The sequence below is a fragment of the Streptacidiphilus rugosus AM-16 genome (assembly GCF_000744655.1).
In the GTDB taxonomy this organism is placed as follows: Bacteria; Actinomycetota; Actinomycetes; order Streptomycetales; family Streptomycetaceae; genus Streptacidiphilus; species Streptacidiphilus rugosus.
The window spans coordinates 1,077,729-1,132,333 of record NZ_JQMJ01000003.1; the positions used below are offsets into that span (position 1 = coordinate 1,077,729).

General features: G+C 71.2%; 61 protein-coding genes and 2 pseudogenes (2 of these 63 cut by a window edge). 36 read left to right on the top strand and 27 right to left on the bottom strand.

Going from position 1 to position 54,605, the window contains the following annotated elements; translation table 11 throughout:
- A protein-coding gene (locus BS83_RS08340; RefSeq protein ID WP_063774119.1) for a polysaccharide deacetylase family protein crosses the window boundary here: on the top strand, positions 1–172 show its final stretch. It extends 1,007 nt beyond the left edge of the window; only the last 172 of its 1,179 coding nucleotides appear in the window; the start codon falls outside the window, past its left edge; the stop codon is at positions 170–172.
- On the opposite strand, the gene BS83_RS08345 is transcribed toward BS83_RS08340, so the two are convergent.
- Entirely contained in the window at positions 132–1,163 is a 1,032-nt protein-coding gene (locus BS83_RS08345; protein WP_332262315.1) for a helix-turn-helix transcriptional regulator, read from the bottom strand. The two genes, BS83_RS08340 and BS83_RS08345, sit on opposite strands and share 41 nt — an antisense overlap.
- 125 nt (positions 1,164–1,288) lie before the next feature.
- Here BS83_RS08345 and BS83_RS41545 point away from each other — a divergent pair, with 125 nt between their 5' ends.
- Positions 1,289–1,846: a GNAT family N-acetyltransferase gene (locus BS83_RS41545; RefSeq protein ID WP_084713210.1), complete on the top strand. Its 558-nt coding sequence runs from the start codon at positions 1,289–1,291 to the stop codon at positions 1,844–1,846.
- Positions 1,847–1,921: 75 nt separating this feature from the next.
- Here the strand turns inward: BS83_RS41545 and BS83_RS08355 are convergent, their stop codons facing one another.
- The 4 genes from BS83_RS08355 to BS83_RS08370 form a co-directional block, all read right to left on the bottom strand.
- Positions 1,922–2,545 (bottom strand): hypothetical protein, encoded by a 624-nt coding sequence (locus BS83_RS08355; protein ID WP_157597027.1) that lies wholly within the window; start codon positions 2,543–2,545, stop codon positions 1,922–1,924.
- Between the two features lie 84 nt (positions 2,546–2,629).
- Positions 2,630–2,968, bottom strand: coding sequence for a hypothetical protein (locus BS83_RS08360; protein WP_037602314.1), 339 nt, complete (start codon positions 2,966–2,968; stop codon positions 2,630–2,632).
- A 123-nt stretch (positions 2,969–3,091) separates the two neighbouring features.
- Positions 3,092–3,436: an ArsR/SmtB family transcription factor gene (locus tag BS83_RS08365; RefSeq protein WP_037602316.1), complete on the bottom strand. Its 345-nt coding sequence runs from the start codon at positions 3,434–3,436 to the stop codon at positions 3,092–3,094.
- Positions 3,433–3,891, bottom strand: coding sequence for an SRPBCC domain-containing protein (locus BS83_RS08370; protein ID WP_037602318.1), 459 nt, complete (start codon positions 3,889–3,891; stop codon positions 3,433–3,435). The genes BS83_RS08365 and BS83_RS08370 overlap by 4 nt, the downstream gene beginning before the upstream one ends.
- 207 nt (positions 3,892–4,098) lie before the next feature.
- Between BS83_RS08370 and BS83_RS08375 the strand changes: the two genes are divergently transcribed.
- A complete protein-coding gene (locus tag BS83_RS08375; protein WP_037602320.1) occupies positions 4,099–5,022 on the top strand; it encodes a DUF6891 domain-containing protein in 924 nt (307 codons plus the stop codon).
- A 28-nt stretch (positions 5,023–5,050) separates the two neighbouring features.
- Here BS83_RS08375 and BS83_RS08380 read toward each other — a convergent pair whose 3' ends face one another.
- Positions 5,051–5,959: an alpha/beta hydrolase gene (locus BS83_RS08380; protein WP_037602322.1), complete on the bottom strand. Its 909-nt coding sequence runs from the start codon at positions 5,957–5,959 to the stop codon at positions 5,051–5,053.
- 113 nt (positions 5,960–6,072) lie between these two features.
- Between BS83_RS08380 and BS83_RS08385 the strand changes: the two genes are divergently transcribed.
- Entirely contained in the window at positions 6,073–6,525 is a 453-nt protein-coding gene (locus BS83_RS08385) for a MarR family winged helix-turn-helix transcriptional regulator (protein WP_037602324.1), read from the top strand.
- 32 nt (positions 6,526–6,557) lie between these two features.
- On the opposite strand, the gene BS83_RS08390 is transcribed toward BS83_RS08385, so the two are convergent.
- A complete protein-coding gene (locus tag BS83_RS08390; protein WP_232248127.1) occupies positions 6,558–7,250 on the bottom strand; it encodes a class I SAM-dependent methyltransferase in 693 nt (230 codons plus the stop codon).
- A gap of 138 nt (positions 7,251–7,388) precedes the next feature.
- On the opposite strand from BS83_RS08390, the gene BS83_RS08395 reads away from it, so the two are divergent.
- The 5 genes from BS83_RS08395 (at position 7,389) to BS83_RS08415 (ending at position 10,148) form a co-directional block, all read left to right on the top strand.
- Positions 7,389–7,580, top strand: coding sequence for a hypothetical protein (locus BS83_RS08395; protein WP_037602326.1), 192 nt, complete (start codon positions 7,389–7,391; stop codon positions 7,578–7,580).
- A gap of 49 nt (positions 7,581–7,629) precedes the next feature.
- Positions 7,630–8,064, top strand: coding sequence for a hypothetical protein (locus tag BS83_RS08400; RefSeq protein ID WP_037602328.1), 435 nt, complete (start codon positions 7,630–7,632; stop codon positions 8,062–8,064).
- Positions 8,065–8,147: 83 nt separating this feature from the next.
- Positions 8,148–8,894 (top strand): hypothetical protein, encoded by a 747-nt coding sequence (locus BS83_RS41550; protein ID WP_051942787.1) that lies wholly within the window; start codon positions 8,148–8,150, stop codon positions 8,892–8,894.
- Between the two features lie 123 nt (positions 8,895–9,017).
- The gene (locus tag BS83_RS08410; protein ID WP_051942788.1) at positions 9,018–9,812 is read left to right on the top strand and encodes a DUF6928 family protein; all 795 of its coding nucleotides are present in this window, start codon (positions 9,018–9,020) and stop codon (positions 9,810–9,812) included.
- A 9-nt stretch (positions 9,813–9,821) separates the two neighbouring features.
- Entirely contained in the window at positions 9,822–10,148 is a 327-nt protein-coding gene (locus BS83_RS08415; RefSeq protein WP_037602330.1) for a hypothetical protein, read from the top strand.
- 382 nt (positions 10,149–10,530) lie between these two features.
- Here the strand turns inward: BS83_RS08415 and BS83_RS08420 are convergent, their stop codons facing one another.
- Complete coding sequence (locus tag BS83_RS08420) at positions 10,531–11,028, bottom strand: DUF5994 family protein (RefSeq protein WP_037602332.1); 498 nt, start codon at positions 11,026–11,028, stop codon at positions 10,531–10,533.
- 166 nt (positions 11,029–11,194) lie between these two features.
- Here BS83_RS08420 and BS83_RS08425 point away from each other — a divergent pair, with 166 nt between their 5' ends.
- Positions 11,195–12,409 (top strand): PP2C family protein-serine/threonine phosphatase, encoded by a 1,215-nt coding sequence (locus tag BS83_RS08425; protein WP_037602334.1) that lies wholly within the window; start codon positions 11,195–11,197, stop codon positions 12,407–12,409.
- 171 nt (positions 12,410–12,580) lie between these two features.
- On the top strand, positions 12,581–13,345 hold the full coding sequence (locus tag BS83_RS45230) for a DUF5994 family protein (RefSeq protein WP_232248129.1): 765 nt from the start codon (positions 12,581–12,583) through the stop codon (positions 13,343–13,345).
- A 39-nt stretch (positions 13,346–13,384) separates the two neighbouring features.
- Here BS83_RS45230 and BS83_RS08435 read toward each other — a convergent pair whose 3' ends face one another.
- The 3 genes from BS83_RS08435 to BS83_RS47280 form a co-directional block, all read right to left on the bottom strand.
- Entirely contained in the window at positions 13,385–13,930 is a 546-nt protein-coding gene (locus BS83_RS08435; RefSeq protein ID WP_084713211.1) for an inorganic diphosphatase, read from the bottom strand.
- A 162-nt stretch (positions 13,931–14,092) separates the two neighbouring features.
- Entirely contained in the window at positions 14,093–15,232 is a 1,140-nt protein-coding gene (locus BS83_RS08440; protein WP_051942841.1) for an SPFH domain-containing protein, read from the bottom strand.
- A gap of 57 nt (positions 15,233–15,289) precedes the next feature.
- On the bottom strand, positions 15,290–15,448 hold the full coding sequence (locus tag BS83_RS47280; RefSeq protein ID WP_232248131.1) for a hypothetical protein: 159 nt from the start codon (positions 15,446–15,448) through the stop codon (positions 15,290–15,292).
- Positions 15,449–15,904: 456 nt separating this feature from the next.
- On the opposite strand from BS83_RS47280, the gene BS83_RS08450 reads away from it, so the two are divergent.
- The 5 genes from BS83_RS08450 (at position 15,905) to BS83_RS08470 (ending at position 17,900) form a co-directional block, all read left to right on the top strand.
- Positions 15,905–16,495 (top strand): DUF5994 family protein, encoded by a 591-nt coding sequence (locus tag BS83_RS08450; protein ID WP_232248133.1) that lies wholly within the window; start codon positions 15,905–15,907, stop codon positions 16,493–16,495.
- Complete coding sequence (locus tag BS83_RS08455) at positions 16,492–16,671, top strand: hypothetical protein (RefSeq protein ID WP_037602338.1); 180 nt, start codon at positions 16,492–16,494, stop codon at positions 16,669–16,671. The genes BS83_RS08450 and BS83_RS08455 overlap by 4 nt, the downstream gene beginning before the upstream one ends.
- Before the next feature lie 130 nt (positions 16,672–16,801).
- Positions 16,802–17,329: a DUF5994 family protein gene (locus BS83_RS08460; RefSeq protein WP_051942789.1), complete on the top strand. Its 528-nt coding sequence runs from the start codon at positions 16,802–16,804 to the stop codon at positions 17,327–17,329.
- Between the two features lie 33 nt (positions 17,330–17,362).
- Entirely contained in the window at positions 17,363–17,554 is a 192-nt protein-coding gene (locus tag BS83_RS08465; RefSeq protein WP_037603243.1) for a YegP family protein, read from the top strand.
- A 94-nt stretch (positions 17,555–17,648) separates the two neighbouring features.
- On the top strand, positions 17,649–17,900 hold the full coding sequence (locus tag BS83_RS08470; protein ID WP_037602340.1) for a hypothetical protein: 252 nt from the start codon (positions 17,649–17,651) through the stop codon (positions 17,898–17,900).
- Positions 17,901–17,978: 78 nt separating this feature from the next.
- On the opposite strand, the gene BS83_RS08475 is transcribed toward BS83_RS08470, so the two are convergent.
- From BS83_RS08475 to BS83_RS08490, 4 genes are read right to left on the bottom strand one after another with little or no spacing between them, the layout of a single operon-like run.
- Positions 17,979–18,671: a DUF6308 family protein gene (locus tag BS83_RS08475; protein ID WP_051942791.1), complete on the bottom strand. Its 693-nt coding sequence runs from the start codon at positions 18,669–18,671 to the stop codon at positions 17,979–17,981.
- Complete coding sequence (locus BS83_RS08480) at positions 18,668–19,237, bottom strand: N-acetyltransferase (protein ID WP_037603247.1); 570 nt, start codon at positions 19,235–19,237, stop codon at positions 18,668–18,670. Before BS83_RS08480 ends, BS83_RS08475 begins: the two co-directional genes overlap by 4 nt.
- A gap of 16 nt (positions 19,238–19,253) precedes the next feature.
- Positions 19,254–20,072, bottom strand: coding sequence for a class I SAM-dependent methyltransferase (locus BS83_RS08485; RefSeq protein ID WP_037602348.1), 819 nt, complete (start codon positions 20,070–20,072; stop codon positions 19,254–19,256).
- A complete protein-coding gene (locus BS83_RS08490) occupies positions 20,069–21,367 on the bottom strand; it encodes a helix-turn-helix domain-containing protein (RefSeq protein WP_051942792.1) in 1,299 nt (432 codons plus the stop codon). Before BS83_RS08490 ends, BS83_RS08485 begins: the two co-directional genes overlap by 4 nt.
- A gap of 209 nt (positions 21,368–21,576) precedes the next feature.
- On the opposite strand from BS83_RS08490, the gene BS83_RS41555 reads away from it, so the two are divergent.
- From BS83_RS41555 to BS83_RS08515, 6 genes are all read left to right on the top strand, one after another.
- A complete protein-coding gene (locus tag BS83_RS41555; protein ID WP_084713212.1) occupies positions 21,577–22,071 on the top strand; it encodes an ATP-binding protein in 495 nt (164 codons plus the stop codon).
- Between the two features lie 176 nt (positions 22,072–22,247).
- Positions 22,248–22,391 carry a hypothetical protein gene (locus tag BS83_RS46340; RefSeq protein WP_198035167.1) on the top strand — a complete coding sequence of 48 codons (144 nt, stop codon included), beginning with the start codon at positions 22,248–22,250 and terminating at the stop codon, positions 22,389–22,391.
- A gap of 11 nt (positions 22,392–22,402) precedes the next feature.
- Positions 22,403–23,590, top strand: coding sequence for a cupin domain-containing protein (locus BS83_RS08500; RefSeq protein ID WP_037602350.1), 1,188 nt, complete (start codon positions 22,403–22,405; stop codon positions 23,588–23,590).
- A gap of 55 nt (positions 23,591–23,645) precedes the next feature.
- Positions 23,646–24,482 carry an aldo/keto reductase gene (locus tag BS83_RS08505; RefSeq protein WP_063774121.1) on the top strand — a complete coding sequence of 279 codons (837 nt, stop codon included), beginning with the start codon at positions 23,646–23,648 and terminating at the stop codon, positions 24,480–24,482.
- Positions 24,466–25,320 carry a hypothetical protein gene (locus BS83_RS08510; RefSeq protein WP_037602352.1) on the top strand — a complete coding sequence of 285 codons (855 nt, stop codon included), beginning with the start codon at positions 24,466–24,468 and terminating at the stop codon, positions 25,318–25,320. Before BS83_RS08505 ends, BS83_RS08510 begins: the two co-directional genes overlap by 17 nt.
- Before the next feature lie 2 nt (positions 25,321–25,322).
- The gene (locus BS83_RS08515; RefSeq protein ID WP_037602353.1) at positions 25,323–26,075 is read left to right on the top strand and encodes a hypothetical protein; all 753 of its coding nucleotides are present in this window, start codon (positions 25,323–25,325) and stop codon (positions 26,073–26,075) included.
- Positions 26,076–26,347: 272 nt separating this feature from the next.
- Here the strand turns inward: BS83_RS08515 and BS83_RS08520 are convergent, their stop codons facing one another.
- From BS83_RS08520 to BS83_RS48545, 7 genes are all read right to left on the bottom strand, one after another.
- The gene (locus BS83_RS08520; protein ID WP_037602354.1) at positions 26,348–26,992 is read right to left on the bottom strand and encodes a hypothetical protein; all 645 of its coding nucleotides are present in this window, start codon (positions 26,990–26,992) and stop codon (positions 26,348–26,350) included.
- Positions 26,993–27,093: 101 nt separating this feature from the next.
- Complete coding sequence (locus tag BS83_RS08525) at positions 27,094–28,758, bottom strand: hypothetical protein (protein ID WP_051942794.1); 1,665 nt, start codon at positions 28,756–28,758, stop codon at positions 27,094–27,096.
- A gap of 12 nt (positions 28,759–28,770) precedes the next feature.
- A complete protein-coding gene (locus tag BS83_RS45235; RefSeq protein WP_157597031.1) occupies positions 28,771–29,421 on the bottom strand; it encodes a hypothetical protein in 651 nt (216 codons plus the stop codon).
- Between the two features lie 300 nt (positions 29,422–29,721).
- The gene (locus BS83_RS08535) at positions 29,722–31,260 is read right to left on the bottom strand and encodes a DUF3631 domain-containing protein (protein ID WP_063774122.1); all 1,539 of its coding nucleotides are present in this window, start codon (positions 31,258–31,260) and stop codon (positions 29,722–29,724) included.
- Between the two features lie 190 nt (positions 31,261–31,450).
- Complete coding sequence (locus BS83_RS08540) at positions 31,451–31,942, bottom strand: DnaB-like helicase N-terminal domain-containing protein (RefSeq protein ID WP_198035168.1); 492 nt, start codon at positions 31,940–31,942, stop codon at positions 31,451–31,453.
- Between the two features lie 213 nt (positions 31,943–32,155).
- A complete protein-coding gene (locus BS83_RS47285) occupies positions 32,156–32,386 on the bottom strand; it encodes a helix-turn-helix transcriptional regulator (protein ID WP_037602358.1) in 231 nt (76 codons plus the stop codon).
- 459 nt (positions 32,387–32,845) lie between these two features.
- The gene (locus BS83_RS48545; protein ID WP_332262317.1) at positions 32,846–33,262 is read right to left on the bottom strand and encodes a helix-turn-helix transcriptional regulator; all 417 of its coding nucleotides are present in this window, start codon (positions 33,260–33,262) and stop codon (positions 32,846–32,848) included.
- A gap of 398 nt (positions 33,263–33,660) precedes the next feature.
- Here BS83_RS48545 and BS83_RS08550 point away from each other — a divergent pair, with 398 nt between their 5' ends.
- A complete protein-coding gene (locus BS83_RS08550) occupies positions 33,661–34,986 on the top strand; it encodes a tyrosine-type recombinase/integrase (RefSeq protein ID WP_037602359.1) in 1,326 nt (441 codons plus the stop codon).
- Between the two features lie 66 nt (positions 34,987–35,052).
- Here the strand turns inward: BS83_RS08550 and BS83_RS08555 are convergent, their stop codons facing one another.
- The gene (locus BS83_RS08555) at positions 35,053–35,550 is read right to left on the bottom strand and encodes a hypothetical protein (protein WP_037602360.1); all 498 of its coding nucleotides are present in this window, start codon (positions 35,548–35,550) and stop codon (positions 35,053–35,055) included.
- Positions 35,551–35,923: 373 nt separating this feature from the next.
- Here BS83_RS08555 and hemL point away from each other — a divergent pair, with 373 nt between their 5' ends.
- The 7 genes from hemL (at position 35,924) to BS83_RS08590 (ending at position 46,129) form a co-directional block, all read left to right on the top strand.
- The gene (hemL, locus tag BS83_RS08560) at positions 35,924–37,273 is read left to right on the top strand and encodes a glutamate-1-semialdehyde 2,1-aminomutase (protein ID WP_037603257.1); all 1,350 of its coding nucleotides are present in this window, start codon (positions 35,924–35,926) and stop codon (positions 37,271–37,273) included.
- 154 nt (positions 37,274–37,427) lie between these two features.
- Positions 37,428–38,069 (top strand): histidine phosphatase family protein, encoded by a 642-nt coding sequence (locus tag BS83_RS08565; protein ID WP_051942843.1) that lies wholly within the window; start codon positions 37,428–37,430, stop codon positions 38,067–38,069.
- Between the two features lie 141 nt (positions 38,070–38,210).
- Entirely contained in the window at positions 38,211–38,804 is a 594-nt protein-coding gene (locus BS83_RS08570) for a TlpA family protein disulfide reductase (RefSeq protein ID WP_037602362.1), read from the top strand.
- Entirely contained in the window at positions 38,801–39,547 is a 747-nt protein-coding gene (locus tag BS83_RS08575) for a cytochrome c biogenesis CcdA family protein (protein WP_037602364.1), read from the top strand. The genes BS83_RS08570 and BS83_RS08575 overlap by 4 nt, the downstream gene beginning before the upstream one ends.
- Positions 39,547–41,367: a cytochrome c biogenesis protein ResB gene (resB, locus tag BS83_RS08580; protein ID WP_051942795.1), complete on the top strand. Its 1,821-nt coding sequence runs from the start codon at positions 39,547–39,549 to the stop codon at positions 41,365–41,367. Before BS83_RS08575 ends, resB begins: the two co-directional genes overlap by 1 nt.
- 8 nt (positions 41,368–41,375) lie before the next feature.
- Positions 41,376–42,524 carry a c-type cytochrome biogenesis protein CcsB gene (ccsB, locus tag BS83_RS08585; RefSeq protein ID WP_037603261.1) on the top strand — a complete coding sequence of 383 codons (1,149 nt, stop codon included), beginning with the start codon at positions 41,376–41,378 and terminating at the stop codon, positions 42,522–42,524.
- 164 nt (positions 42,525–42,688) lie between these two features.
- Positions 42,689–46,129, top strand: coding sequence for a sacsin N-terminal ATP-binding-like domain-containing protein (locus BS83_RS08590; protein ID WP_051942796.1), 3,441 nt, complete (start codon positions 42,689–42,691; stop codon positions 46,127–46,129).
- A 42-nt stretch (positions 46,130–46,171) separates the two neighbouring features.
- Here BS83_RS08590 and BS83_RS47295 read toward each other — a convergent pair whose 3' ends face one another.
- Positions 46,172–48,721 (bottom strand): HAD-IC family P-type ATPase, encoded by a 2,550-nt coding sequence (locus tag BS83_RS47295; protein ID WP_051942797.1) that lies wholly within the window; start codon positions 48,719–48,721, stop codon positions 46,172–46,174.
- Positions 48,722–48,731: 10 nt separating this feature from the next.
- Complete coding sequence (locus tag BS83_RS08600; protein WP_269664837.1) at positions 48,732–49,025, bottom strand: DUF2530 domain-containing protein; 294 nt, start codon at positions 49,023–49,025, stop codon at positions 48,732–48,734.
- A gap of 232 nt (positions 49,026–49,257) precedes the next feature.
- Between BS83_RS08600 and BS83_RS08605 the strand changes: the two genes are divergently transcribed.
- The 3 genes and pseudogenes from BS83_RS08605 to BS83_RS47300 form a co-directional block, all read left to right on the top strand.
- Positions 49,258–50,712 (top strand): NCS2 family permease, encoded by a 1,455-nt coding sequence (locus BS83_RS08605; protein ID WP_037602366.1) that lies wholly within the window; start codon positions 49,258–49,260, stop codon positions 50,710–50,712.
- 223 nt (positions 50,713–50,935) lie between these two features.
- Positions 50,936–51,226 carry a DUF4190 domain-containing protein gene (locus BS83_RS08610; protein ID WP_084713215.1) on the top strand — a complete coding sequence of 97 codons (291 nt, stop codon included), beginning with the start codon at positions 50,936–50,938 and terminating at the stop codon, positions 51,224–51,226.
- Between the two features lie 12 nt (positions 51,227–51,238).
- Positions 51,239–51,391, top strand: a pseudogene (locus BS83_RS47300) (NCS2 family permease); the annotation flags it as partial.
- A gap of 148 nt (positions 51,392–51,539) precedes the next feature.
- On the opposite strand, the pseudogene BS83_RS48245 reads toward BS83_RS47300, so the two are convergent.
- Positions 51,540–51,704, bottom strand: a pseudogene (locus BS83_RS48245) (pentapeptide repeat-containing protein); the annotation flags it as partial.
- Between the two features lie 174 nt (positions 51,705–51,878).
- Between BS83_RS48245 and BS83_RS48250 the strand changes: the two are divergent.
- The 3 genes from BS83_RS48250 (at position 51,879) to BS83_RS08620 (ending at position 53,263) form a co-directional block, all read left to right on the top strand.
- Positions 51,879–52,235 carry an alpha/beta fold hydrolase gene (locus tag BS83_RS48250; RefSeq protein ID WP_269664838.1) on the top strand — a complete coding sequence of 119 codons (357 nt, stop codon included), beginning with the start codon at positions 51,879–51,881 and terminating at the stop codon, positions 52,233–52,235.
- A gap of 10 nt (positions 52,236–52,245) precedes the next feature.
- A complete protein-coding gene (locus BS83_RS48255) occupies positions 52,246–52,614 on the top strand; it encodes an alpha/beta fold hydrolase (RefSeq protein WP_269664839.1) in 369 nt (122 codons plus the stop codon).
- 85 nt (positions 52,615–52,699) lie between these two features.
- Positions 52,700–53,263: an isochorismatase family protein gene (locus BS83_RS08620; protein WP_037602371.1), complete on the top strand. Its 564-nt coding sequence runs from the start codon at positions 52,700–52,702 to the stop codon at positions 53,261–53,263.
- Positions 53,264–53,378: 115 nt separating this feature from the next.
- Here the strand turns inward: BS83_RS08620 and BS83_RS08625 are convergent, their stop codons facing one another.
- Positions 53,379–54,605, bottom strand: partial view of an efflux RND transporter periplasmic adaptor subunit gene (locus tag BS83_RS08625; RefSeq protein ID WP_157597033.1) — the 3' portion only. The gene runs 75 nt beyond the window's last position; 1,227 of the gene's 1,302 nt are visible here — the last part of the coding sequence; the start codon falls outside the window, past its right edge; the stop codon is at positions 53,379–53,381.

Here is a 54,605-nt window from a genome sequence, read left to right on the forward strand (position 1 = left end):
CGCGGTGATCGAGGGACTGCTGGCCCGCGGACTGGAACCCGTCACCCTGGAGGAACTCCTCCGCCCGGCGGCCCCGCCCGCGGCTGTGCCTCCGCATGCCGCTGTGCCGCCGCCCACTGCTCCGGTGGCGCTCAGCCGTCGACCGGCAGCCAGCCCCGCTGGACCGCTTTGACCCCCGCCTCGAACCGGCTTCCGGCGTCCAGCCGTTCGAGCAGTGCCGCGGTGATCCGCCGAGCGGTTCGGGGCGAGACCCCGAGCCGCTTCGCGATGCCGCCCAGGGTCAGCCCGGTGGCCATCAGCCGCAGCGTGGCGATCTCCTGCGTCGACAGCTCGCGCTGCCTGGCGGCCGTCCTTTCCTCCGCCGTCGGCGCGTCCAGTGCCTGTCCCTCGGCCCAGACGGACTCGAACAGCGCGCGCAGCGCCACGACGATGCCCGCATCGGCGCCGGCTCCGGTGACGACCAGCGCTCCGCGCCGGCTGTCCTGGATGTCCATGGGGAGGAAGGCGATCCGGCGGTCGACGATCAGCATCCGCGTCGGCAACGTCGCCACCGTCCTGACCTGTGCGCCCTGTTCCACCAGCCGACGGGCGTGGGCGAGCGTGGGCTGATGGCTCCGGATGCTGGTGAGGTACACCGTGCGCAGCCGCACGCCCCGCGCCAGCAGCGCCGCGTTGAGCGGGCCGGAGGCCTGCATGTTCTCGTTCGTCTGGGCGCCGTCGGGAGCGAAGGCCAGCAGCTCCTCCTCGACGTCCCGGCTCAGCGCCGCCAGCCGGTCCCTGATCCGGTCGATCCCGACCAGCACCTCGACGCCCACGTCCGTATCGGGCGACTCCAGCCCACCGGCCTCCGCGACGAGCTGCGCCGCGGCGGCCCGTGACACCGCCAGCCGGTGCAGTCGCCCCTGCAGCGCGGCCTCCTGCCGTGCCAGCAGCAGCTCCATTCCCGCCTCGGCCCGCACGGGCAGCCGTCCGCCCGCCGCTTCGTAGGAGGGCCGCACCAGCGCAAGCCGGTTCAGCCGTCCCAGCGCGTAGGCGATCTGGCCCTCCGTCATCGATAAGCGGACGGCCAGCTCGGCGGTCCCCTCCTCGGGCTGGGCCAGCATCGCGCGATAGACCGCCTCGGTCAGCGCGTCGAGGCCCAGCGGTTCCAGCAGGTTCGCCACTCCGCCGATTCTGCCACCGAGGGTTCAAGAAGGTCTAGACCAACCCTCCCGAGCGGTCCGCCGCGCCGGAGCGGTGGGCCGTAAATCGGCGGCGGCGTGCCTCTCGGCGCTGGTAGAACGTCCGGGTGGATCACCTGACCTGGGCAGTGAGCTGGGAGAACGACCTCCCGCCCGAAGGGCACGACGCACTCGCCGGCCTCCTCGCGCGCGCCTACCCGCGGCACGTCGAGCTGTTCCGCGACGGGTGCACCTGGTCGGGGGCCCGCCCCGAACTGCGCGTCGTCGGCAGCGCGGGGGACCGACCGGTCGCCCACCTCGGCCTGGTGCGCCGCTTCCTGCGGGTGCAGCAGACCGGTGCGAGCCTGCTGGTCGGCGACGTCGGCCTGGTCGCCGTCGACCCGGACCTTCAGGGCCGGGGCGTCGGCCGCGCCCTCCTCGACCACACGCTGCGCACCATGACCGAACTGGCGCTCCCCTTCGGCTTCCTGACCTGTCGCCCCGAGGTCGTGCCGTTCTACCGCAGCGGCGGCTGGCAGCGCCTCGACGGCCAGATCACCCGCATGATCGACAACGACCACCGCCCCGAGGTCTACGACGGCCCGGCGATGGCCCTGCCGGTCCGCGCCCCGATGACCGACTGGCCCCACGGCCTCACCGTCGACCGCAACGGCCTCGAAGTCTGAGTCCGCGTGGCCCCTTCCCCAGGGGCGTCGTCGCATCGCCGCGCACGTACGCGATCCCGTTCCCGTACGTGGCCGTCATCGGACCGTTCCCTCCTCCCGCGCCACCTGCTTGAGCCGGCTCCGGCGACTGAGCACCACCAGCAGCTCGAACAGCAGGACCGCGCCGGCGAGCACGCCGATCCCGACGTTCATCCCGCCGAAGTCCGTGTCGGCCGGCATCGGCGCGAACCAGCCGCCGGGGTCGACGAGCAGGTTCTCGGTCGCCCCGACCTCGGGGGAGTCCCAGCAGTCCGCGTTGTTCAGGTGGGCGTGCGGCAACGGCACCCCGTCCACCGGCTGGGCGTCGCAGGTGTAGGTCGGGCCGTGCTTGCCCTGGAACGTGTGCACCGCGGTGATCCGGACCTCCGCGCGCACCCCCTTGTGCGCCAGCCACTCCGACGGGAGCAGCACCACCGGCAGCACCAGCAGGACCAGTCCGAGGATCACCCCCGCCGTGAGCGGCCAGCCACCGGGCCGCACTGAGAGGATCAGGGTCACCGCGCCGATCAACGCCAGCGTCCCGAGGACGATCCCCAGCGCCTCGTAGTCCGGATTGCTCGCCAGCAGCGACATCGCGACGATCAGGAGTGGCGACAGCGCGGCGAGCAGGGAGATCCGCGGCACCAAGTGGGGCGGGGCGATCCATATTCGTCGGGGCACCGCGACAGTGTGACGGTTCTTCGTGCACTGCGGTAACCCCCGACCAGCCGTGATCGAGGGCCCCCGGAAGGGGGGTGCCGCGCCTCACCCGTGGTGGTGCCCGCCGGCGTCCCCACCGCCGTGATGGCCGCCGAGATCGCCGCCGTGGTGGCCGCCGTGGTGGTGACCGTCCCCGCCCGGGTGCCCCTGGCCGGGAGGGCAGTGATGCCCCTGTCCGAAATGATGGCGCGGCACGTTCCTCCAGGGCACGTAGACCCAGCCGTCCTGCTCTGCCACCGGCCCGCTCTCCGGCCGGACCGGGCTCTCGGGCCGCCGTCCGAGCCGCCGGGCCCGAGCCCGCAGCACCGCCGCCACACCCGCGAACAGTGCCAGACCCACCGCCACGATCCCCAGCGCCACCGCCGCGACCGCCACCGACTTCATCGCAGCCTCCCCACCGACCCGGCACGACCGGCCCTTCGGGCCGAATGTTCCCGGCCCGCCGGTGGGACACACCGGATTTGAGGCGGATATGAGCCTCCGTCACCCGGTTGGAGATCCCCGGCTTCAGGCCTCGTCCGTGCCCTCGGCCAGCGCCTTGATCGCGTCCAGGCGCCGCTCCCACTGGGTGGCGAGCGCGTCGAGCCACAGCGTGGCCCGACGCAAGGGCTCAGGATCGGTCTCGTACCGGACCTCGCGCCCGGAACGGTGACTCCGGACGAGACCCGCGCGCTCGAGTACGGCGAGGTGCTTCGCCACCGCCTGCCGGGTCACCGGGAACGCGGCGGCGAGCGAGGTCGGCGTCATGGCGCTCTCGCGGGCCAGCGCGCTGAGGATCTGACGCCGGAGCGGGTCCGCGACGGCGGTCAGCACCTCCTCCGGTGCCGAGTCGGCACCGCTTCTCCCGCTCACGCGTGTGCGCGTTCGCAGGCGTCGCCCAGCAGCGCGAGCTTTCCGGGCCAGTTCTCGCTGTTCGCCCGGTGCCGTGCGGCGGCCTCGTCCTCGGGCAGGCCCAGCTTGGCGAAGCCGCTCTCGACCATGGTCAGCCGCGTGCCCCCACCGGCCGTGTCCGGCGTCAGGGTGAACTCGACCAACGTGGCGTTCGCCTCGGTCGGCTCCTCCCCGGCCGCCCCCTGGGACCACCGCCACGAGAAGCAGCGCTGCGGCTCGACCCGCTCGATGCGGGCGGGAATGGTGCCGTGCACCCCGTGATCGAAGACCAGCAGTCCACCGGGCCGTAGATCGACCGACACCGGCTTACCACTGCCGAGCCAAGTTCCGAGAAACGCAGGCTCGGTGAGGATCGTCCACACGCGCGAGGGGTCGGCGTCGATGACAACGGCACGTTCGATGGCGTCGGGGATCACGGCTGCCTCGTCTCATCTTCCGCGGATTGTGCTACCTCCAGGTTGCACGTCCTGTGGCCGATGCGCAACTGCTTGGTTGCGCATGAATGGCATGGTCGCCCCTGGAGCCGTGCCGCACCTCCGCAGGGCTTCCCGTTCGATGCGCCGGGTGCTCCCCGCTCCCCCTCCCCGCCCCATGCTGTCGGTGTCGTGTGCCAGAGTCGCCGCATGCTTGAGATCGTGGTGGCGACGGAGAACAACGAGCGGTACGTGCGAACGTCCACCGAGGAGTTGGCAGGGCTGGTTCGGCGTGTGGGTGCGGACGGCGACCGGTTTCTCGTGCTTCAGCGGATTCCTGATCTCCCCGACGTGTACGCCCAGGTCTGGCACGAGACCGGCGGTCGCTACACGGTGGAACATCGCGACGGCTCGGCCGCGAGGCACTTCCAGGTGGTGGTCGACGAGGCGGAGGCCGTGGTCACGACGCTGACCCGTTGGGGCCGGTGCGAACCCGACTGGAGCAGCGAACTGGTCTGGTCGCGCCTGGACATGGGTCCCGTGGTGGAGGTGCCTCCACTCGATCTGGAGGACGGCGAGCAGGCAGAGTTGGAGGAGCAGGTCCGGGTCGCTCTGACCGGTGGCTACGCCGGGCGGGCCGAGCTCGCCGAACTTGCCGAGGAGTTCCTGGTCACGGCCGAGCGTCGGCCTGTCTCACCGGAGCAGGCGCTGGCGCTGGCGCTGGTCGATCGGATGTGGCTGGGGCGAGTCGCGGAGCAGGCCTCGTGGGAGGGCGAGACGGACCCCGAGCGGCTCACGCGTGCCTTCGCCGTGCTGCAGGACTCCGGCATCACCGCCCGGGAGAACTTCACCTGTTGCCGCAACTGCGGCCATTCGGAGATCCGGTCGGAGGGCGGCCCCGAGGCCCGCGGCTTCGTCTACTTCCACACCCAGTGCACCGACTCGGCGGTGGCCGGCCGAGAGCTCACGCTTCTCTACGGCGGCTTCGACGGCTCGTCCGGGACCACCGCCGCCATCGGGGCCGAGGTCGTCGCGGCACTGGAGGCGGCGGGCCTCCAGGCCGCGTGGGACCGGGACCCCGGCCGTGCCATCACGGTCACGCCGCTCGACTGGCGTCGGCGCCTGATCGGTTGACGCCAGGGGCGTGCCGTCACGGCCCCCGTCAGCCAACGGTCGTGCGCACGGGCAGGTGTGCCGTCAGGAATTCGGCGGCGCGGTCCAGGGCGGCGTCCGCCTCGTCGAGGCGGCCGTGCTGGTGCTGGTAGACGTGGGGGAGACCGGCGCCGATCTCGAGGGTGACCTCGACGTCGGCCGCGCCCGCGCGGGCGGCCAGGCGGACCGCGTCGTCCAGCAGCAGCTCGTTCGCCCCGACCTGCACCAGCAGCGGGGGCAGTCCGGTGAGGTCCGCGAACACCGGGCTGGCCAGCGGATCTGCCGGGTCGCCCGCGCCCAGGTAGAGATCGGCGTAGGCCTGGATGTCGGCCGCGGTGAAGATCGGGTCCGCGCTCGCCTTGGTGCGGATGCTCTCCCCGGAGAGGGTGAGGTCGGCCCAGGGCGAGAAGACCACCACGGCGGCGGGCTGCGGCAGTCCGGCCTCCCGGGCGGCCAGCAGCGTGGCGATGCTCAGACCGCCTCCGGCGGAGTCGCCGGCCAGGACGAGCTCCCGTGGGTCGGTGCCGGCCTCCAGCAGCTCACGGTAGGCGGCGAGTCCGTCGTCGACCGCGCCGGGGAAGGGGTGTTCGGGCGCGAGCCGGTAGTCCACCGACAGGGTGCGCAGCCCGGTGCGCAGGGCCAGTTCGCCGACCATCCCGGCGTGGGTCTCCGGTGAACCGATGACGTAGCCACCGCCGTGCAGGTAGAGCAGCTGACCGCCGCCCGAGGCGTTCTCCGGCACCAGTTCCAGCGTCGGCCGACCGCCGAGCACGGTCCTGCGGGTGGCCACGCCCTCCGGCGCCGGGCGGCTCATCGCCGCCGCGAACCCGCTGCGCTGCTCCTCGATCGTCGGCGGGGTCCCGCCGCGGGGGACGGAGCGGAGCAGGGCGTCGAGGGCTTCACGCTGCTGTCGGGACATGTCGGGCCTCCAGGGTCGGGATGCGAAGATGGATTCCTGGGAATCCATCCGCCTGTGCTGTATCTAACCAGATTCCGAGGAAGATGATTCCTAGGAATCTATTGGAGGTAGTTGTGAGCCGCGTCACCCCCGTCTTCATCGATCTCGTCCGCGTGGAGACCCGGCTCTACAACGCGGTGAGCGCCCGACTGAGCGCCGAACTGGGGCTGAGCCTGGGACAGTTCGAAATGCTGGAGATCATCGGCCGGATCCCGGGCTGTCGCGTGCTCGACATCGTCGGCGAGATCGGCATCACCGTGGGCGCCGTCAGCAAGGCCGTCGACCGCCTGGTCGCCGCCGGCTGGTGCGAGCGCGTCGCCCACCCCCAGGACCGCCGCTCCTCCGTCCTCCAGCTCACCCCCGACGGCGCGAAGCAGCTGACGGCCTCCCGCCCCGTCGTGGAATCCGAAGTCGCCGCCCTCACCTCCGCGGTCTCCCCCGACGATCTGGCCCGCATCTCCACGACCCTGTCCACCCTGCGCACCTCCCTGGAAGCGCACTGCGGCAGCCGACCGGAAGCGACCTGAGCGATCCTCCCGCCTCAGGCACCGCGCGGCGCCTACGCCTGCGGGAGCGGCCGGACGTACGTCGCGACGCCGGGCTGGCCCGTCCAGGTGGGGACGGGTTCCGGATCGGCACCGAGGTAGGCGAAGGGCAGGGAACAATCTCCGAGCGGACCCTCCCGGCGGAGGAGATGGCGTCGGGAGTCGTAGTCGAAACCCGCCGTGCGGAGGGCGCGGAGCACCGCACGGGCAGCAGGGCGGCCGTCCGGGAGGCGGAACGTGGTCGGGTCGAGGTGGGCGACGAGAAGTCCGCCCGGCGCGAGCCAGCCGGCGGCACGGGAGATCACCCCCAGCTTGTCGCCGAGGTAGTGGAGCCCGTGGACGCAGGTGATCAGGTCGTACTCGCGGCCGACCGGAGGCGCCCATGTCGTCAGCGAGGCGGTGACCAGCTCGACATCGCCCGAGCCCGGACCCGCGCCCCGGCTCAGCGGGCCCACCAGATCGACGCCCGTCAGGACTGCCGCCGCCGGCAGAACGGCGGTCGCCATGCGCAGCGCGATGCCCTCCCCGCTGCAGAGGTCCAGCCAGCGCGGCCGCTCCAGGGCACTGAGTCGCTCCACCGGATCGAAGCTCAGCTCGCGGGCGTAGCTGTTGACGCCGTTGAGTCCGCGCTCGCGGTTCATGGTGTTGTTCGCGACGACCGAGGTCTGCTCCAACTCGTCGTCCTGCAACAGGAGCGACGGCTTCACGGCCGCACCACGCGGTCCGGCGGACACGCGGGGTCGCGCAGCGCACCGACGGCGGGCGACTCCACGGGACAGTGCATGGCAGCAGCCTAGAGAGATAACCGGCCCCGAAGTATGCCGGGGCGTCATGAGGTTCACCCCATGACGACTTCGGAGCCCCGGGCCCTCCCGGAGCCGGTCGAGTCCGCGCCTCAACGGCCCTTGTTGCTGGTGGACGTGGACGGACCGCTGAACCCGTACGCGCTGCTCCATCGCATCGACCCGGCCGTGGGGCTGCGCTCGGAGGGCTTCTCCCTGCTGGAGGCGTGGGCCGCGGCCGTCGGCACGGCGTGACCCGCCCCGGGCTCCGGAGTCGCCGACGGCTCCTGCAAGATGACGGCCCATGGGACACACCTTCAGCTTCACCGGCGAGCGCCAGGTCCGCACGTTCACGTGCGACTGCTGCGGCACGGACGCCGAACGCACCTGGGCCTACATCGATCGTGACGGCGAGGCCTGCGCGGTCTTCTTCGCCTCTGGCTACCACCACGCGGGCGGGCCGGAGATCTACTTCGACGTCATCCTCGGGACCTGGGGCACGGACGACCACAGCGACCACGTCACCTTCGGCGCCCGCTACGGCGCGGTGCCGGGCCAGTCGGCGGCCGCCTGCTCGCTGGTGACCGGTGGCGCGGCCGCGCCGGACAGCCCCATCTACGGCACCAAGCTGGACCGCGCCGCTGCGCTGGCCCATCCCCTGCTCGCCGAGTTCTGGGAGGTCGTCGACTTCCTCATCGAGACGGACCCCGTGGTGACCCGGTTCATCGCCGCCCACTGAGCAGAAGCTCTCCCGCGAGGCGCGTGCCCCCAGGGGGCGAAAACGGCTGGGTCGAGGGGATCCCGCTCTGTGACAATCGGGCGGTGACAACCGCCCTGAACAGCCTCACCATCGAGATCCGCACCTCGGAGGAGCGGCAGGCCGGCGGCGTCAGCCGCATGGGCGCCGCCGTCCACCCGATGATCGACGGCCGCGACATCGTCGCCGAAGCCTTCGACCCCGGTCCCGGACACGCACCTGAGCGCCTGCTGTCGGCGAAGGGGCCGCTGCGCGCCGGAGACGCACCTCACGAGGTCGAACTCGCGGAGGCCGAGTGCACCTGGGGTTGCTGTGGGGCGTTGTGTGTGACCGTCCGGCGCGAGGGTGACCAGGTGGTCTGGGGCGGTTGGCGCGACCGGAACGGGCCGCCCCCGGCCCTGCCCGACTTCCGGTTCGACGCTCGCGCGTACGACGCCGAGGTCGCTCGCGCCGAAGCGGACCACAGCTGGGAATGGCCTGCCCGGACGACCGCCCGGCTGCTCCGCGACTGGCTTCGCGCCAGGCCCGGGCTGCTCGAACGGTGGCAGTTCCAGATCTCGCAGATCTCCTCCTGGAAGCGCGACGAGATCGACGTCCTCCTGTTCCACCCCCACCGGCCGACGGCGTCCGACGAACCCTGGCTCCAGTTCCGCAGCGTCCTCGCCGTCACCGACGAGGATCCATCGGTCCAGGCGACCCGCCTCGGCGTTGAACTGACGGAGCACGATCCCCGCGACCACGCCGTCCTCTGCGGCGGATCGGCCGACTTCGCCCGCGCCCTCGGGTTCGCCTGGCCCCCACCCCGTGGCTGACGCCCGAGGGCCGACGGGCCTCTTCGCCCTGGGAGCCCGGCTTGTCGAGCTCTCCTGGCCCTGACTGTCGGTGGCTCCGCATAAGGTCCAGCCGGGACGTGGATCTCGCTGTGGGGAGGAACCTTGGGTGCCAAGACCGGTCTGCTCGTATTCGTCGACGGGGACGTGCCGGCCGCGCTGAAGCAGGTCGGCGACGCCGATCCGGAGCGGACGAGCGCCATGATGCGACGCCTGTATCCCGGCTGGACCGTCGAGCCGATCGCCGGGTCGACCCTGTCGGACGGGGTCTACCCTCCCGACGGCCAGGCGTACGCGGGGAGCTGGCCGGGAGTGGAACTGGTCTGTGATCGACGGGTGATGGTCGATCTGCCCTCCCAGCTCCCGGAGGAGTTGGTCGCGGCGGGCGCGGGCCGGCGGATGGTTCTGCATGCCATGCACAGCGTCGTCGACTGGCTCGCGTTCGCCGTCTGGGAGGACGGACAGCTCGTTCGGTCGCTGAGCGTGTCCCCGGACAGTGGGATCCTCGAGAACATCGGCGAGCCGCTGCCCTTCGAAGCTCCGTACTGGGCCGGGGAACTGCCGGCGGACGTCATCCCGTGGCCCGACGAGGACGAGGACGACGAGGAGCCGTACCCACTGCCCTTCCACCCGCTGGAGCTGGGCGAGGACGCGTTGCGCGCGCTCTGCGGGTTCATCGTGGAGGGCCGTCCTGAGCCCGACGACGTCGACGCGGACGCCGTGCCGCTGCACGGCTTCGCCGTCCGGGACCCCGACGCACCGGACCCCGCCGTGCAGGAGGCCGCGATCAGGGCGGCGGTCGCGGCGATGCCACCGCCCCGCATCTACACCCTCGGTCCCGACGGCACGTTGACCAGGCGGGAGGAAAACCCTTCGAGTCCGTCCCAGGACGGCGTCTAGGCTCGCGTGATGACCCACGGAAAGACCTCGTACGTCTGCCTCCCCTGCCGGGCCTCGTACAAGCAGCCCTACGACAGGGAGCGGCAGCGCGTCTGCCCGCGGTGTTCGAGGGGCCTGATCCACATGGGCTCGGCCTTCGCCGCGCCGCGCCGACGGGAGGCCGCGGCCTGGCGGACGCTGGAGGTCCTGGTCAACGCCGGGATCGGCTTCCACAAGAGCTGCTGCGGCGGTCCGGGACACCGTCCACGCTCCTGGCGCGAGGTGCGCCAGGGCCTGGCCCACGCCCGGCGCACCGGCGAGCCCGTGGCGAAGGTCCTGACGCGGCCGACACCCTGATCGCCGACCCGGCCGTCACGCCCGCACGAGCTCCCGCGCCGGCTGACTCCGCAGCGCGGACGGTCCCCGGCTCACGGCCACATCAGGCAGTCACGGCCACATCAGGCAGTACAGCTGGTGCCCGGCGTCATGCAGCCGGTTCGCGAAGTCCTGCCACTCGTGCAGCTATCCGCGCGGCCACTGCGCTGACCTGCGGAAACGAGCCGAAAGTGCCTCTGAGCTGCGAGAATCACCTTTCATGATTTTCGCTGTTCGGGGGCACTTTTCGGTGTCGTGTGCCCTGGACGTGCCCTGCGGAACGGCACGAGTGTGCAGCGGTCCGACGGGACAACCTGCTGCTCGGCGCGCTGCACGTGTTGCGTGGCCGGCTGCTTGTCGACCCTCAGGAAGCATCGGCCGACGTCGTCGAGGGGGAGATCCTGGTTTTGATGAGGATCTGCTGTGCGGTGTCTGTTCCTGCGGGCCGGACCGCGGCCGTCATCGCGGCGTGCGCGGCCTCCGGGTCCGCTCCGGGCGGGATCACGAGCAGGACGAAGTGGTCCTGGGGGCCGCGGGTGAGGATGACAGTGTCGTCACCCACCGGGAACCAGTCGACGTGCACGACGTGCTCGTCGATGACCAGTCGGCCGGGGACGCCGTCCCATGCGGAGCTGTCCAGGCCTACCCGCTCGATGGGGCCGATGTGCGGGGTGAGCGCGGTGATCAGGCCGGGCAGCTGTTCGGCCAGGTCGCGCGAGCGCGGCCACCATGCTCCGTCGACGGCTCCCTCCCGGGACCTGGTGGTCTCCAGCCGGAGCACGACGGCGTCGGGCGAGGTGGGCCATGCTGCCGCATCCGGCAGTAGATACCCGGAGGTCCGTCCAGGTTGTTCAGTGTTCATGGGGTACCGCCTGACCGCCGCCCAGGGGCGGGCGGGTGACCCGGGAACGGAGCCATCGGCTTCAAGGGATGCCCAGGTCACCGTCCACGCTACTCCGACCCGACCCCTGGGGTGTGAGTCTCAGCCAACAGCAGCGGTGGCCCGGAAAGCGTGGTCGTATGGCTGTATGGAGGAGCGTTGCGAAGATCGGGCCGCGCCAGGGGGCGCCGGACGGTTCGGCGGCCACCTGCTCGGTCGTCTCCTGGACCGAGCGGCTTCAGTGCAGCCCCATCTCTTGGCCTGGGTGATCGCGCAGGAGCTCGCCGCTGCGGGCGGCCTCCACGCCGTGCTACTGCTCCAGGACTACGAGCAACTGCTCCTCGTCCCCCTGTCCCACGACGGCTGTGCCGGCATGGGCCCACAGCCGGTCGTCGGCTCACCTGCGGGGCAGGCGCTGGTGGAGGAGAGCCTGGTCGTGGTGCCCGAAGTCAACGGGCTGCGGGCCTACCTCCCGCTGATGGACGGCGGGGACAGCCTCGGCGTGCTGGCGCTGTCTGTGGATCGCCTGGACGACGGAGAGAGAGCGGATCTGACCAGGTTCGCCACCCTGGTGGCGAGCCTGCTGACGTCACGGGACCGGTCCACGGATTGGTTCACCCGGGCACGGCGGCGCCGCCCGATGAGCGTCGCCGCCGAGATCCAGTGGTCCCTGCTGCCTCCGCTGACGATGTCGGTCCCCGAGGTGGAGGTGGCGGGTTTCCTGGAGCCGGCCTATGAGGTCGCCGGGGACAGCTTCGACTACGCCCTGAACGGCGACACCCTGCATGCCGCCGTGATCGACGCCATGGGACACGGTCTGAAGGCCGCAGTGATGGCCACCGCAGCGATCGGCGCCTACCGCCATGCGCGGCGTGCCGCCGTCGGCCTGGCCGAGATCTACGCCTACATGGACGAGGTGATCGCGGACCAGTTCGATCCCGAGCACTTCGCCACGGCGCAGATGATGCGGCTGGACGTCCCGTCCGGACGGCTGCAGTGGGTCAACGCCGGGCACCCGGCGCCGCTGCTCGTTCGCGACCACGACGTTGTTCGGATTCTCGACGGCCCGACCACCCTGCCCGTCGGCTTCGGCGGAGAGAAGCCGCTGGTCAGCGAGGTGAACCTGCAACCAGGAGACCGGATCGTCTGCTTCACCGACGGCGTGGTCGAGGAGCACACCTCGGGCGGCATCCAGTTCGGCCGCACCCAGCTCATCGACATCGCCGCACGCGTGGGGCGCGCCGGGAACGGGCTGGCAGCGACCACACGGGCCCTCTCCCACGCCCTCAACGCAGCACGGGGCGGGCGCACCAGCGACGACGCAACGATCTTCCTGATCGAGTGGCGCGGACCGGGCCGTTGACGGACCTTCCCGCAGGCGTGGATGCGCACTACGGAACCGGCCTCAACCGGGCAGGAGCGGAGTACGGTGAAAGTACCGAGGGTTCTTCGAACACCGGCGGCCATGCCCTGTCGTTCTCGGCGAACGCCGACACCGGGCCTGCCACGGCGGGCCCGGGGACAGGCCCGCACCATGACCAAACTGCCGCTTCCCGGACGTTCCGCGCTGCCCGACCCTCCGCCGTTCACGCCCCGCCCACGCTTCGCACTCAAGCCCGTCGGCCCGCCATCCGGTCTCCTCGACGGAGCCTGGTGGCCTCACTCCGATGACCTTGCGCACGAACTTCCGCTGCTCATAGCAGAGTTGGACCGTACCCGGGGGCGCATCACCCGCGTGACCGTCGACCCTCGCCACTGGAGGCAGCCGCTGCCGGCCCGTCTGCCGATTGCAGGCCGTGTCATCCGGATCGGCTGGTGCGCCGTCGAACAGGATCCGCACAAGCTCCTGCTCCTCTCCTTCGGCGTCGGACGCTGCGACCTGCTGGTCGTCCCGCCGCAGACGGACCCGACCACAGCCGCCCGGCTCATGGCGGCGGCCACCGACCCGGCCACCCGGCAGACCGCAAGCGCCCTGCTCGCCGCTGCCGTCGCCCTGGCCACCGACACCTGGGAGTCCGGCGGCGGTGTCCTCGCCCGCGCCTCCCTGGGGCTGGGGCAAGCTCTACCCGCTCGGCACTCGGCGGCCGACTGCACGGTCGAGCACCTCAAGGCCCGGTTCGAGCAGCAGGGGACGTTCGGCGAAGCGGAGCTGTGGGCGGCCCAGCTGGCCAGGGCTGCGGAGGCCCATGGCGGGAGCCTTGGACTCGAAGCGCTGGCCGAGGAGACCGGGCTTACGTACGAGCAGATCGGGGCAGGCACCTTGTGGCAGTTGCTGTGCTGGAAGCGGAGCGATTCGTAGCCGTGGCAGCTGTGGCGAGCAGGCCTGCCTGACGCGACATCAGAGTTCCGCTGGTCTGGGGACATCGTGCGCGGACGTCGACCTGGCGTCGTGTTCGCGGCGGGATCCGGTAGCCGGTCTGGCTCGTGCCGCGGTGATCTCCTGTTCGGCGGCGGCCCGGCCGAGCCAGGACGCGCCGTCGAAGGACTTGCCGGGTTCCAGGTCCTTGTAGACCTCGAAGAAGTGCTGGATCTCCCGGAGGTCGTGGGCGAACACGTCGTCCAGCTCGCGCAGGTGCCTCATGCGGGGGTCGGTTGCCGGCACGCACAGCACCTTGTCGTCCTCGCCCCGCTGGTCGTTCATACGGAACATGCCCAGCGCACGGCAGTGGATCAGAACACCGGGGAAGGTGGGGTCGCCGCCCAGAACGAGCGCGTCCAGGGGCTCGCCGTCCAGTCCGAGGGTGTCTTCGACGTAGCCGTAGTCGGCGGGGTACCGGGTGGACGTGAACAGCATGCGGTCCAACCGGATGCGCCCGAGAGTGTGATCCATCTCGTACTTGTTGCGGGACCCCTGGGGGATCTCGACGACGACAACGAAGTCCACTTCCCGCTCCTGGTGACGGCACGGATGGAAGGACGATGCCCGTTCCCCCGATGCCGGTCGGAGTGGGCGGCCCGGCCAGACGGGGGCCGTCTCGCTCGCCCGGAGACGCCGTTGTTCTCTGTACTCGTTGTATCTGTACAGCTGTCCGAGCCCGACCGGTTCTCAGTCAACCGGACCGAGGAGCCGCGTGGTCGGTTCTCCCCCGCCGTCGGTGCGAGTGCGGGACGAGCCCAGGTTCTTCCGGACCGAGTCGAGGATCGTCAGCCCCTGTCCGACCAGCCCCGCCGCGATCTCGCCCAGCCCGTCCGCGCCGTTCAGCACGTTGACGTTGGCGCCGGTCAGACCGCCGGCCGCCTCCTTGACGATCAGCGGCAGTTGGTCGATCAGCATCCGGTCCAGCGCGACCCGGTCGTTGGAAGCCGCAGCCTCGGCCTGGATCTTCATCCGCTCGGCCTCGGCCAGGGCCAGTACCCGGATCCGCTCGGCCTCCGCCTCGGCGGGGCGCACCACCTCGGCGACCAGTTGCTGCTGCCGCAGCTGGGCGGCGCGCTGGGCCAGCTCGGTCTGGGCCGTGAGCACCTCCTGCTGGGCGTGCGCGGCGGCCAGCGGTCCGGCCTGGGCGGCCTGCGCCTGTGCGCGGTCGACCTCGGCGGTGTACTCGGCCTTCACCACCGCGGTCTGCCGGGCGTACTCGGCCTGGTTTCGCGCCGCGGCCTGCTCGGCCTCGGCGGCGGCCTGGGTGGCCTGGGCCTGGGCGATCTTGGCCTGCCGCTGGATCGCGGCCTGGTGCGGGGCCGCCATCGCCGCTATGTAGCCGGTCTGCCCGTCGTCGATGGACTGGATCTGCAGCGAGTCGACGATGAGGCCGATCTTGGCCATCTCGGCCTTGGAGGTCTCCAGGACCTCGGTGGCCAGCTTCTGCCGTTCGGTGACGATCTCCTCGACCGTCATCGAGCCGATGATCGACCGTAGGTGGCCCGCGAAGATCCGGCCGGTCAGGACGGACATCTGGTCCTGGTCGGAGAGGAAGCGCTGACCCGCGTTGACGATGCTCTCCTTGTCGTTGCCCACCTTGAAGGCGATCACCGCTCGCACCGTGAGTGCGATGCCCTGATGCGTCACGCAGGTCTCGTCGACCTCCGCCTCGCACATCGCAAGCGTCAGAAAGCGAGTCTTCCGGTAGACCGGCAGCACGAATGCGCCATGGCCCGTGACCACGCGGAACGGCGCATCCCCCATGCCACGCCGACCACCGGAGATCAGCATCGCCTGGTCGGGAGCGGGAACACGATAGCCAAACATGATCATCACCTCTGCGAGGCCAGAACGCGTCGCACTTCATGTGAACACGCGCCCAGGTCAGCGTTGTCCGTTGTCGCCTTCGAGGAACTGAACGACCCAGGCGTGGCCGCTGAGACTGTCGGCAGCGACTTTGTGGACTTCGATGACCTGGCAGCCGTCGTGGATGTACTTCCCGGCGAATCGCTCCAGGAGCTCCGATTTATCAAGATCGTCCATCGACAGCGGGGCCCCTACCACCAGGTCTTCGTGCAGGGTCGCCCCACCCCCAGGTGGGGGCGAGCAAGTGCGGCACTGGTGCGACTCAGGCAAGGCCATACCGCCAGTCTGCGCCTCGGAGACCCAGTGAGCACGGACGACGGCCCAATTGCCCGTTGCGAGGGTGACTCGCGGCGATGACGCCGAGTCGCTGCAACCGACTCGCGTCTACGCGGTCTCGGCGGCGCCGGCGCCAACGCCCTGATCCCTCTGCTCGGACAACCCCGGACCCGCACCCGGTCAAAATCAGACGCCTGACATCGGTCCGGATCGACGCCGCGCGGAGTAGGCTGGAGGTTACCGAGGGTATTTCGTGCACCGGCTGCAGTGCCCCTGTCGTTCTCGGCGAACGCCGACACCGGGCCCGCGCGCGGGCCCGGAGACAGGACGTGCACCATGTCCGTGTCACTCCTTCGAATGCCTCTGGCAGTCCTCCCGCCGCCTCGTGGGGAGACGCCCGCTTTGCGGCTCGCGCTGCGGCCGGGTTTCGCCCCTGGGGCCCGCCCGATCGGCGCCCTGGACGGCGCCTGGTGGCCGCACTCCGACGACCTGGTTCGCGAACTGCCGTCCCTCGTCGAAAAGTTGGACCGACTGGGGCGGATCACGAGGGTCAATGTCAACCCGACCCACTGGCAGTCTTTGCCGCGCGAGGTGCCGGTCCCCGGCCACGTGGTCAAGGTCGGCTGGTTCACGACCGAGCAGGACCCGCACAAGCTGCTGCTCATGTCCTATCGGCTCGGGCGGTGGGACCTGCTCGTCATCCCGCCGCAGACCAGCCAGGCCGCGGCTGCCCGGTTGATGGCCGCCGCCACCGACCAGGCCGGAGCGCCCAGCGCGAGCGAGCTCATCGCCGCCGAACACAACCGCCACGCCGACGACGCCGACCTCCTCGCAGCCGCGCCCAGCGACTCCGGTCTGGAATCAGCATGGGAGTCCGAAGGCGGCGCGGCTGCATCCGCTCCGACAACCATGCCCATCGGCCGCATGCACGTGTCCTCGGGCAGGTGAGCACCGTGGGAACGCTGCTCACGCTCTTGGTGATCGCCGCCATGATCGGCATCGGCGTGTTGCTGATCCAACTGGCCAACGCCCGACACACCCTGCTCCCGACGGTAACCCAGCCGCACCGGTGGCACCTCCCGCGTCGGCGCCCGACCATCGAGCACACGCATCGCCGCCCCTGACCGGAAAGCCAGAGGTGGACCTCCGTGACGGGCGCGCTTCACGAGCCCGGCAAAACAGCGTGGCTTGCCGTCCCGGCTCCGGCCGAGCCGGCTCCGCCCCGGGTCGGCAAGCACCAGAAAGGTCGGCGGCATGACCACGATCACCGCTCCTGTACTCCTCGCCCGCCCAGTGGCCCGATCGCCGCTTCGGCTGGCCCTGACGCCCGACGGCACCAGGCGCCGACTCGACGGCGCCTGGTGGCCGCACTCCCGCGACCTCTCCGTCGAGCTTCCTCAGCTGATCGAGGAATTGGACCGCAGGTGGGGGCGCATCAGCCGAGCCTCCATTTACGACACCGCCTGGGCGCAGCGCAGTCACAGCATCGCGACCGGATCGCACGACGTCCGCGTGAACTGGTACGACCCTGACCAGGACCCTCACGCGATTGCCCTCTTCTCCTACCGCATCAAGCGGTGGCAACTCCTCGTCATACCGCCGGAGACCGCCTCCTGGCGCGCCGGCCAGCTCATGACCGCCGCCGCACGCTCCCGTAACCAGCAGAGTGCCCGCGCTCTCTTTGCACACGGACCCCTCGCCCCAGCCCTCGGCACGGGACCATACGGGCACGTCCGTATCCGCACGCGGCACGACCGCACCCCCGCCACCCCTGCGCGCTGACCGCGTTCAACATCCCCAATGAGGCGAATGGCCATGACCAGCACGTTCGAGGTCTACATCGACAACTCCGGAGAATGGCGCTTCCGCCTGACCGGTCTCCGAGGCGAGACCATCGTCGCAAGCAAGGCCTTCACCTCGCAGCTCGACTGCCTGGCCGGCGTCGCCGCCATGCAGACCAGCGCCACCGAGGCACAGATCACGGTCCTCGTCCCCTCGGTCTTGTAGTCGGCCGGGCTCGCCGATCGACCGAAGCGGCCAGTCGCTTCTGAAGCCGTGTGCCTTCAATGTGCCGTGGCGGCAGCCTGAGCGGGTACTTCTGATGAAGCTTCAGCAGGCCCTTTGCTTGATCCCGACGATCAAGAAAGCGCCCAGCTCAGGGCCACATCAGGCAGCACAGCTGGTGCCCGGGCTGCGCGGATCGGATCGGACGGCCGGTCCCTGCTACATCTCTAACGAGGTGGAGGCCGTGACCGGCCCGATGCCCATTATCAACGCGACCGCCGCGACGCTCCGCACAGCGGTGGAGTCCCTCCTCGACGACCGCGCGCACGGCGCAGGGATTGCTGCGTAATCGCTGGAGTTCGTCCGCACCCACCACGACGGTCGCCGCACGGCGGCGGCTCTGGCGGGCTTGCAGAGGCGAGCCGGATCAGGAGCTTGAGGTCGAGTGGGCGGCTGCCGCCTGCTCGACCTCACCCTGGTGTAGCCAGGCGATGACGTCGAGCACCCGCAGGACGGAGATGTCCTCGCCAATCCCTGCCTTGGCCCGGAGCAGCGCGAGCTGCTCCCGGAAGGCCCCGCCGTCCGCGCGTAGCGCGTCAGCCAGCGAGGACCAGAAGGTGTGGTCGACCCGAGGCCTCCGGAACAGCTTCTTGACGCGGCTGTCGTAGACCGGGATCAGGTGCGGCCGCTTGCGGGCCATGAGCTTGCCCGCTAGAACGGCGACGCGGACGCCGTCCGGGCCGGCCCGGACGACCAGCCGTTCCCACAGCTCCCAGGCGGGACCACCCTTCGCCACCAGCGGGTCGCTGCCGGGGTCTTCCAGTCGGGCGTCGCGGGGGATGGCCGACAGCAGCCGGTTCCAGTGCCCCCCGGGGTCGGCGAGCAGTTCGACCGCCCCGTGCGGGTCCGGCGAGACACTGAGCATAGTGACGGCGACCAGATCGGTCGCGTCGAACCGGTCCGCAGCCTCCGTGCGGTCCCCGCCACCGCCGAGCCGCTCGAAGTGAGCCCCCGACCAGTACAGGTCGCCCCTTGAGCGTCGGTCGGTGAAGTACGACCGCAGCAGTCGCACCGACTCGTTCACGTCCCAGTACACGGCAGGGATGTGAAGCTTCGTCATCTGAGCACCTGCGATTCCGGACGCACCACGGCGCGGATCATTGCCACGAGAGCCGGAGAGCCGGGACTCGGGGTCTGTCGGTTGACTGGCACATATCCCCAACTTGCGTAGAGAGCTTGGACCTTGCCGTCCCCGGCTTTTGGGTTAACGAGGAGCGTGACGCGGGGCTCGGGGCGTCCGGCCAGCAGGGCATCGTGAAGCCGCAACGACGCGCCGGTCTTCCGCCAGGCCGGTCTCACACCGAGCTCCTTGAGCGCGAGTGTGGGGACCTGGTCGAAGCCGGGCGGGAGCGGCTCGTCCATGCGGGTCCACCAGCGGTTCCCGGCCAGGACGGTGTTGCCGTAGGCGTAGCCAACGGGCTCGACGCCGTCGTAGCCGATCACGGCCTCCCATCCGTCCTCGGCGGCGTGGCGGTCCAGGCGCTCGGCGAAGGAGTCCGCGCTGTAGTGGGGCAGGTGGATGAGGTCGTGGCGCACGTCCGCGTACATGTCGAGCATGACTTGCCGGATGCCGGCGAGGCCGGTGTAGCGCTCGACCTGGATGCGGGACGCGGCGGCGGTGCTCATGCTGTCCTTCCGCATGTCACTTCCGGCCCACGAGGATGCCGCCAAGGCACGTGATCCGGAACGAACCCTGCTCGACGATCTCCGCCTCGACCAACTCTCGTGCCCTCGTGAGTGTGGAGGCGAAGGGCACGCCGAGCTGGTCAGCCCAAGCCTCATAGGACGCAAGGTGGGCCACCACTGGTTCGGCATCTGTGACCTTGATCGTGCCTGGTAGCTCCATAACCCGGATGTCCACGAGGCCGCGGCCGAGCAGCTCCGGTGCCTTCTCCAGCGAGAAGCGGGAGCTGAGGGACACCCGAGACGGGCCTTCGGTGATGCCGAGTACATCAGCGGCGGCTTGCTTCCAGAGCTGGTCGAGTTCCTGCTTGTCGGTGTCGCTGTTGGTGGAGGCGATCACGAGTCCGCCGGGTTTGAGGACGCGGGCGAGCTCGCTGATGGCGGTCGGGATGTCGGGCACGTGGTAGAGCATGTGCATCGCCAGAACGGCGTCCACAGAGGCGTCGGCGATGGGGAGTGCCTGGGCGTCGGCGACCACGACGGGGCGTGGGACGTCGGCGAGGATGCCGGCGGAGATGTCCGTCCCGATGACGTGGAGGTCGGGCCGGTCGCGGTGGAGGCGGGTGACGAACTTGCCGTTGCCGCAGCCGATGTCGAGGACGGTGCCTGTGATCTCGGTGAGTTGCTCGACGGCGATGCCGGGCAGGTCGTAGCGCGGCTGCTGCCACTGGTAGATCGACTGCCGTGCGGCCAGGTGCCGGTCGTCGGCGTATGCGCTGGTGGCCAGGCGGGCCTTGTCGGTCACGGCGGCGTCCTGCTGTGCGGTGTTGCTCGTCACGTGCTTGGCTCCGAGGTGGTCGTGAGGGCAGGGCGAGAGCAGGCTTCCTGGACATTCTTACGGAGGCTCAGGAGCGCGGGCGATCCAGCGAAGGGCTGCGAGGCAAGGCTGCTGTTCAAGGCCTGGAGGCGCTTGGCGATGCTGGCGGTGAGACGCTCTGGTCCGGCCTGCATCACGACGTTGAGCGCTTCCTGCGCGCCATCGGTGTCTCGGCTGGCGAGGTGCGCGTTGGCGAGGTCGAGGTGGGCGGCAAGCAGGTCACCGGACGATTGGTCGGCCTCTGGAGCCGCTTGGTAGAGAGCGATGGCCAGATGCGATGCCTCGATCGCTTGGGGTACCCAGCGCGTGCTGTCGAGAGCGAGCAGCGCGGTGCCGGCGTACGCCCACTGCTTGGCCTCGGGGAAGTCGAAGACGCCGGGCAGATCCACGACTGCCGAGCCGGTGCGGGCCTCAGCGGCGGACTCGATGGCGCGGAGGGTTCCGGCCTGGTCGCCGACCGCGGCAGAGGCGCGGGCTTCGAGGCTGAGGAGGCGGGCGCCGATGGTGCCGCCGTCGCTGTACGGCATTCCTGCTCGGGCGAGGTCGGCGGCCCGGGCATAGTCGCGCTGCCAGTAGGCGATCAGTGACTGGATGGAGCGGACCCAGGCGCGTAGCCCGTTGTGGCCGGCGTGTTCGCCGCAGAGCCAGGAGGTGCGAGCGTGAGTGGCGGCGACGGCGTAGTGGCCGAGGTCGAGGGCGATGTGGGTGGCGAGTCCGCTGAGGCGGCCTGCGGCGAGGTAGAGCCGGATGGTCTGCTGCGGGTGCTGGCGGCCCTGGAGCAGGTCGAAGACGCCGCGTCGCAGGGCGCTGATCTCGTGGATCAGGTCGGGGACCGGCTTGCTGACGTACTCCACCGCGAGGCGGGCGATGTCCGCCTCCAACTGCTCCAGCAGGATGTCATCGACATTGGTGCTGCTCGCGAACCGCAGGAACAGCGCTGATTCGGCGGAGTCGGTCGCGATGGCGGCGACCATGTCCCGTGGGCTCGCGGGTCGCCGAGCTTCGGGTAACTGCATGGGAACGGCGATAGGTCGGGCTGCCTCGGTGTCCGTTCCGTCGAGTAGTTCAGCGAGTTGATCGACGGTGACGTCGAGAGTCCCGGCCAGCTTGGGGCGCATCCACGGTTGGGGCGCGGCATGGCCGCTCTCCCACCGCCCGACGGTGGTCCGGTCGACCTCCATTGCCTCGGCCAGCGACTCCTGGGTGTGTCCGACCGCCTTGCGGCGCTCGATGAGCCTGGGCCTCCTGGTCGCCATGCACGTCCTCCTCGGCGAGCTAGGTTCGCCTGGAGCGCGACGTCCCAGCTCAGCGGTCGGTTTGCAGCACGGATGCGTCCTGTGCGCATCAATTCTGCCGTGGTTCTTCGCGCTTGAGCGCGGTTTGGTGAAGACACCCCGGGAGCGCCCGGAGCGAGAGAAGGCCGGCGGAAGTCGGTGCACGCTCCTCCTCGAAAGGCCAGCCAGCCATGTCCGTTCTTGCCCCTCCGCCGAGCCAGCTCGGTCCGGGCTTCCGCGTGGAGCCCGCCGCAGACGCGGTGTCCGCTGCACGCCGGGTGATCTCGGACCTGGTGATCGAGCGGGAGCTGCCGCTGACCGATGCCGCCCGCCGAGACGTGGCCCTGCTCTCGGCGGAGGTCATCACCAACGCCGCCCGGCACACGGGTGCTGCCTGCGTGGTGCTGGTCCTGTGGACGGGTGAGCGCCTGCGCGTCGAGGTCACCGACACCGACCCCGAACTGCCCACACCGAGGGGCTTCGACCCCACCGTGCCGCACGGTCGCGGTCTGCTCCTGGTGGCGGCCCTCGCCGCCGACTGGGGAGCCGAACCCGACCCCGCCGGCAAGCGGGTCTGGTTCGAGGTCGGCCCAGACTCGCGCCTCGACGGCGAGGAACGGCTCACCGCACTCGTGCGCGTGGCCGCGCCGATGGCCGCCGGCTTCACCCCGAAAGGCAGCACCTGACCCCAGCTCCTGGCCCGGTCGCGACGCGGGCCAGGGAATGGAGCCCGGCCCCGGCCTGGGTTCCCGCACCACGCGGTGGCTCCCGGTTTCACGCTCCCCCGCGACGGGGCCGCCGCACACAACCCGATGGACCAGGCAACCGGCCCGGTCCGCACTTCTCACGCAGGAGGTCTGCGATGCACGAGCACCTCACCAGCGCCACCGAGCAGGAGAACGACGGCCTGCTCATCGCCCGCACCAAGGTCGCCGCCGCCCGCTCGCGTGCGGCCATGCAGGAGTCCGACGGCGGCTCCACCGGCGTCAGCGACAGCAACGACTGACGGCTGATCCGATGACCACCGAGCCCTTCTCGGTGGCCCAACGCCTGGGCGGGGACGACTTCCTCGCCCAGGCGTTCGGCCGCACCTACCTGGTCGCACGCGGCGAAGCCGCGTCCGTCGCCGGGCTGATCAGCTGGGACGACCTGAACTCGATCCTGGCCCGGCACCGGCTCGACGCCCCACGGTTCCGCCTCGCCGCCGACGGCGAACCCGTCCCCAGCTACCGCTACACCCAGCCCGTCGTCACCCGCCGAAGCACCGTCTGGCAGCGCCTCCAGCCCGACGCCCTGCACCAGCAACTGGCCGCCGGAGCAACTCTGGTACTGGACGCCGTCGATGAGCTCCACCCTGGCCTGCATCACCTCGCCGCCCAGCTGGAGCGCTGGCTGCGTACCTCCTGCCAGATCAACCTCTATGCCTCCTGGACCGGCACCGAGGGCTTCGGTACCCACTGGGACGACCACGACGTGGTCGTCGTCCAGCTCGACGGCGCCAAGCGCTGGCGTCTGTACGGCCCCACCCGCACCGCCCCCATGCACCGCGACGTCGAGGCACCCGAGCCCCCGCCAAGCGAACCGGTCGCGGACCTGGTCCTGGCCGCCGGAGACGTCCTCTACCTGCCGCGCGGCTGGTGGCACGCGGTGGCTGCGTCCGAGGGTCAGCACTCCCTCCACGTCACCTGTGGCCTGCAGTCCCACAGCGGCGCCGATCTGATCACCTGGCTGTCCGAGACGCTGCGCGCCCACGAGGGAGTCCGCGCCGAGGTGCCACGACTTGCCGGTGACGCCGACCAACGCGCCTTCGTCGACGAGCTGCGCAAGCTGCTCCTGGAGGAGCTGGACAGCCCCGACCTCGTCGCCCGCTTCGCAGCAGCCCGGGATGCGACGGAGTCCCCACGACTCGCCCCCTCTCTTCCCTTCGTCAATGGCGTCCCGCCACAGCCGGACCTGTTGGTCCGCTTGCTGCCCTCGCGCCCGGCTCTGTCCACGGACAGCGATGGGAATGTCCACCTGGTCGCCGGGGGAGAGGACTGGACGTTGGCTGCCCCCGTGCTGCCGCTCCTGGAGCAACTCGCCGACGGCGGTCAGCACCGCCTTGCTCTTCTGGCCGACCGCGCAGGCCTCACCCTCACCCAGGCGGCCTCCGTGGTCACCGAGCTGGTCAACGGCAACGCCGCCGCCCTCGGGGGTAACCGGTGAGAACCCGCATGGGGCTGGGCACCTACCGCTGCCCGACGTCCGCCGGGCCGCCGCGATGGCGGCCCGGTGCGGCGCCGACTGGCTCGACACCGCCCCCAACTACGCCGCAGGCCAGGCCGAGACAGCCCTCGCTCCCGTCCTCGCCCGGCACTCCCGTGTCCAGGTCTCTACCAAGGTCGGCTTCATCGCCGAAACCGACCGGCCCGCCGCCGTCGCGGCCGGCGTCCTCACTGAGGCAGAAGCCACGGAAGGTCACAGCCTCAAGCCCGAGTACCTGCGCTGGCAGATCGCGCGCAGCCGCCACCACCTGGGCCGGATGCCCGACCTCGTCTTCCTCCACAACCCCGAGCACCACTGCCCATCCGAGCACGTCAACGAGCTGCTGTACACGGCGTTCACCGTGCTGGAGGAAGCCTGCGCCGACGGCCAACTGCGTGCCTACGGCATCGCCACCTGGAGCGGCTTCAGCAGCGGCCTGTTCGACATCCCCACTCTCCTGGGCGCCGCCTTTCGCGCCGGAGGAGCCGACCACCGACTGCGCGCCGTCCAATTCCCGCTCTCCATCGTGCGCCTCGCCCCCATAGCCCAAGTGCTCGAAGGACGCGGCGTCCTCGCGGACGCCCGAGCAGCGGGCCTGGCGGTCTTCGCCTCCGCGCCGCTGCACGGCGGCCAGGTCCCCGAGCTGTTCACCCCGGAACTCATCGACCTGATCGCGCCGGGAAGCACCCCGGCCCAAGCAGCGCTCGCCCTGGTTGGGTCAGCGCCGGGCGTGCGCCGGGTCCTCATCAGCACCGGTAGCCAGGAACACTGGAATCAGGCCGTAACCGCGCTCGACGGCCCTGTGTTGAGCAGGGACCAACTCCAGAGGATCACGGATGTACTCGGAACCTGACCCCGCAACCGCCGACCGTATGCGCAAAGCCCACGCCAACGCCACGCGGGCCTTCAGAGCCCGCGTCGTAGGCGAGGGCGAATCATGGGGCTGGCGCGGACGCACCCTCAGCAGGCGCGTCACCACCGAGGACGGTGAGCGCTGGCTCCGCCTGGTCTCGGCGCCGGCCGACAGGGCAGGCGGCAAGCTCTGGGAGGGCCCCACCGAGGCAGAACTCGCGGTGCCCGCGAGCGTCCCCCGCCCTCGATTGCGTGCCTCCTCCAGCTGGACGGACGACGAGGACGCCTACCTGGCCGAGCTCTACGACGTGGTCACCGACACGACGATCACCACGGACAGCCCCGTCCTGCGCTCTGCTCCGCGCCTCTCGGGACAGTGGTGGCTCGGGCTGGTGATCGCGCTCGACGCGGTCGGTGACGTCCCCACCACCCGAGTCGCCCTGCGACAGGAGTACCTGGAGCGGGCCATGCCGGAGTACCTGGGCTTCACGCCCAGCCAGGACGGAGTCGTCTGGGCCACGGCTCACGGTGACCTGCACTGGGCCAACCTCACCGCGCCAGGACTTCACGTGCTCGACTGGGAGGGATGGGGCCTGGCACCAGCAGGCTACGACGCTGCCATGCTCCACAGCTACAGCCTCCTGGTGCCCGACGTCGCGGCGGCCGTCCGGCACCACCTGTCCGACCAGCTCAACACGCCCTCGGGCCGCTTCGCCGAACTCGCGGTGATCACCCAGCTCCTGCAGACCAACAGCCGAGGTGACAACCTCGACCTCGCCGAGCCCCTCCGGGCCCGGCTGGCGATCCTGCGAAAGGAAGAGGATGTCGCGCTGGGGTAACCGTGTCCAGCCTGCTGTTCGGCCAGACCGAACGTGCACGTACTCTCTCGGGCATGCGCCACCAGCACCACCCGGCTCAGCCCGTCACCGCGGGCCTGCGCCCGTCCATATGTAAGACCGACTTGGATGCGGTGCTCGCGGCGGGCTGGGTTGACCTTGGTCACCTCGCTCCTGGCGAGCGGCGCTTGGCCTCGCGTTTTTACGAGACGGCCGCTGTCGACCGGGCGCGTCTCCGGGCCGTGCAGGAGGTCGCGCGCTCGTCATGCGAGGAGTGGACGGGGAGTCGCCCGCATCCGATGGGGTCTTCGTACGCGGGTACAGCGCTCGGGCGCTCGGATATCGACCTGTATGCCCCGATGCCCGAGCGCTGCGGGAGTCTGGGGGAGCTGGAGACGTTGCTGGCGGGGAGGGCGGTCTACCGCAAGACCCGCCCGGGGCCGACTGGTGAGGACCGGCATCTGTTCAGCTACCACGAGGGCGGAACCAGGGTAGACCTCAACTTCGTTCCGCCCTCCGACTACCGGCTCGCGCTGGCGGTCGTCCACGAGATCCGCAGGGGCCTGACCCGCGAGGACCGCGTCGCGCAGACCTGGGTCAAGCACCTGCTCCAGGAGCGCGCGGCCGACGACAGCTACGACGCTTGGAAGACCGCCATGCGTCTGCGGTCCTCGGCGACGCTTCGGGCGCTGATGGCGACCGGCGCTGCTGACAGCCCGGGGTGGCTCCAGGACTGCGCTCCCCTTGGTTGTGGGTGAGTTGCCGGGGCTCGGCGGGCACCGCTGTTGGAGGGGCTTGGGGGTGGGAGCGAAAACACTCGTTGCACCCGTCGCACCGCAGGTCAGGTGGAGTACGGGTATCGAATCTGGGACGGGTGCAGCCGTCCCAGACCCGTCCGCCATGGTCGACACATGGACTGGTCGGCGGGCGCGGCACGTCAGCAGCGGCGGACCAGGAACACGCCGCGGCCCCACATCGCTCGGGTTGAGCGATGCGGGGCCGCCGTCGGCGGTGCGGCTCACGTTGGCGGCTACTCGTAGCGGAACTGGTCGTAGAGGTCGCCGAGGCGGTCGAGTTCGGCGCGGTCCTTGGCGCTCAGCCGGGACTCGACGAGGTCCAGGTCCGGCTTGCCGCCGTTGTTGCGCAGGTCGTCCGCGGTGATGTGACGGATGAGGATTTCCGCGATCTTGAGACTGATCTGCTCCTTGGTGCGGGTCTGCGCGCCACGGGTGTAGTCCTTGCGGATGCGGCGACCGCCAACGACGTCGGAGAGGTAGTCGTACTCGGCGCAGTCCTCGGCCGTCATGCGGGAGCGCATCATCGCCGGGGTGATGAGCGTGCCCGGCAGGTACACCTCGACGTAGGGGTCGATGAGGGTGTCGAGGCGGAGCTGGGCCTCGGGGCGGGTGATGTTGTCGCCCGGCTTCGCCCTGCGGGTCTTGATGTCCGCGATGGCCCCGTCGGTGGCGTCGTAGTCGCGCATGAGTCGGCTGGCGTTGTCGAACGCCTCCTTCTCGGCGCGCGTGGCGCTCTTGAGCAGCGCCATCTCGACCGGGGTGAACGCGCGACCGTCGCGCAGGTGGGAGAAGGTTTCGGGGCCGCGCTGCTCGCGGGGGAGGAAGTCACAGTCGAAGAGCAGGTCGAGGACGTCGCGGCGGATGGCGGGCTTGGGCATGAGGGCTCCTTCGGGTGTGCGGCAGGGGTTCGGGGGCGGTGACGAGCTCGGGGGCCGACAGCGTGGAGGTGGTGATCGGGGCATGTGTTGATCCCTGCTGGTCATCGGTGACGGTTGCGGTCCGGGGTGATTCCCGGCGTCCGTGCACTGGACGCCGGCGTGCTGGGCCTAGTGGTGAGGCGGCTTCGGGTGAGGGCGCTGTGGGCGCGGCGGTGGTGCTGCTGGGCTTGCTGGTCGTGGATCCGCCACAGGAGCAGCGCGGCCGGGTTGTCGGCCTGGCCGAGGTCCTTTCGGTCGTCGTCCCCGAGGGCAACTGATCCGCTGCCGCTTGCGTCGGCGTGGTGGAGGGCGGTTGCCAGGGCGGGCCAGTGGGGGTCGGTGGTGATCCGCTCGGCCAGCCCGGGGGCATGGGCGTGGATCCAGGTCTGCCAGCGGGCGTTGACGCGCGGGTCGGGGGCCTGGCGCGTGAGGTGGGCCAGCGGCTGGGCGGCGGTCTGCTGGTAGGCGGCGCGCAGGTGGATGAGGGTCTGACGGGCGGCGTGTTCCTGCTGCTCGTGGCGGTGGGCCTGGTGCCAGCGAGCGGCGGCGAAGACGGCGTCGATGAGCACGCAGAGGAGCCAGGTGACGGCGTCGCCGGTGCCGTGGGTGTGGGTGAGCTGGTAGGCGAGTTCGCGTGTCGCTCGGCCGGCCTGGTAGTCGGCCTCCTTCCTGGAGCGGGTGGCGCGTTCGAACACGACGGTGGCGGCACGAAGTTCGTTGTGCACTGCCGCTGGTGCGGTGTGGGTGGTGGCGTCGAGGAGGGCGCCGAGGGCGTGTATGTGGTCGGCGGCCTCCTGGTCGGTGGCGTGGTCGAGTGTGCGCGGGTAGTGGTCGAGATGGCGGGCAGCGTGCCGCCACGGGTCGCCGGGCTGGTAGCCGCCTACGAAGTGCTCGGCCGCCGCGAGGCGGGTGAGGATCTTCGGGAGGGACAGGTCGGGAGCGAGGCGGCTGCCGGAGAACCACACCGGTTCGCGGCCGGGCTCGGGTTGGTGGGCGAAGGTGATGCCGCGGATGTCGCCGGACGGCTTGCGCGCCACGTTCGCGAGCACGCCCTGGACGGCGAGGTGGGCGACCAGCTCGTCCACCGAGGCGCTGGCCGTGAGGGCTTCGCGGACTGCGGTGCGCAGCCGGACGCTCGCGGCAGGCCGGTTCTGCCGGGTGGCCTTGAAGTGCTCCTTGTGTCCTGGGCGTTTTGCCGCGGTGCCGTCGCCGCGCCGCACCAACTGGAGGCCGAGGTCTTGCTCGATGCGGTCGACCTCGCGTCGCATCTCCTTGATCCAGTACTTGGGTTGTTCGGGGGCGCGGCCGTCCTGGCGGACCAGGCCGACCAGGAGGTGGATGTGGTCATCCGCGTGCCGCACCGCGATCCACCGCGGGCCTTTGGTGTCGCCGTCGACCAGTAGGCCGCCGGCCGTCAGGACGCGTCGGGCAACGCTCGCCCACTCGGCGTCGGTGAGCTGCCTGTCGCCGGGGGCGGTGCGGATGGGGATGTGCAGGTACTTCACCTTCGGTCGCTGGTCTGGGCGCAGGGCCTTGATGGGGATGTCGAGTCGGGCGGCGAGCTGGCCGACCGTGTGCTGGTCGGGGTGGCGGCCGGGGTCTGGGGCGCGGTCGATCCAGGCTGCGACCAGGTGCGGGTCGGTGTGCTCGTTGGAGCGGCCCGGCCCGAAGAGGTAAGCCACGGTGTTGTGGGCGTAGCTGCGGGTGGAGATGGGCTTGACGATCAAGTGCGGTTCTCCTCAGTCCCGCACGAGGCAGACGGCGGTGGTCTCGACGCGGTCGACGGCCTCGTCGATCCGTTCAAGCAGCCGCGCGTGCGCCTCGGTGAGCGTGCCGCCCTGGTGGAGGTAGCGGGTCCACTGGTTCAGCAGGTTGCCAATCTGGTCCAGGGCGGTGGTGGCCTCGTCGAGGCGCTGGATGCCGGCGCGGAAGTCAGCGACGGCGGCGCGTGGGTCGTCGTGTCCGGCGGCGAGGAGGGTGGCGAGCGCGGTGTACGTGCCCGGCATGCAGTCGTTGGCCTTGGCGGCGGCGGTGATCGCCGTCCACTCGGTGTCGTTGAAGCGCGGGTACGCGCGGTTCTCCCGCTGCTGCGGATCGCGCTTACGGCGGCGCACGCGTTCCAGGAACGGCACCCCCGGGCCGGACTCTCGCTCGGCCGTCCCGGTCGGGCGCGCCGCCCCCACCGGGGTGGCACCGGGATAGGGACGCCTTATCCCGCTACTTGCTCCCCCGTCAGGGGCCTCCCGGTCAGCCGACCAACCGTCACCATGACCGGTGACGGTCACCATCTCTGAACCGAGGTCAGTGCCCCGGTTGCCCTGGTTGGTCGGGTCGGTGCGGTCACTGGCGGAGGCCAGGGGAGTGCGGTCGGGCTGCTGGCCGGTGGGCATGGAGGTGCTCCAAATGTCGTGTGGAGGGGTGGGCCCGGCTCGGCGGCTGGCTGGCGATCTGACTGCGGGACGACTGCACCCGTCCCGGCTTGCGCTCGCGTAACGCTCCTGACCTGCGACGCGACGAGTGGGACGAGTACACGCGCAAGGAGGGGTAGCACCCGCAGTCCCGCGCGGTGCTCGGGGCGGGGGAGGGCTGCCGGGACGTCTGCACTCGTCCCGGCAGCCGCTCCCGTAACGGCCCTGACCTGCGATGCGACGGGTGCGACGGGTGTACGCGCAAGGAGGGTAGGCGGGGGGTCAGCGGCCCCGTCGGGGCCCGCCGTCGGCGGTCGGAGGCCGGTACCCCGCAGCAGGACCCGTGCCCGGCGTCCGGTTGATGGTGCCGATCGCCTCGCTCCGGCGGGTGGCGGCGGTGAGGCGCTCCCGGGTGGCGGCCATCTCAGCCGAGACTTCCCGCTCCCCGACCGACGCGCTCGCCTGCGGGGCCGGTTCGAGCTGCCGCTGCCCGGCGGCCTCCGGCTGCCCGGAGAGCTCCCCGCCGCGTGACAGATCGACCTCCTGCAGCTCCGAGTCGGCCGTCGCGGCAGAACCTGCCCTGGCCGTCCCGGCGGCCTTCAGGACGCTGGGGCAGTAGCGGGTCCAGGCGTCGAGGAACTGGGCGCGGGCGAATCCCTTGGCGTGACCCCGACCCTCGAAGCGGTAGTTCTTCGAGCTGATGTCGAAGTCCCGCAGCAGCATCTGCAGGTAGCGCGGCGTCAGCCCGCCACTGCGGGACCCGTAGGTGGGCCAGGGGCTCTCCTCGTCCGAGCACAGCAGCACGATCAGCTGCTTGGTCGGCATCAGCTCCGGGTGGCCCACGCTCGCGAACGCGCCATGGATGTCGACCAGGAGCTGCAGCGGATAGTCCTCCAGCCCCGGCCGCTCCGACTCGCGCGCCGTCATGACCCGGCACGCCTGCCGAGCCAGGTCCGGCCATGCCCCGCCGGCAAGGTCGGCGACGATGACCAGCGGTTCCCAGGTGTCCGCCGCGCGGTCCTCGACCGGCATCGCCGGATCCATGTCCTTCGCCCGCTCGGCGATCGTCGTCGCCCACGCGGCGAGGCGTTCGCGCAGCGGGGCGAGGGCGTCGGAGTCGCGGGTCCGGAACGACTCGACGGTTTCGGCGGCGGTGCGGCGCCGCATCCGGACCACGACCGAACGGTCCATGATCGTGTCGGGCAGGTCCCCAATCCCGGCCAGCGCGGCCATGGCGAACGTCTTGTGGGTCTCCAGCTCCATGCTCTTGCCGTTGATCCGCAAGGTGTCGCGCTTGCGCTGGTGGCCGCCGTTGAGGATGCCGCGAAGCGCCTCGGCGTCACCCGCGGCCTTGGGGCCGAAGATGGTGTCGGCCTCGTCCACCAGCAAGGTGGGCGGGTTCTCGCCGATGGAGCGGTAGATCGCCGCCACGGAGGCGTTGACCGTCATGATCGGACGGTGGCAGGTCGCCTCGACCACGTCCAGCAGCCGCGACTTGCCGCACCGCTTCTGCGGCCCGGTGATCGCCAACCGCGGTGCGTGCTGGAAGGCCGGCTGCAGGTGCGAAGCTGCGATCCACAGCGTGACCGCGTTCAGGGCGTGCTGGTCCGGTAGCACCACGTACCGGGCCACGATCGCGCGCAGCTCGTCCAGCATCACCGCTCCGTCCGGAACCTGATCCGGACCGGCGGCCGGGGCGGCCGGAACGTGGTCCGGGGATTCGGCGGCCAGACCGGAGGTTCCGGCGGGGATGAGGTCGAGCTGCCCGTCGAGGACGGGACGGGGCTGTTCGGCCCGCTTCAACAGGTCGTCAGGGTTCAAGAGGGAGAACCACCTTCCGGTGATCGTGGCGTGTGCGGCGGCCACCGCGCATGCCAGTGAGGTGTCGCATGCGAGAGAAGGGCGGTCCGCCCTGCGGCGTTGGTAGCGCCGGATTCAGGGCGGGACGGACCGCCAGGTGGAGATAAGGCCCATCGGCTAGGGAGAGCTCGGCTGGTTCCGGCTCAGGTGATCAGGAGGCCGGTCGCCGGTGCAGCGGACGGACCACCGCGACCTCGGGACGGGGACAGCCCCCGGACAGTGATCTCCCGGCGGCCAGAGCGGAGAGTCGGTTGACCGCTTCGGTCTGGACCTCGGCAGGGTCGTGGCCGTGAACGGTGGCCTGGATCAGCCACTTGCCCAGGGCGTGCAGGCGCGCGGACCACGCCTGCTCGGCCACGATCGCCGCGTAGTGGTCCACCGCCGCGACCGAGTGGACCGCGCTCGCCAGCCCGGACACATAGGCCGGACCGCCCGCCTGGTGAAGCACGCCCTGGCGGCGCAGCTGATGCGTCACCATCACCGGATCAACCGGGCAGTCCTCCTGGCGCAGGGCGAGCATCGCCGCCCACACCAGCCCGTGGGCTGGGGACGCGAAGTCCTCCGCCCCGAGCATCCCGCCAGCGGTGTCGAGGGCGGTGGGGCTGTGCAGGCACGCGGCCAGCACGGCGCGTTCAGCGTCCACAGCCCGTGGAGGCCGCGCCCACGACCAGGCCCCGGCATGGGCTTGGCGTTCGAGCGGCGGGGCCGTAGGGTGCACATGAACCTCTTCTCTTCCAGCGGGGCATGGCCGGCCAGCCACCCCGCCTGGGTGATCAGTGAGTTGTCGCTTGCTGGAGAGTTCTCGGGCTGTCGGTGTTGGTAGCGCCGATGGCCTTCTCCATGTCCGGGGTCGCGGTCAGGCCGCGCGGTCGACCGCCTGGTCTTCCAGCCATGCCTCCACCTCCGCCCAGCGGTAGCGCAGGTGACGCCCGACCTTGTGGACGGGCGGCCCCTGGCGGCGGTGGTTCCACACGTAGACCGTGCTGATCGGCACCTGCAGGAACTCGGCGAGTTCCTGGGCGCTGAGCAGCGGACGGCGGTCCGTGCTTGCGGCGGTGCGGCTGGTGCGGGCGGCGCTTCGGCCCAATGCGTGCTCCTTGGTGATGTGGCGACAGCGCGGTGCGCTTCGTCGTTGGCATGTCGGCTGGGAGGGCAACGATCCCCGAAAACCGACTCGCGACCTAATTGGAAATCCCGGGCCGATGCGGCCTCTCGCGCGGGCCGAACCAATTAGGCCGCGAGCCGGAAGGCTCGTAGTGTGCTCCGGCATCGCGCCTGGCACGTCAGGTGGTTCGGCGCATCGGTTCCCCCTTTGCGGATCGACAGCAGGACCCTCTCGGCGACCGCCGCTGGGCGGTGATCACCGGTGGGACGCACACGATGCCCGAAGATTCCGGCCGCGCCAAACAGCGAAAACCACTGACCAGAGCCCCGAAGATCCCGCCATGTCCGAGTTGGCCCGATGTGACCGCCGGATTGAGTGAGACGATCCGACACTGGTGAGCACGATCGGGACCGTGTCGGACGATCCGACACGGTGAAAGCTTTACCTTTCGCCGTGTCCCAACGTGCCTTGTGCGCCAGCTGATTTGGCGCGGCCGGGGGTCGGTCGTAGGGTGCGACGTGCCCGTCTCGGCGGGGGAGGGCCGGCCAGCCCACCCCCTACCGGCGGGATCTCAGGCCGCCGTTGGTAGCGCCCGGCTTGCCCCGAACCCCGCGACCGCCACGCTCGCGCGGCCCTTTCCATGGCCTGGTCTTCCAGCCATGTCTCCACCTCCGCCCAGCGGTAGCGCAGGTGACGCCCGACCTTGTGCGCGGGCGGCCCCTGGCGGCGGTGGTTCCACAGGTAGACGGTGCTCAACGGCACCTGCAGGAACTCCGCCAGCTCCTCCGCGCTCAGCAGCGGACGCCGGTCGGACTCCCCGCGCAAGCCTCCGCGGGAATGGGTGGCAGGACGAACCACGAACTCTCCCAACTACTCGCCGAACAGGAACAGGCGCCGCCGCAAAGCAATGCCGACGACCACCTGGCGAAGACCATAAGCAGTGCGCAAGCGAAAAGGCAAGGGTTGTTGCCTTCCTTGGAATTATTTGCCACACGCCCCTGAGGCGAGCATCATGCGCGGCCATCACCGCAGGTCAAGCGCACGTTCTGCGCGCTAGTGCACGGATTGCGCGACAGTACCCGGCATTCCCTGGCACATTCCGGCACCGCAATACCGCCACTGCTTAAAAGTTTTCATCCTTTGTGGGAGAACTGATTGACGCTGAGCGGCGTCTCGATTTAGATCAACCGCATGCCGACTGCTCGCCGCGCGAGCAGTCGCGAGCCCCACACCCACTCCAGTCGAAGGAGACACCCTTGGCGAACGTCTACGACCGCTGGCACAAGTCCCGCGCCAGCAAGGGCGATCAGCAGTGCCCCGAGCACAAGGGCAAGGTCGCGTCCTCGGAGCACGGCGTCGGCAAACGCTGGCAGGTCCGCTACCGTGACCCCGCCGGCGAGCAGCGCAAGGAGAACTTCGAGCGCAAGGCCGACGCCGACCGCCGCGCGGCCGAGCTGCAGAGCAGCCTCGACATCGGCACCTACGTCGACCCCACGGCTGCCAAGGTCACGCTGGAGTCCTTCGCTCGGCAGTGGCTCGCGTCGAACTCCGCAGGGCCGACGACGGGCATCCGGTACGAGGGCGTCGTCCGCAACCACATCGAGGGGCGACTGGGCCATCACGAGCTGCGAGCGCTCAACCAGCCCTCGCTCATCCGGGCGTGGATCAAGGAGCTGCAGGAGGTGCCCCTCGCTGCGTCAACGATCCTGGGCGTGGGCGACGTGCTCTCCGCCATCCTGGACGCCGCCGTCGACGACGGCAGGATGCCGCGCAACCCGTGCAAGGTGAAGACCGTCAAGTGGCCGACGGCTCCCAAGAAGCCTGTCGTCCCGTGGACTCGCGAGCGCGTCGTCGCGGTGATCGAGGGGCTGCCCGATCGTTTCCAGGCCGGTGGCAAGGTCGGCATCGGCTGCGGCCTGCGCCAGGGGGAGATCTTCGCCCTGGCCGTCGACAGCATCGACTTCAAGGGCGGCTGGATCCACGTCAACCAGCAGATACGTTTCGTCGGCAAGACGATGGTCTTTGCGCTCCCCAAGGGGCAGAGGATCCGCTCGGTTCCCATGTCGCGCGGTCTGGCTCTCGCGCTCAAGGCGCACATGAAGGCGTTCCCGCCGGTGGAGGTCACGCTGCCGTGGGACGAGGCCGACGGCGACCCGAAGACGCTGCGCCTGCTCTTCGTCGACCCGAGGGGCAACGCCTACAACCGAAGCGTGTTCAACCAGGGGGACTGGAAGCGTGCACTCGTCCACGCCGGGGTGATCCCGCCCCGGACCACCGGCTCGCAGTACTTCCAGGCGGCCCCCGAGGACGGCATGCATGCCCTCCGTCACACCTACGCCTCGGCCCAGCTCGAAGGCGGGACCAACATCAAGGCCCTCGCCGTCTACCTCGGCCACTCGGACCCCGGCTTCACCCTCCGCACCTACACGCACCTCATGCCCAGCAGCGAAGGGCGAAGCCGTGACGCGGCCGACGCCTTCCTGCTCGGGACCGCGGCAACCACGGGCACGACGGGCGAGACGCAGGGCACAGCCGACCTCGCTTCCGAAGCCGTGTGCCCTCAATGTGCCCTGGCGGCCTGAGCGGCTGCTTCTGATGAAGCCTCAGCAAGCCCTCGCCTGATCTCGACGATCAAGCAAACGCCCAGCTCACGGCCACATCAGGCAGTACAGCTGGTGCCCCGCGTCGTGCAGCCGGTTCGCGAAGTCCTGCCACTCGTGCAGCATCTTGTAGATCACGAACGCGTCCCGCGGACCCCGGCGGTCGGGGACCGTCGACCAGATGAACGCCGCCGTGCCCAGTTCCGCCTCGTCCGCCTTCAGCAGTGGCTCGACCACCGTCTGGGGGAGCTGGACGACCGCGTAGTCCGGGTGGAGGACCACCAGCTCCAGCGGGGGTACCTCGTTCAGGGGGATGCCGAGGATGCCGGTGAGGACCATCGCGCTCATGGTCTCCGGCTTTATCTTCGTCGAGAGCCCGCCGCTGATCGACTCCTCGGAGCCGTCGTGGCCGAACAGCTCGCCGAGGCGGCCGAGCGTGCCGAGCTCACCTGCGTCCAGGCCGAGGCCGTCGCGGCCGAGGGCGGTGGGAACGCGGGCGGCCGTGGCGCGGTCGGGTGCACCGAAGTACTTGTAGGTCACGCCCACGCGGCCAGCACCTCCACCTCCGTCACCACGGCGTGACGCATCTGCGAACTCGCGACCCCGACGCGCGGCGCGTCCCGCGCCACAGTCGGAGCCCTCGCGCTGCTCGGACACCCCGGACCATCCTTACCGTCCGTCGTTGATTTGCCAACAGGCCGCCGCGCACGCGCGCCTTACGTACCCCTCACGACGGCGAAGTCGCCAAGGGCGCGTCAGCGCATGCGGCACACGGTCGTCACTTCCCCGTCACGCGACGACTCACACCGGATGGCCCGATCATCGTCCCAGATGATCGGCGCGGACATGCCGCGTCAAAGGCTGCGATTTCGAAACGACGACGATTTGAGACCATGTTCTCGTGAGCGATCCCGTGAGCATGCAGACCATCGGCCGTCCGTACCCGTACGAGGCGCCCGTTTCCGAGGCGTTGTTCGAACGCGCGTCCGTCGTCACCCCGGGTGGAGTGAACTCGCCCGTGCGCGCCTTCCGCGCCGTCGGCGGTACGCCCCGCTTCATGGTGTCCGGCAACGGCCCCTACCTCACCGACGCGGACGATCGCGAGTACGTCGACCTGGTCTGCAGCTGGGGCCCGATGATCCTGGGCCACGCGCACCCCGAGGTCGTCGCCGCCGTCCAGGACGCCGTCTCGCGCGGCACCTCCTTCGGCACGCCCGGACAGGGCGAGGTCGAGCTGGCCGAGGAGATCGTCGACCGGATCGCGCCGGTCGAGCAGGTCCGCCTGGTCTCCTCCGGCACCGAGGCGACCATGTCCGCGATCCGTCTGGCCAGGGGTTTCACCGGCCGGTCCAAGGTCGTGAAGTTCGCCGGGTGTTACCACGGTCACGTCGACGCGCTGCTGGCCGCCGCCGGCTCCGGCCTGGCCACCTTCGCGCTGCCCGACACCCCCGGCGTCACCGGCGCGCAGGCCGGCGACACCATCGTGCTGCCCTACAACGACCTGCACGCCGTCCGCGCCGCCTTCGCCGCGCACCCCGGCGAGATCGCCTGCGTGATCACCGAGGCGTCCCCGGGCAACATGGGCGTGGTCCCGCCGCTGCCCGGCTTCAACAAGGGCCTCGCCGAGCTCTGCCGCGCCGAGGGCGCGCTCTTCGTCTCCGACGAGGTGATGACCGGCTTCCGCGTCTCGAAGGCCGGCTGGTACGGCTTCGAATCCGTGAACGAAGGGTGGTCCGCCGAGGTCAAGCCGGACCTGATGACCTTCGGCAAGGTCATGGGCGGCGGCTTCCCCGCCGCGGCCTTCGGCGGTCGCGCCGACGTGATGGCGCACCTGGCCCCGGCCGGACCGGTCTACCAGGCGGGCACGCTCTCCGGTAACCCGATCGCCACCGCCGCCGGCCTCGCCCAGCTGCGCGCCTGCACCGACGCCGTGTACGCGACGGTCGACCAGGTCGCCGCCGAGGTGGCCTCGATGGTCAGCGACGCGCTCAAGCACGAGGGCGTGGCCCACCGCCTGCAGACCGCGGGCAACATGTTCTCGGTCTTCTTCACCGACCGTCCCGTCACCAACTATGACGAGGCGCGCGGGCAGGAGTCGTTCCGCTTCACGGCCTTCTTCCATGCCATGCTCGCCCAGGGTGTCTACCTGCCGCCGTCCGCCTTCGAGTCCTGGTTCGTGTCGTCCGCGCACGACGAGCGCGCGCTGGAGCGCATCGCCGCCGCGCTGCCGAGCGCGGCCCGGGCCGCGGCCGAGGCGACCGCGGTGTGAGCATCCGCACGCCCGCGCCCACGCACCGGAACACGCACGGGCGCGCGCACCAGAACAAGCGCCAGAACCGGCGCCAGAACACGCACGGGAACCAGAGAGCCGAGAAGGGGCAGGATCAGCGGTGAGCGAGAAGGACATCACGGTCGTCCACCTGATGCGTCACGGCGAGGTGCACAACCCGGAGGGCGTCCTGTACGGACGGCTGCCGGACTACCACCTCTCCGAGCTGGGCCGGAAGATGGCCGACCGGGTCGCCGACCACCTCAGCGGACGTGACATCACCCACGTGGTGGCGTCCCCGCTGGACCGCGCCCAGGAGACCGCCGCGCCGATCGCCGCCGCGCACGGGCTCTCCGTCGCCGCCGACGAGCGGCTGATCGAGGCGGACAACGTCTTCCAGGGCAAGACCTTCGGCGTCGGGGACGGCTCGCTGCGCAACCCCGGCTACTGGAAGCACCTGGTCAACCCGTTCCGCCCGTCCTGGGGCGAGCCGTACATCGAGCAGGTCGTGCGGATGATGGGCGCGCTCGGCGCGGCCCGTGACGCCGCGCGCGGCCACGAGGCGGTCTGCGTCAGCCACCAGCTGCCGATCTGGGTCACCCGCTGCTTCGCCGAGCACCGCAGGCTCTGGCACGACCCGCGCCGCCGCCAGTGCTCGCTGGCGAGCCTGACGACCTTCACCTACGAGGGCGACAAGATCGTCTCGATCGGCTACAGCGAGCCGGCCCGCGATCTGCTGCCCGCGCACCTGACGGGCAAGAAGGGCCCGATGACCAACAAGTCCTTCGGGGCCTGAGCCGGCCGCGCGCCCGCCGCAGCCTGCATAAAGATCGATTAAATATCCACTACACGAAGCGTCGTGGCAGGTCAAGCTACTGCCGCGACGTTTTCGTGGGGGCGGTGAAATCGTGCTGTATACCCATGCGAAACTCTTCACATGAGTCGCCGCCCCACGCTCGCCGTCATCGCCGCACTGACCGGCGTCCTCGCGCTCTCCGCCTGCACGGGCGCCAATTCCGCCGAGACCGGCGGCGGCAGCGACAGCGGCTTCGTCGCGGGCACGGGCGAGTCCGTCTCGGTGCCCGCCGCCCACCGCGGCGGGGCGATCGACCTCAGCGGCAAGGACCTGGACGGCCAGGCGATCAACCTTGCCGCCTACCGGGGCAAGGTCGTCGTGCTCAACGTCTGGGGCTCCTGGTGCGGTCCCTGCCGCGCCGAGGCGGGCGACCTCGAGAGCGTCTACAAGGCGGACCAGGCCAAGGGCGTCGCGTTCGTCGGGATCAACACCCGCGACACGCAGATCGACCAGGCCCAGCAGTTCGTCAAGACGCACGGGGTGACCTTCCCGAGCTTCTACGACGAGGACGGCTCGCTGCTGCTGCAGTTCCCGAAGGGCAGCCTCAACCCGCAGGCCATCCCGTCCACGCTGATCCTGGACCGCCAGGGCCGGATCGCCGTGCGCGCCCTGCAGCCGCTGACCAGCGACCAGCTGAACAAGATCCTCGATCCGGTGATCGCGGAGAAGTCGTGAACGGGACGGTCCTGCACGGGGCGCTGCTGCTCGCGTTCCCGGTCGCGCTCCTGGGTGGGCTCGTCTCCTTCTTCTCCCCCTGCGTGCTGCCGCTGGTGCCCGGTTACCTCTCCTACGTGACCGGCTTCTCCGCCGCCGACCTCGCCGACGCGGAGGGCCGCCGTCGCGGCCGGATCGTGCTCGGCGCCCTGCTCTTCGTGCTCGGCTTCTCCGCCGTCTTCGTCTCGATGGGCGCCTTCTTCGGATACTTCGGGCAGACGATCAAGCAGCACCAGACGGTGATCTCCGAGGTCTCCGGGGTGCTGATCATCCTGATGGGCCTCGCCTTCATGGGCCTGCTGCCCGGCTTCACGCAGCGCGAACTGCGCAGTCACCGCAAGCCGGTGATGGGCCTGATCGGCGCGCCGCTGCTCGGGGTCGTCTTCGGCCTCGGCTGGGTGCCGTGCATCAGTCCGACGCTGAGCGCCGTGCAGTTCCTCGCCTTCACCGACGCCAGCGCGGGCCGCGGCGCGCTGCTGACCGTCGCCTACTGCCTCGGGCTCGGGCTGCCGTTCGTCATCGCGGCGGTGGCCTTCCGGCGCACGCTCTCCGCCTTCGGCTGGGTCAAGCGGCACTACCCGCTGGTCATGCGGATCGGCGGCGGGATGCTGGTCGTCGTCGGCGTCCTGCTGCTGACCGGGCTCTGGGCGCAGTTCGTCAACCAGCTGCAGTACTGGACCGAGAACTACCAGGTGGGTGTCTGATGACGACCGACGCGCGCAGCGAACTGGACGCCGCCGAGCGCCTCAGTTCCGCTCCCACGGAGGACGGCGACACGGGCGGCGAGGTCGGCATCGGCCTGCTCGGCTGGCTGCGCTGGATGTGGCGGCAGCTCACCTCCATGCGCACCGCGCTGATCCTGCTCTTCCTGCTGTCGCTCGCGGCCATCCCCGGCTCGCTGGTGCCGCAGACCTCGGCCTCGCCGACCAAGGTCGCCGAGTTCGTCGCCGACCACCACACCCTCGCGCCGGTCTACCAGAAGCTCGGGCTGTTCCACGTCTACAGCTCGTTCTGGTTCTCCGCGATCTACCTGCTGCTCTTCGTCTCGCTCGCGGGCTGCATCGTGCCGCGCACCTGGCAGTTCGTCGGCGTGCTGCGCGCACAGCCGCCCGCCGCGCCCAAGCACCTGGTCCGACTGCCCGTCTACGCGAGCTGGCGTTCCCGCGGCGCGGGCAGCGGCGCGGCCGCGGGCGCGGCTGCGGCCGGTGGCACGGACGCGCAGCGGACACTGGACGCCGCCGAGGCGCTGCTGCGCAGGCGCCGCTTCCGGGTCGCCCGCGACGGGGACGCGATCACCTCCGAGAAGGGCTACCTGCGCGAGGTCGGCAACCTGCTCTTCCACATCTCCCTCTTCGGCATGCTGATCGCCTTCGCCGTCGGCAAGCTCTTCGGCGGCATGGGCACCGTGCTGCTGATCGAGGGCAAGGGCTTCAGCAACAACGTCTCGCAGTACGACGACTTCATGCCGAGCACCTTCTACACCGCCGACAGCCTGAACCCCTTCGGCTTCCGGCTGGACCGCTTCGAGGCGACCTACCAGACCACCGGCGACCAGATCGGCACCGCGCGCACCTTCCAGGCCAACGTCGCCTACTGGACCGGCAGCGACGCCGCCAAGGCGAAGAAGGCGGTCATCAAGGTCAACGACCCGCTGGAGGTCGACGGCAGCAACATCTACCTGACCGCGCACGGCTACGCCCCGGTCTTCAAGGTGACCGACGCCAAGGGCGACGTCGTCTTCGACGGGCCGACGCCCTGCCTGCCGCAGGACGGGAACATCACCTCCGTCTGCGCGATCAAGGTCAACGACGGTTACGTCGACAAGAACGGCACCGGCACCCAGATCGGCATCTCCGGCATCTTCACCCCGACCGCGGCGAGCGACGCGTCGGTGAAGACGCTCGGTCCGCACTCGGTCTTCCCCGACCTGGCCGACCCGAAGATCTACCTCACCGCCTACCACGGCGACCTCGGCAACAACTCGGGCGCTCCGCAGAGCATCTACCAGCTCGACACGAAGCACATGACCCAGTACAAGTTCGACGACGGCACGCCGCTGACGCTGCCGCTCGCGCCGAACCAGGGCTTCAAGCTGCCGAGCGGCGGCACCGTGACCTTCACCGGGATCCAGCAGTGGGCCAACTTCACCGTCGCCCACAACCCGGGCACCGGCTGGGCGCTGACCAGCTCGATGCTGGCGGTGCTCGGCCTGATCGGTTCGCTGTTCGTGCAGCGCCGCCGGATCTGGGTCCGCGCCGTCACCGGCCCTGACGGCACCACGACCGTCGAGCTGGCCGGTCTGGCCCGCAGCGAGTCCGCGCGCATCGCGGAGGAGCTGGCCGAGCTGGCGCTCGACCTCCAGGACACCGCCCCGGCCGACGTCGACGAGTCGGACGAGTCCGCCGAGCCCGTCGAGTCCGCCGAGGCGACCGACGCCGAGCCCGACCCCACCGACGCACCTGCCCCGTCCACCGAAGACGCCGATGACGCCAAGGTCGCGGCCGGCCCCTCGACCAAGGAGTGAACGTGAGGATCCTCGCCGCGGCGGCGATCGACACCCGCTTCGCCAACATCTCCAACGTCCTCGTCTACTCGGCGATGGCGGTCTTCCTGCTCGCCTTCCTCGCCTACGCCGCCGAGTGGACCTTCGGCGGCCGCAGCCGCGTCGCGCGCCAGTCGGCGGCGCTCGCGGGCCGCGGCTCGCTGGCGGAGACCGTCGCCTCGGCCGAGGCGGAGGCCGCCCGGGCCGGGCAGGCGCCGAAGGTCGCGGTGACCGTCACCCGCGCGGGGGGCGGCACCACGACGCTGACCCGCACCGTCGCCGCCAAGGCCGGAAAGATCGACGTGGTCACCCGCGGTGACGCGGCCCCGCCGGTCGACGGCGTCGGCGCGTCCGGCGGCGACGAGGGCGCGGACCGGCTCGGCCGCATCGCGGTCTCGCTGACCACGCTGGCCGCGCTGCTGGACCTCTGCGCCGTGATCACCCGCGGCATCTCCGCGCACCGGCCGCCGTGGGGCAACCTGTACGAGTTCACCTGTGCGATGACGGTCGTCGCCGCACTGCTCTTCGTGGGCCTGATCGCCGCCGGCAAGGACGTCCGCTGGATGGGCCTGCCCGTCACCTTCGGCGCGGTGCTCGGCCTCGGCATCGCGGTCGCCGTCTTCTACACCGACTCCGAGCAGCTCGTCCCGGCGCTGCACTCCTACTGGCTGTGGATCCACGTCTCCGGCGCGATGGTCTGCGGCGGCGCGCTCTACGCGGGCGCGGTGGCGGCGGTGCTCTTCTACGCGAAGGACGTCTACGAGCAGCGCAGGGCCCAGGACCAGATCCAGGGCGGCTGGTGGTCGGACGTCTTCGACCGGCTCCCGGCGGCGGCGACGCTCGACAAGTGGTCCTACCGGATCAACGCCTTCGTCTTCCCGCTGTGGACCTTCACCATCATCGCGGGCGCGATCTGGGCCGAGGCCGCCTGGGGCCACTACTGGGAGTGGGACCCGACCGAGACCTGGGCGTTCATCACCTGGGTCGCCTACGCCTGCTACCTGCACGCGCGGGCCACGGCCGGCTGGAAGGGCCGCAAGGCCGCGGTGCTCGCCTTCATCGCCTTCGCCTGCTACCTGTTCAACGCGTACGGCGTGAGCATCTTCATCAACGGCAAGCACAGCTACGCCGGGGTCTGAGCAGGGCCCGAACAAGGCCTGAGCAAGGCGCACCGACGGGGGCGCGGGGCAGCACGCCCCGCGCCCCTGTTTCGTCCCTGTCACCCGCACCAGGCAGAATGCGGCCGACGGCTCCACGTCGGAGCCGTTGGCATCTTCACGCCATCCACCCTGGGAGGACGGCCATGACCGCGATCGACGCGTTCGGCACCGACCCGCTCGGCGCCGACCCCTTCGGTACCGCAGCCCTGCGCCGCCGCGTCCTCGACGCGTGGGCCGCCGCTCCCGCCCGGTTCCGTGAGGACGCCAACGCGGAGGAGGAACTGGCCCTCGGCGGCTACCGCGACCGGCTGATCGTCGAGCTCGCCCAGAACGCCGCCGACGCCGCCCGCCGGGCCGGCGTGCCGGGACGCCTGCGGCTGACGCTGCGCGACGGCGTCCTGGCCGCCGCGAACACCGGCGCGCACCTGGACGCCGAGGGCGTCGAGTCGCTGTCCACGCTGCGTGCCTCCTCCAAGCGGGAGGACCGCGATGCGGGCGCGGTGGGCCGCTTCGGCGTCGGCTTCGCCGCGGTGCTCGCCGTCAGCGACGAGCCCAGCGTCATCGGCGTCCCCGGCGGCGTGCGCTGGTCGCTCGGCGAGGCGCGGGCCCTCGCCGCGGAGGCGGCCGACGCGGCCGCGCCCACCCCCGGGCTCGCCGACGAGCTGCGCCGCCGCGACGGCCACGTGCCGCTGCTGCGCCTGCCGCTGTCCGCGGAGGGCAGCCCGCCGGCCGGCTACGACACCGTCGTCCTGCTGCCCCTCCGTGACGCCGCCGCCGAGGACCTGACCCGGCGCCTGCTGGAGGACACCGACGACGCGCTGCTGCTGGCCCTCCCCGGCCTCGCCGAGGTCCTCATCGAGGCGGACGGCGCGGTCCGCGTCCTGTCCCGCCGCGAGCCGGCCACGCCGGTCCCCGGGGCCGGCCCGGCGGCCGCCCCGCTGGAGGACCGTCCCGCCGAGGTGGTGATCGCCGACGACGACGCCGAGACGCGCTGGCAGGTCGTCAGCGCCGGGGGCCCGCTCGACCCCGCCCTGCTGGCCGACCGCACCACCGAGGAGCGCCACCGCCCCCACTGGTCGGTGACCTGGGCCGTGCCGGTGGACGACGCGGGCGACCCGCTGCGCGTCCGCACCGCCGCCTACCTGCACGCGCCCACGCCCAGCGACGAGCCGCTCGGTCTGCCCGCCCTGCTGATCGCGAGCTTCCCGCTCGACTCGACCCGCCGTCACGTCGCGCCGGGACCGCTCACCGACTTCCTGGTCGAGCAGGCCGCCGACGCCTACGTCGAGCTGGTCCGCCGCCGTGGCGTGAGCCTCGGCTCGCTCCGGCTGGTCCCCGCGCCGCTCGGCAAGGGCGAACTGGACGCGAGGCTGCGCCGTGCCATCCTGGCCCGGTTGCCGGAGACCCCCTTCCTGCCGGAGGCCGTGCCGGACCGGCACAGCCTCGCCGGTGCCGTCGACCTGGCCGACGCCGTCCGCGACGCGGAGGCGGGCGCGGCGGGCGCGGCGGGCCGCGACGACGCGAACGCGCTGTCCGCGCTGCGTCCCCGTGACGCGGTCCTGCTGGAGGGCGCCGACGCGGAGATCGTCCGCGCGCTCGCGGCCGTGCTGCCCGGCCTGCTGCCCGCGGGGCTGGAGCGCCGCCAGGAGCTGCGCGCGCTCGACGTCCGCCGGGTGGCGCTGGCGGAGACCGTCGACCAGCTGGCCAACCTGGACCGCGCGCCCGAGTGGTGGCGCAACCTCTACGGCTCGCTCGCCGGCGCCGACCCCGAGGCGCTCGGCGCGCTGCCGGTGCCGCTGGCCGACGGCCGGATGGTGCGCGGCCCGCGCCGCGTCCTCGTCCCGGCCGGACGGTCGGACGCCGACGCGCAGGTGAGCGCCGAGGACCTGGCGGTCCTCGGCCTGCGCCTGGTCCACCAGGACGCCGCCCACCCGCTGCTGGAGAAGCTCGGCGCGGGCGTCGCCACCCCGGCGGGCGTCCTGGAGACGCCCGAGGTCCGCGCCGCCGTGGCCCGCTCGGCCGACCTCGGCGACGACGACGAGGACGAGGCGGAGGAGCTCGCCGACGCCGTCCTGCGCCTGGTCCGGGCGGCCGTCGCGGAAGGCTCGATGACGGAGGGTCAGCACCCGTGGCTGGCCCGCCTGGTCCTGCTCGACGAGGACGGCGGGCTCACTCCGGCCGGTGAACTCGTGCTCCCCGGCAGCTCCCTGGCCGCCGTCGTCCAGGAGGAGGAGGCCGTCTTCCTGGACGAGGAGGTCGCCGAGCGCTGGGGCCCCGAGGTGCTGCGCGCGGTGGGCGTCGCGCACACGCTCGGCCTGCTCCGCGCGGAGGAGGCCGTTCTCGACCCGGACGACCTGGAGCGCTTCGACCCGACCGCCCCCGCCGACCGCTCCCTCGGCGGCGAGCCCCTCTCGCTGCTCGACGAGGCCCCCGACGGTCTGGCCGACTGGGCCGAGGACGTCACCGAACGATTCCACGCGGAGCCGTTCGGCGCCGCGGACCTGCCGATGGTCGTCCCCCCGGTCGCCGCCGAACTGCTCGCCGTCCGCGACCTCGACCTGGTCGACGACGAGGCCTGGCCGCACGCGCTCGCACTGCTGGCCGCGCCGCCGCTGCGCGCCGCCGTCGTGGACAAGGTCCGGGTACTGCTCCCCGACGGCAGCAGCGCCGAGGTCGTCCCCTACGCGGCCTGGTGGCTGCGGGACCACCCGGTCCTGGACGGCCGCGCCCCCGCCGGACTGCGCGCGGCCGGCGGCGACCGGCTGCTGCGCGGCCTCTACGACGAGGCGCGCACCACCCTCGACGAGACCTTCCTGCACGCCCTCGGCGTCCGCACCACCCTGGCCGCGCTGCTGGTCGAGCCGGACGGCCCCGACGACGTGCTGGAGCGCCTGACCGACGCCGCCCGTGCGGTGACCCACCGTCAGCTGCACGGCCTCTACACCGCGCTGGCCTCGGTCGAACTGGAGCGGATCGCGCTGCCCGACGAGGTCCGCGCGCTCCCGCCGCTCGACCCGGAGACCCACCGCCGCCCGGCCCACACGGTCATCGTCGACGTCGCCGACGCCGTGATCGCCGACGCCCCCGACCTGGTGCAGCTGCTCGACGACTTCCCGCTCATCACCGTCGCCCCCGCGCTCGCCCCGGCGCTCGCCGAGCGGCTGCACGTCTCGCTGGCCAGCGAGATCGCCGGCGGTCGGGTGCTGACGCAGGGCACGGTGCGCCGGGTCCCGGCCGAGGTCCGCGAGCTGCTGCCCGGCTGCCCCGCGCTCTACGAGGAGCACGAGGAGCTGCTCGTCGTCGGCCCCGAGGGCGAGGAGGCCGCCGTCGACTGGCGCTGGGACGCGGGCACCGAAGCCCCGGCGCGGGCCGACGGCGAGGACGAGGCCGAGGAGGCGGAGGAGCCGGACGAGTTCGCCCCCGTCGTCCCCTTCGGCACCCTGCACGCCGCGACGCCGGAGGGTCTGGCGGCCGGACTGGCCTGGGCCGCCGGCGCCTGGTCGCGCCGCTTCGAGGTGCTGGCCCTGCTCGGCGACCCGGACCGCGCCTACGAGCTCTCGGCGGCCCGCGACTTCGAGGGCTGACGCGGGCGCGCCCGGGCGTGCCCGGCGCCGGTCCGCGGCCTCTCAGCCTCGGCGGGAGAACCGCCGGGGCTGCGGCAGGCCGTGGTTGATCCAGCGCCAGACGATCTCCAGCAGCACCCCGGCCACCAGCCCGATCGCCGCGCCGGTGAGCGGGTCGCGCAGACCCTCCAACTGCAGCTGGAAGAAGTGCTGCGCCCACGGCACCACCATCACCAGCAGGAACCCGAGGGCCATCAGGGCGACCAGCAGCACCTTCCACAGCGCGTAAGGCCGGGCGATGATCGCCAGCACCCAGAGCGCGACGATGAACAGCGTCAGCGTGGCGGTGCTGGTGTCGGCTACCTGCCCGGTGGCGTGGTTGGCGCGGGCCAGCATGTAGGCGGTGAACGCCGCCGCCCCCGCGATCACCCCGGCCGGCACGGCGAAGCGCAGCACCCGCCGCACGAAGCCGGGCCTGGCCCGCTCGTTGTTGGGCGCCAGTGCCAGGAAGAACGCGGGCACGCCGATGGTCAGCGCGCTCAGCACCGTCGAGTGACGCGGCAGGAACGGGTAGGGCACTCGGCAGATGATCGTCGCGAGCGCGAGCAGCACCGCGTAGACGGTCTTCACCAGGAACAAATTGGCAACCCGCTCGATGTTGCCGATCACCCGCCGTCCCTCGGCGACGACGAGGGGGAGGGTGGAGAAACGGTTGTCCAGCAGCACGATCTGCGCGACCGCGCGCGTCGCCTCGCTGCCGGACCCCATCGCCACGCCGATGTCGGCGTCCTTCAGCGCGAGCACGTCGTTGACGCCGTCGCCGGTCATCGCGACGTGGTGCCCGCGCGACTGCAGCGCGCCGACCATGTCGCGCTTCTGCTGCGGGGTGACCCGGCCGAAGACCGAGTGCGCCTCGACGACGTCGGCGAGCGCGGCGAACCTGTCCGCCTGCGCGTCCGCCTCGGTGCGGGTGTCCGCCGTCGCCTGCGCCCCGGCTCCCGGCTCTGGCCCGCGCGCCGGCCCGCGGACCGGCCCTGGCTCGGAGCTCGGTCCGGCTCCGGTCCCGGGCTCGGCTCCGGTCTCCGGCTCGGCGCCGGGCTCGGGGCCGGCGCCGGGCTTGGGCAACTGGCGCGCGTCCATCGGCGTGTCCGCGCCCGGCAGGCCGAGCGAGCCGGCCACCGCGCCGACCGACACCGCGTTGTCCCCTGAGATGACCTTCGCCGCGACGTCCTGCCGTTCGAAGTAGCGCAGCGTGTCCGCCGCGTCGGGCCGCACCCGCTGCCGCAGCACCACCAGTGCCTGCGGAGCCAGCCCCAGGGCCGGATCGGGCGCGTCCAGCGGCGTCGGGGTCCGGGCCAGCAGCAGCACCCGCAGGCCCTCGGAGCCGAGCGCGTCGGCGTCGACCAGGGCGGGGTGTCCGGCGGGCAGCAGCACGTCCGGCGCGCCGAGCAGCCAGGTCGCGACCTCGCCGTCGGCGTCCCTGAGCTCCGCCCCCGACCACTTCCGTGCGGAGGAGAACGCCGCCGCCTGCCGCACCTGCCACCCGTCGGGGGAGGGGTAGGCGTCGATGATGGCCTGCAGGCTCGCATTGGGCCGCGCGTCGGCGGTGCCCAGCGCGCCGAGCGCGTGCCCGGCGCGGTCCAGGGGGGCACCGTCGAGCGGCTGGACCTGCTGGACGTCCATGCCGCCCTCGGTGAGCGTGCCGGTCTTGTCCAGGCAGACGGTGTCCACCCTGGCCAGGCCCTCGATCGCGGGCAGCTCCTGCACCAGGCACTGCCGGCGGCCGAGCCTGATCACGCCGATCGCGAAGGCCACGGAGGTGAGCAGCACCAACCCCTCGGGGACCATCGGCACGATCCCGGCCACCATGCGCCGGATCGCCTCGGAGAAGTCGCTGCGGGAGACGTAGAGCTGGCTGATCACCAGACCGATCGCGGTCGGGATCAGCAGGTAGGTGATGAAGCGCAGGATGGTGTCGATGCCGCTGCGCAGCTCGGAGTGGACCAGGGTGAAGCGGCTGGCCTCCTCGGCGAGCTGCGCGGCGTAGGCGCCGCGGCCGACCTTGGTCGTCGTGAACGCGCCGCTCCCCGCGACGACGAAGCTGCCGGAGAGCACCGGGTCGCCCCCGTGCTTGAGGACCGGGTCGGGTTCGCCGGTGAGCAGCGACTCGTCGATCTCCAGGCCCTCGGCCTCGGCCACCGTCCCGTCCACGGTGATCTTGTCGCCGGAGCCCAGCTCGACCAGGTCGCCGAGGACGATCTCACTGTTGCTCAGTTCGCGCGTCCGGCCGCCGCGCCGCACCCGGGGCTTGGCCTCGCCGATGACGGCCAGATTGTCGAGGGTCTTCTTGGCCCGCAGCTCCTGGACGATCCCGATGCCGGTGTTGGCCACGATGATGAAGCCGAACAGCCCGTCCTGGATCGGCCCGACCGTCATGATCACCACGAAGAGGGTGCCGATGATGGCGTTGAAGCGGGTGAAGACGTTCGTGCGGACGATCTCCCGCGTGGACCGGCTGGACCGCACCGGTACGTCGTTCACCTCGCCTCGGGCGACACGCTCCGCCACCTCGGCGTCGCTGAGTCCGGTGAGCGCGGGGAGCGTGCTGGTCATACGGCCGACCCTAGGCGGGGGCGTCCCCACCCGCCTGCTGGGCGCGCCGCTCGTCGATCTCCCTGACCGCGGCCGCCTGGATCGCGCGCCGACGTCCGCGGCAGTACCAGATCCCGATCAACCCCAGGCCGAATCCGGCCAGGCAGATCCACGGCCAGTTGCCGCGCCCGTGCGCGGACAGGGAGCTGTGGAAGGGGATCAGCACCAGGAAGCCGACCAGCCAGAGCACGGTCCCGCCGGTGACGATGGCGACGTCGTTCGCCTCCATGGGCGGGGCGGAGGGCAGCTTGGCTGTCTTCTTCACGAGGCTCGGCATCTTCACAGTTGATGAGCGTACAGCGCGGGGTTTTGCGCGTCTGTTATTGGATGTTCGTACAGTCTACGCGCGCAGATGGCCAAAACATTTTGTTTATTTGATACTGGACGCGATCGAACTCATGGCTGGAATCCGTGCGCCGTAGCGGCGGGATTCCAGCCACCGTGCTCACTGCCGTGTCGGCCGCTCCGCTCGCACGTCCCGCGCTAGGAACCACTTCATGACCTCGTCGGCCACCGCCACGACCACGCCCTCTGATCCCGGCTCCCAGCCGCCCGGGGCGCTGGACCGCTTCTTCAAGATCTCCGAGCGCGGCTCCAGCTTCGCCCGTGAGATCCGCGGCGGCGCCGCCACGTTCTTCGCGATGGCCTACATCATCGTGCTGAACCCGATCATCCTCTCCTCGGCGACGGACAAGTTCGGCCACCACCTCAACAGCGGCCAGCTGGTCACGGCGACGGTGCTCACCGCCGCGTTCACCACACTGCTGATGGGCGTCTTCGCCAACGTCCCGATCGCGCTGGCCGCCGGGCTCGGCGTCAACAGCGTCGTGGCGCTGCAGCTCGCCCCGAAGATGAGCTGGCCGGACGCGATGGGCATGGTCGTCCTGGCCGGCCTCGCGATCATGGTCCTGGTGGCCACCGGCCTCCGCGAGCGCGTCATGGCGGCCGTCCCGCTCAGCCTGCGCAAGGCGATCGCCATCGGCATCGGCCTCTTCATCGCGCTGATCGGCATGGTCGACGGCGGCTTCGTCACCCGCATCCCCGACGCCGCGCACACCACGGTCCCGCTGCAGCTCGGCGCGACCGGGCACCTGGTCGGCTGGCCGGTCCTGATCTTCGTCGTCGGCACGCTGCTGACCCTGATCCTCATCGTCCGCAAGGTTCCGGGCGCGATCCTGATCTCCATCGTGGTCGCGACGGTGCTCGCGATGATCGTGGACAAGGTCGCCCACGTCCCTGCCGCGAGCTGGGGGCTGACCGTCCCGAGCCTGCCCAGCCACATCGTCGCCACCCCGGACTTCGGCCTGCTCGGCAAGGTCAGCCTCTTCGGCGGCTTCGGCCAGGTGGGCGTGCTCACCGGCGTGCTCTTTGTTTTTACGGTGCTGCTGTCCTGCTTCTTCGACGCCATGGGCACCGTGCTCGGCGTCGCGGAGGAGGCCCACCTGCTGGACTCCCAGGGCAACCTGCCGGGCATGAACCGGGTCCTGATGATCGACGGCATCGCCACCCTCACCGGCGGCGTGACCTCCAGCTCCGCGGGCACCTGCTTCGCCGAGTCCACGACGGGCGTCGGCGAGGGCGCCCGCACCGGCATGGCCAGCGTCGTCACCGGCCTCATCTTCGGCGCGGCGCTCTTCCTCACCCCGCTGGCCACCATGGTCCCGAGCCAGGCGGCCACCCCGGCCCTGCTGGTGGTGGGCTTCCTCATCATGGCGAGCGGCATCCGTGAGATCGACTGGTCGGACTTCACGATCGCTATCCCGGCGTTCCTGACGATGATCATCATGCCGTTCACGTACTCAATCACCAACGGGATCGGGATCGGCTTCATCGTCTTCTGCGTCCTGCGCATCGCGACGGGCCGTTGGCGTGAGGTGCCGTTCCCGCTGTACGTGGTGTCGGCCGTGTTCACCTTCTACTACCTGATGCCCGCCCTGGGGATCGGTCAGTGACCTGCGCCTGAGCAAGCCAGTGGGCCCGCCCGCCAGTGCGAACCTGGTGGGCGGGCCCACTGCTGTTCCCATGGAGTGCCGCGTGGCGGGCTCGTCACGCGCGTCCTGGCTCGGCAGGGCGCGAGCCGCCGACAGCATCTGAGACGACGTTGTCCGGGAGCGCTCCCAGATCTACGCTCGCCCGCACAGGAAGACGATTCACCGAGGCCGCAGGAGTGCCGTCATGGACCAGGCATCCACACCTTTCCCCGAGCCGTACGCGGAGGCGGCTCGGCGACCTGTGAGTGTGCTGGCCGTGGCCTCGTTCGCCTCGTCGCTCTTCGGGGCTCCGGGTGCCGTGGTCGGCGCGGTGCTGGGGGTGCTGGCGCTGCGCCGGATCGATCGGCGGGGCCTGCGGGGCAAAGCCTTCGCCTGGACGGGCATCGCCGTGTCCGCTCTGTGGCTGGCCCTCCTCGTGGGCCTGGTCGTCGCCTATGAGTCCGCCTCCGGAACCGTGGTCACCGGCCACCTGTGACGTTGCGCGGCTTCAATCACTAACGGGATCGGGATCGGCTTCATCGTCTTCTGTGTCCTGCGCATCGCGACGGGGCGCTGGCGTGAGGTGCCGTTCCCGCTGTACGTGGTGTCGGCCGTGTTCACCTTCTACTACCTGATGCCGGCGCTGGGGATCGGGCAGTGACGAGCGACGCCCGGTGAATCGAGCCGCCCATGGCGCCCCAGCTGGAGCTGGTCCGGCCGGGACGTTGATCCGCCCCCGGACTCGTCGAGCCGCGGGGGCGGGAGGTCGCCGGATGGGGGCGGCCGAGATGTTCACTTGGGTCGACTGGTCACAGGTGCCCGGTGCACGTGCCACCGTTGCCGTTGCTGTTCGTGCCGTCCGGGCAGGTGGTGTCGCCGTAGGTCACGTGGTTCAGGTTGGCCCCGGTGAGTGTCGCCCCTGACAAGTCGGCGCTGGTGAGGGTGGCACGGTTCAGGTTGGCGTCGGTCAGCTTCGCTCCGTGAAGGGACTGGCTCTGCCAACCGAAGCTGCCCCGATGGAGTAGGCGACCGGGCGCGTCGGCGGGTCGCCAGCGGAATCGGGATCGGCTTCATCAAACCCGGAGGCCGTGTCCGTCCCCGGTGCCCACCACCGCGACAGCGCAGGGGCTCGGGCATAGCCTGACGTCATGGCCACGGTGCAGGTGGGCGGGCTGAGCGTCGCCTACGACCGCGTGGGTGAGGGGCCGCCCGTGGTGTTCCTGCACGGCGGGGCGGACGACGCCCGCCTCTGGCGGCCGCAACTCGACGCGCTGGGCGACGCGTTCACGGTCGTCGCCTGGGACGAGCCAGGAGCGGGCCGATCCTCCGGCCTGCCCGCGTCCTTCGAGCTCGCTGACTACGCCCGTTGCCTCGCCGCAGTCGTGGAGTCCCTGCGGCTCGGCCCGGCGCACATCGCGGGACTTTCCTGGGGCGGCACGGTCGCCCTGGAGTTCTACCGTCACCACGCCCACCTCGTGCGGACACTGATCCTCGCGGACACCTAGCGTGCGCCGGATGCCGGCCGCACCGGGCGATGGGTTCGAACCGGCCCTGCCCGGGCTCTACGCCGGCGGGCCGCCCGCCGAGTTCGTACCGCTGTTGGACGCGATGGCCGCCTCCGTACGCCCGGAGACCCTGCGTACGCAGCTGCCCCTCATGGCCGAGGCGGACCTGCGGGACGTCCTGCCCGCCGTCACGGTGCCGACCCTCCTCCTCTGGGGAGAACGGGACGCGCGCTCGCCGCTGACGGTCGCACGGCAGTTCCACGAGGCGATCCCGGGTGCCGAACTCGTCGTGATCCCGGGCGCGGGGCACGTCAGCAACCTGGAACGACCTGAGGAGTTCAACCGCGCGGTGCGCGAGTTCTGCTCCGCCCACTCCTGAACCGGCGCCGCGCCGATCCCTCACCCCGTCGGGCTCCCGTGCATGACCACAATGGGGCATCAGCACCCACGGACAGGGGAATGCCATGACAACGCTCGGGAACCGCCCCAACTCCGCGCTCCTTGTCGTCGACGTGCAGAGTGGCGTCGTCGCGGAGGCGCACGCGCGGGACGTGGTCGTCGCGAACGTGCGGGGACTCGTCGAGAAGGCACGTCAGGAAGCGGTGCCGGTCGTGTGGGTACAGCACTCCGACGACGGACTCGTCCGAGGGAGCGACGAGTGGGCGTTGGTCCCCGAGCTGGTGCCGGGCGACGGCGAAGCGCTCGTCGAGAAGAACTACGGCGACTCGTTCGAGGACACCACGCTGGAGGCGGTGCTCTCCGGACTCGGGGTCGGCCGGTTGTTCGTCGTCGGCGCGCAGACCGACGCCTGCATCCGCTCGACCATCCACGGTGCGCTGGCCAGGGGGTACGACACGATCCTGGTCGCGGACGCCCACACGACCGAGGACCTGTCCCAGTGGGGTGCGCCGCCGCCGGCGCAGGTTATCGCGCACACGAACATGTACTGGTCCGATCAGACGGCGCCCGGTCGCACAGCCGGGACCGTCGAGAGCGGCAGCGTCGATTTCGGGGGAGCGGGCGTCTGAGGGAGCTGAGGCTCGTTGTCCGCCATGCACCTGAGTTGACGCGGCCTCGGGAGCCCGAGTCGACGCGGCGCGCCCGTCCGCGGGCCGGTGCTGACGGTCGGCCGGGGTGACGAGGTCAGGTGGACGGGCCGGGCAGGAGGACGACGGTGCCGGGGGCGAGGCCGGAGGTGATCTGGGTGAGGGTGTCGCCGACCAGGCCGACCTTGACCGGGACCGTCCGGGGGGACCCGTGCCGGCAGGCGGACGCGCTCGTCGGGCAGGCCAGCACGGTGGCGGTGCCTCCAGGGCCGTAGCGCACGGCTCTGGAGGGGACGGCCAGGCCGGGCCGGTCGACGGTGAAGGCCGCTGTGGCCCGCATGCCGGGCACCAGCACGCCCGGCGGGGCCGCCAGCGGAAGGTCGACGGGGTAGGTGAGCGGCGTGGCGGCCGGGGAGCCGACGGCGCCGAGCAGGCCGGCGGGGGCGGCCGAGTCCGCGGAGCCGGCCGGAGGGGTGTCGGCCTGGACCGGGAGCCCGGTCAGGGTCGTGCGCAGCACCTGGTGGACGGCCGGGACGGTGACGGTGACGACCTGTCCGGTGCGGAGGTAGGGGAGGACGGCCTCGGGGAGATCCGTGTGGGCGGTCAGGGTGTCGGAGCGCATCACCAGAGCCGGGGTACGGCAGGTGGGGAGGCTGCCGACCGCGGTCGTGACCTGTTCGACCACCCCGTCGACGGGGGCGGTGACGACGGCCGCCGTCCGGGCGTCCTGCGCGGCGGAGACCGCCAGGCGCAGGCGGGCCACCCGGTCCATGTCGGTGCCGAGCTGGGCGTCGATGGACAACCGCCCTGGCGCGTCGGGCGTGGGTGAGGACCCCGGGGACCCCGGCGACGCCGGGGACGGCACGGCGGTCACGGGCAGGGGAGTGGCCGGAGCCTGGGCGAGGACTTCCTTGTCGGCGGTGAGGAGAGCCTGGGCGTCCTGGAGGTCCTGCGAGGCGGCGGCCAGCGCGGTGTCGGCGGGGCCCGTGTCGGCCGTGGCCAGGGTGCTGCCGGCGGAGACGTGTATCCCGGCGCCGGCCGGGAGCGAGGTGACCCGTCCCAGCAGGGCTGCCGGGTCCGGGCGCCCCGGGAACGCGGTGCAGGCGTCCTGCGTCTGCGCCGCGGCAGCGGCGAGCGTGGCGCCGAAGAAGAGGCGATAGCGGGCGGTCGGCCCGACGGTGGCGGTGGCGGCCACGCTGAGGCGCACGTCCACGGACTCCACGGTGTAGACCCAGACGCGCTGATGACTGCGGGCCAGCAGCCCGCCGACACTGCCGCCGGCCAGAAAGAGCAGCACGAGCAGCCACAGCCACCACCGCACGCG

Excerpts from the sequence above, each read along its gene's own strand:
- resB (WP_051942795.1), top strand. The coding sequence starts at position 39,547 with ATGACGACCGACGCGCGCAGCGAACTGGACGCCGCCGAGCGCCTCAGT.
- BS83_RS08380 (WP_037602322.1), bottom strand. The coding sequence starts at position 5,959 with ATGTCCCGACAGCAGCGTGAAGCCCTCGACGCCCTGCTCCGCTCCGTC.
- BS83_RS08500 (WP_037602350.1), top strand. The coding sequence starts at position 22,403 with ATGACCACCGAGCCCTTCTCGGTGGCCCAACGCCTGGGCGGGGACGAC.
- BS83_RS08505 (WP_063774121.1), top strand. The coding sequence starts at position 23,646 with ATGGCGGCCCGGTGCGGCGCCGACTGGCTCGACACCGCCCCCAACTAC.
- BS83_RS08590 (WP_051942796.1), top strand. The coding sequence starts at position 42,689 with ATGACCGCGATCGACGCGTTCGGCACCGACCCGCTCGGCGCCGACCCC.
- BS83_RS45230 (WP_232248129.1), top strand. The coding sequence starts at position 12,581 with ATGACCAAACTGCCGCTTCCCGGACGTTCCGCGCTGCCCGACCCTCCG.
- BS83_RS08395 (WP_037602326.1), top strand. The coding sequence starts at position 7,389 with ATGACGACTTCGGAGCCCCGGGCCCTCCCGGAGCCGGTCGAGTCCGCG.
- BS83_RS08470 (WP_037602340.1), top strand. The coding sequence starts at position 17,649 with ATGAAGCTTCAGCAGGCCCTTTGCTTGATCCCGACGATCAAGAAAGCG.
- BS83_RS08610 (WP_084713215.1), top strand. The coding sequence starts at position 50,936 with ATGGACCAGGCATCCACACCTTTCCCCGAGCCGTACGCGGAGGCGGCT.
- BS83_RS08375 (WP_037602320.1), top strand. The coding sequence starts at position 4,099 with ATGCTTGAGATCGTGGTGGCGACGGAGAACAACGAGCGGTACGTGCGA.
- BS83_RS48255 (WP_269664839.1), top strand. The coding sequence starts at position 52,246 with ATGCCGGCCGCACCGGGCGATGGGTTCGAACCGGCCCTGCCCGGGCTC.
- BS83_RS08360 (WP_037602314.1), bottom strand. The coding sequence starts at position 2,968 with ATGAAGTCGGTGGCGGTCGCGGCGGTGGCGCTGGGGATCGTGGCGGTG.
- BS83_RS08415 (WP_037602330.1), top strand. The coding sequence starts at position 9,822 with ATGACCCACGGAAAGACCTCGTACGTCTGCCTCCCCTGCCGGGCCTCG.
- BS83_RS08420 (WP_037602332.1), bottom strand. The coding sequence starts at position 11,028 with ATGAACACTGAACAACCTGGACGGACCTCCGGGTATCTACTGCCGGAT.
- hemL (WP_037603257.1), top strand. The coding sequence starts at position 35,924 with ATGCAGACCATCGGCCGTCCGTACCCGTACGAGGCGCCCGTTTCCGAG.
- BS83_RS08465 (WP_037603243.1), top strand. The coding sequence starts at position 17,363 with ATGACCAGCACGTTCGAGGTCTACATCGACAACTCCGGAGAATGGCGC.
- BS83_RS08480 (WP_037603247.1), bottom strand. The coding sequence starts at position 19,237 with ATGAGCACCGCCGCCGCGTCCCGCATCCAGGTCGAGCGCTACACCGGC.
- BS83_RS41555 (WP_084713212.1), top strand. The coding sequence starts at position 21,577 with ATGTCCGTTCTTGCCCCTCCGCCGAGCCAGCTCGGTCCGGGCTTCCGC.
- BS83_RS08520 (WP_037602354.1), bottom strand. The coding sequence starts at position 26,992 with ATGCCCAAGCCCGCCATCCGCCGCGACGTCCTCGACCTGCTCTTCGAC.
- BS83_RS08400 (WP_037602328.1), top strand. The coding sequence starts at position 7,630 with ATGGGACACACCTTCAGCTTCACCGGCGAGCGCCAGGTCCGCACGTTC.
- BS83_RS08605 (WP_037602366.1), top strand. The coding sequence starts at position 49,258 with ATGACCTCGTCGGCCACCGCCACGACCACGCCCTCTGATCCCGGCTCC.
- BS83_RS45235 (WP_157597031.1), bottom strand. The coding sequence starts at position 29,421 with ATGCCCACCGGCCAGCAGCCCGACCGCACTCCCCTGGCCTCCGCCAGT.
- BS83_RS08475 (WP_051942791.1), bottom strand. The coding sequence starts at position 18,671 with ATGACGAAGCTTCACATCCCTGCCGTGTACTGGGACGTGAACGAGTCG.
- BS83_RS08490 (WP_051942792.1), bottom strand. The coding sequence starts at position 21,367 with ATGGCGACCAGGAGGCCCAGGCTCATCGAGCGCCGCAAGGCGGTCGGA.
- BS83_RS47295 (WP_051942797.1), bottom strand. The coding sequence starts at position 48,721 with ATGACCAGCACGCTCCCCGCGCTCACCGGACTCAGCGACGCCGAGGTG.
- BS83_RS08450 (WP_232248133.1), top strand. The coding sequence starts at position 15,905 with ATGCCTCTGGCAGTCCTCCCGCCGCCTCGTGGGGAGACGCCCGCTTTG.
- BS83_RS08440 (WP_051942841.1), bottom strand. The coding sequence starts at position 15,232 with ATGTTTGGCTATCGTGTTCCCGCTCCCGACCAGGCGATGCTGATCTCC.
- BS83_RS47280 (WP_232248131.1), bottom strand. The coding sequence starts at position 15,448 with ATGGACGATCTTGATAAATCGGAGCTCCTGGAGCGATTCGCCGGGAAG.
- BS83_RS08620 (WP_037602371.1), top strand. The coding sequence starts at position 52,700 with ATGACAACGCTCGGGAACCGCCCCAACTCCGCGCTCCTTGTCGTCGAC.
- BS83_RS08460 (WP_051942789.1), top strand. The coding sequence starts at position 16,802 with ATGACCACGATCACCGCTCCTGTACTCCTCGCCCGCCCAGTGGCCCGA.
- BS83_RS48250 (WP_269664838.1), top strand. The coding sequence starts at position 51,879 with ATGGCCACGGTGCAGGTGGGCGGGCTGAGCGTCGCCTACGACCGCGTG.
- BS83_RS46340 (WP_198035167.1), top strand. The coding sequence starts at position 22,248 with ATGCACGAGCACCTCACCAGCGCCACCGAGCAGGAGAACGACGGCCTG.
- BS83_RS08570 (WP_037602362.1), top strand. The coding sequence starts at position 38,211 with ATGAGTCGCCGCCCCACGCTCGCCGTCATCGCCGCACTGACCGGCGTC.
- BS83_RS08510 (WP_037602352.1), top strand. The coding sequence starts at position 24,466 with ATGTACTCGGAACCTGACCCCGCAACCGCCGACCGTATGCGCAAAGCC.
- BS83_RS08565 (WP_051942843.1), top strand. The coding sequence starts at position 37,428 with ATGCGTCACGGCGAGGTGCACAACCCGGAGGGCGTCCTGTACGGACGG.
- BS83_RS08425 (WP_037602334.1), top strand. The coding sequence starts at position 11,195 with ATGGAGGAGCGTTGCGAAGATCGGGCCGCGCCAGGGGGCGCCGGACGG.